Source organism: Kitasatospora sp. NPDC040550 (assembly GCF_055594965.1).
On sequence record NZ_JBVIWC010000013.1, the window covers coordinates 111,058 to 167,109 of the forward strand.

Sequence of the window (56,052 nt, forward strand, 5' to 3'; positions counted from 1 at the left end):
GCAGCTCGTCCAGGGCGCGCCGGCCCGCGAGCGAGGTGGCGGTGAGCCCGCCGCCGATCAGGATGCCCGCGACCGGGATCACCGACAGTCCCTTGAGCGGCAGCAACCCGACGGCCAGTAGCAGGGCGAGCACCGGCAGCACCCCGGCGCCGATCGGGGCAGCCGCCCAGACCCAGCCGGGGCCCGGGGTCATCCGCCGGCCGGCGGTGCGCACCGCGACCGTGAACATCAGCAGCACGAACAGCGCCGACCACCACAGCGAGGCGACCACCCAGCTGATCACCGCGGCGACGGCGGCCAGCTGGACGACCGCCCGCAGCCCGGCCCGCGCCACCGCCCGCCCGTGGCCGAGCAGGCCCCGACCGGCCACCGCCACGGCGGCCAGCAGCAGCACCGCGGTGACCACCCCGAGCGCCGGGGTGACCGGCAGCAGCTGCCCGCCGCTCGAAGCCGCCAGCGGTACGGGTACCGGTACCGACAGCGGCATCAGATCCAGCTGGTGAACCACATCCGGTCCTGCCAGGACGACATGGGGATCACCTCCGCCGTGTACAGCGGGTAGAAGAAGGCGAAGCAGCCGACGACCGCGAGCACGATCAGCCCGGCCGCGATCGCCCCGTACCGGCGGCGCTCGGGGCTGCAGCCCACCGGGCCGAGGATCGCGCCGAGCATCTGGGCGACGGCCAGGCACAGGAACGGCACCAGCACGACCATGTAGAAGGAGAAGATCGTCCGCTCCTGGTACTGGAACCAGGGCAGGTAGATCCCGGCCACCGCGCACAGCACGGCGCCCGAGCGCCAGTCCCGGCGGAAGAACCAGCGCCACAGCAGGTAGACCAGCGCGAAGCAGGCCGCCCACCACAGGAACGGGGTGCCCAGGCCCAGGATCTGCGCCGCGCAGCCGCCGGGGGCGGTGCAACCGCGCGTCCCGGTCGGCACCTGCTCCCAGTACATCGAGACCGGGCGGCCGTCGACCAACCAGGCGAAGGGGTTGGACTGGTAGGTGTGCGGGGTGCTCAGGCCGGTGTTGAAGTCGTACATCTGCGAGTGGTAGTGCCACAGGCTGCGCAGCGGCGCGGGCACCCAGGTCATCGGGACCTGTGGCAGCGGGATGCCGAAGGCGCGGTCCGGGGAGAGCCCGGCGCGGCCGTCCGCCCAGTGCCGGTCGTAGCCGCCCCCGCCGTTGGCGCCACTGGCCAGCCAGCCGCTCCAGGCGCCGACGTACACCACCACGGCCGAGCCGACCATGGCGAGGAGGGCGGGTACGGCGTCCCGGCGCAGCATGGAGCGCCAGGGATGGCGGGCGCCGGCGGCGCGGCGGCCGGACTGGTCCCAGAGCACGGTGAGGACGCCGAAGGCGGCGAGGATCGGGGCGCCGTTCCACTTGACGGCGCAGGCGGCGCCGATGAGCACCCCGGCGGCGATCCGCCAGGGGCGCCACCCGAGCCGCACCTCGTCGCCGTCGGTGACCCCGGCGAGCCGGGCGCGGACGTGGTCGCGGTCGATCAGCAGGGTGCCGAAGGAGGCGAGCACGAAGAACATCTGGATGCCGTCGAGCAGGCCGACCCGGCTCATCACCAGCTGGAGGCCGTCGACGGACATCAGCAGGGCGGCGGTGCAGCCGACCAGGGTGGAGCCGAAGAGCCGGCGGCCGATCCGGGCCAGCATCAGCACGGTGAGGGTGCCGAGCAGGGCGGTCATGAACCGCCAGCCGAAGGGGTGCAGTCCGAACAGCTGCTCGCCGACCGCCATCACCCACTTGCCGAGCGGCGGGTGGGCGATGAACTCGGGCGCGGAGCCGAGCGGGACGGACTGCGGGACGGCCAGGATGTCGGCGTTGGCGTGGTCGGGCCAGGTGCCCTCGTAGCCCTGCTGGAGCAGGGACCAGGCGTCCTTGGGGTAGTACGTCTCGTCGAAGACGAAGGCGTTGGGGTAGCCGAGGTTCCAGAACCGCAGCAGGCCGGCGAAGAGCGCGACGGCGATCGGGCCGAGCCAGCCGGAACGGTCGGCCGCCCAGCGCAGCAGGCCGCGCGGGGCCGGTGCCGGGTCCGGTTCGGCGGTGGCCTGGACCGCCGGGGGGTGCGTGAGCGCCGCTTGCGTCATAGCCTCGCCGATTCGCCTGTCTGCGGGGCCCTGGGGTTGCTGCACCGGGCCCGGGTCTGCTGCCCCGGCCGGGGCCGGGCGGTCAACAGCCACTGACACTATGTGGCCGTGCCCGGGAAGCCAAGCGCGACGGGCGCCGACCAGGTGACCCGGTCGGCGCCCGTCCAAGCGGCCGTACACACGGCCGCACAAGCGGCCGATTCACGCGCCCGAATCACTCGGCCGCCGCCGTCACGCGGCGGTCTGCAGCTCCCGCTCCCGGACCGGGGCCGGGGTGCGGACCACGGCCGGGGCCGCGTTGTCCTGCTCGGCCGTGAGGTACGGGCGCAGGCGCAGCGCCAGTACGACGATCAGCAGCGTCGAGCCCGCCATGGCCGCGAGGTAGAGCGGCCAGGTGCCGGAGCCGACCAGCAGCACGCCGACGGCCGGGCCGACCGCGATGGCGATCTGCTTCACCAGGGCGTACCCGGCGTTGTAGGTGCCGAGCAGCCGGGCCGGGGCGAGGTCGGCGACCATCGGGCCCATGGTGGGCGCGAGCAGCGACTCACCGACGCCGAACAGGGCGTAGATCGAGACGATGGCGACCGTGGCGGCCATGGTCTCGGTCCGGATCAGGCCGGCGACCAGGGCCATCGCCCAGGCAGCCAGCCAGACCACGCCGGCCGCGGCCATCGCGGTGGTGCGGCGGCGGCGCGCCGTGATCCGCACCATGAACATCTGCAGCACCACGATGGTGACCGCGTTGGCGCCGATCGCGAGGCCCAGGGTGGAGGGCGCGGTGCCGACGGTGTCGGTGGCGAAGGCCGCGACACCGGACTCGAACTGGCCGTAGCAGGTGAAGAAGATCAGCCCGGCGAGGATGCTGAGCCGCACCATCGCCTTGTCGGCGAGCAGGGCGCGCAGGCCGGTCGGGCCGGTCGCCGCGTCCTGGACGACGCTCAGCTGGGCCTTCGGCATCCGGGCGGTGCCGGTGACCAGGGCCAGGCCGAGGAAGGTGACCGCCTCGATGGTGAACAGCCGGGTGAGGCTGGCCGGGTCGGCGACGTTCACGATCTGCCCGCCGACCAGTGCGCCGATGCCCATGCCCAGGTTGACCAGGGTGAACTGCAGCGCGAAGGCGTGCGAGCGGGTCGCGGCCGTCGAACAGCGGACGATCATCGTGGCGAGGGCCGGCTGGCAGGTGGTGACACCCGCGCCGAACAGGAACGAGGAGACCAGCAGGGCCGGCGTGCCGGTGGCGTGGCCGAAGGCGAACGCGCCGGTGGCGGCCAGGGCCGCACCCGCCAGCAGCACCGGACGGGGACCGTACCGGTCGATGCCGCGCCCGGTGAACGGGAGGACGGCGAGCGCCGCGAGCGCGAAGACGGTGAACACCATCCCGGCCGCCAGCGAACCCAGCCCGCGCACCTGGTCCACGTACACGAACATGTACGGCATCGTGAACCCGCTGCCGAACGCGCTGAGCGCGTTGCCGATCTGGACGCGGCGCAGCGGGCCGCCCGCTCCACGTCGCTGCTGCCTCTGCTGCTTCACCGTGCCGGTCACCGTGCACATCCCTTCCTGTTTCCACTGGAACTCTTGAGCCCAGAAGATTTCAGACCTAAACTCTGCCGAGATAAAGTCTTAGCACCGGAAGACTGCGGAGTCAAAGGCTTAAGGAGTGCACGCCCGTGCGACACTGGTCCGCATGACTACGGACAAGCCGTCGCCGGCTGCCGACAAGCCCTCGCGGGCCACTCCCCTGGAGCTCGGCATCTCCGAGCAAGTGGCCCTCTACCAGCGGGAGTTCCCCACCGTCGACCCCCAGGTCGAGACGATCGTGCAGACCCTCAACCGGGTCTCCCGGCGGATGGGCGTCGCGTACGACCGGCAGCTGACTGTGCTCGGGATCACCTCCGCCGAGTGGGAGGTGCTCAAGGCGCTGGTGGTGAGCGGGAGCCCCTACCGGCTGGGCCCGGGCGAGCTGGCGAAGCGGCTGGGGCTCACCCCGGCCGCGATGACCCACCGGATCGACCGGATGGTGGCCGAGGACCTGGTCACCCGGGAGCGGGACGAGTCCAACCGGGTGCGGGTGATCATCGAGCTGACCGAGAACGGCCGCGACAAGTGGCTGGAGTCGATGCGGATGGCGGCGGTGTTCGAGGAGGAGCTGCTGCAGGACATCGCGGGCGAGGAGCGCACCGCGCTGTCCGGCCTGCTGGCCCGGATGCTGCGGCGGATCGAGGAGAGCCAGCCGGACGCGCTCGGGCGCACGGCCGACCTGGCCTGAGTCGCGGTCGCGGTCGCGGGCCCGGGCCCGGGCCCGGAACGACGGAGTCCGGCCCGCCGGGGGTGCTCCCCCGGCGGGCCGGACTCCGTGCTCGTTCAGGTGCCGCGGGGCCCGTCGGGCCCCCGGGCGGTCAGCCGCTCAGCAGGTCAGCAGGCAGCGGGTCAGCAGGGGCCGTTGTCGGTCCAGACGCCCCACTGGCCGCTCTGGGTCGGGTCGTCGCCCTTGGTCCACCACTTGTTGGTGTAGTAGTGGCCCTTCCAGGAGACCTTGGTGCCGCCGGCCGCGTAGGTGGCGTTCGGGTCCCAGCTCGGGGCGGCCGAGCAGGTGGCCGGCGTGGTCGGGGTGCCGGTCGGGGTCCCGGTGGGCGTGCCGGTCGGGGTGCCCGTCGGAGTGCCGGTGGGGGTCCCGGTCGGCGTGCCGGTCGGGGTCTGGGTCGGCGTCGGGGTGCCGGTCGGCGGGGCCGGGCAGCCGGCCGCGGAGCCGTTGGTGGCGTTCACCATCGTGTCGAACAGGGTGGTGTTGGTACCCAGGTCGTACAGCGAGAAGGCGAAGGAGCCGCCGAGGCCGTTGCAGTGCGCGTAGTCCAGCTTGGCCTGGACGGACTTGGCGTTCTCACCGCTCCAGAAGGTGGTGCCGTCGTAGAAGTAGGCGGCCTTGGCGTCGTCGTCCCAGAAGGTCTTGGACGGGTTGTCGACGAAGCCGGCCAGCTCCTTGTACATCTGGATGCCCGGGACGTTGCCGGACATCGCGGCGCCGGCGGCCGGGGCGGTGGCGGGCTGGAAGAGGCCGTTCTTGCCGTTGTTCTGGACGCCGGTCCAGCCGCGGTAGTAGAACGGCACACCCATGTTGATCTTGTTGGCCGGGAAGCCGCCGGGGATGCCGTACTGGGCGTCGCCGACCGTCCACGCCTTGATGGCGTTGTCGATCGAGTACTTGCCGTTGCCCGGCTTGGCCGGGGTCGACGGGTCGTTCGGGCCGGAGTACAGCGGGGCCTGGTGGTTGGTCGGACCCTGGGGGTCCCAGCCGCCGTGCATGTCGTAGGTCATGACGTCGAGGAAGGTCAGGTACTGACCGATCTTGTCGGTCTCGACGTTCATGATCTTGTCCTGGCCGGCGCCGACCGCCGCCGAGAGGGCGTAGGTCTTGTTGTCGGCCTTGCCCTGGGCGTCCAGCTGGTTGCGGAACTCCTGCAGCAGCAGGGTGAAGTTCTGCTTGTCGGCCGGGCTGGAGATGTTGCCGGTGTGGCCGCCGCCGCCCGGGTACTCCCAGTCGATGTCGATGCCGTCGAAGACGCCCTTGCCCGTGCCCGGACCGCCGTAGCCGGCGTCGGACGGGAGGTTGCCCTTGATGAACATGTCGAGGCAGGACGAGACCAGGTGCTTGCGCGAGGCGTCCGTGGCGGCCGCCGACGAGAAGTACTTGGAGTAGGTCCAACCGCCGATCGACAGCAGGATCTTGAGGTTGGGGTTCTTCGCCTTGAGCTTCTTGAGCTGGTTGAAGTTGCCCGCGATCGGCTGGTTCCAGACGTCGCCGACGCCGTCCACCGAGATGTCCGCGCCGAAGCTCTTCTGGTAGTCGGCGAAGGCGTCGGCCGCGCCGTCACCGGCGTTGGGGTTGTTGTCGTTGGTGTCGGCGGCCTTGGTCGCCTCGAAACAGCCCAGGTCGGTCGGCGAGATGTTGGCGAAGTCGTAGATCAGGTAGTCCAGCTTCCCGGCCACGCCGGTGTCCTGGATCGTCTTCGGGTAGTACGCGTTGGCGTACACCGACCACTGGTCGTAGTAGGCGACCTTGATGCCGCCGCTGGTGGCGGTCGCGCCGGTGGAGTTGGTGGTCGCGGCGTTGGCCGCGCCGCCGCCGGACAGCGCGAGGCCCGCGCCGAGCAGCAGGGAGGCGGTGGTGCCGGCCGCGATGGCGGCCAGGCTCTTCGGGCGGCGCCGGCGGGGCCCGTCCGGAGCCGGGGTCCCGGCCCTTTCAATGCGTGAGCGCAGCATGGGTGCGTGACTCCTGGGTGTGGGGGTTCCGTCGCCCGGTGGGGTGCGTCCGGGGTGGGGCCGGACGACCGGGACATGACAGATCAGGGGTGGGAATCGAGCGGACAGGCCATGACGGACACCGGGATGTGCCGAACCGGCGCCCCCGGCACGAGGCCGGTGACGCCGGTTCAGGGGCTCCCTGCACCTGGGCAATAAAAATGGACTAGACCAACTCGCCCGTCAAGGGGTCCTGTTGGCCTTGAGACCCGCTTAAGGTTCCGCAGCCGCCCCGGAACGGCGGCGCCCGGGGCCGGAACGGGGGTGCTCAGAACCGGACGGCGTTCGCCACCTCGGCCTTCACCGTGCCGCTGAGCTCCCGATTGGCCTGCGCGGTGGCCTGGGCGCTCTGGCCCGCCGCCACGTCCTGGACGGTCACCGCGGTCGCGTCCAGCAGCTTGCCGCTCCCGTCGGTGAAGTTCACCTGGACCACGTACCGGTACGACTCCTGACCGTGGTTGGTGACGGTCAGCTGCGCCTGCGGCCTGCCGTCCGAGCCGGTCGACACCGCGCCGACCGAGACGTCCCCCTTGGCGTCCAGCCCGCCCTTGATCCCGGAGACCGCCGAGGAGGCCGCCGAGACCGCCGCCGAGGCCTCGGCCTGCGCCGAGCCCAGCAGCCCGCCCGCCCCGCCGGCCGCCGAGGCCAGCGCCGACGCGGCGGAGGCGGCGGCGCTCGCCGCCTTCTGCACCTCCCCGGCCGCCGCGGAGGCCTCACCGCGCGCGCTCTTGCCGGAGGAGCAGCCGGCCAGCACCACCGAACCCAGCACCGCCGAACCCAGCACGGCGGCCGCCAACCCCCCTGCTACCAGCCGGTGGTGACGGTTCGTCGGTGCGGCCGGGCGCCGTTCGGTGCGGCGCGGCCCGGAGGCGGCTCGGGTGAGCGGCTGGCGGTCCATGCGGATCCTCGTTCCTTCCCGGCGCCGGGCTGCCCGGCACACCTCCCGCCCACCCTCCGAGCCGCCCGCCGCCCCCGCCAGCAGGGGTGGTGCCTCCGGGTGAGGCCGCGGCCTTCCGGAACGATCCTCAGGACAGCCCGGAGCCCTCCTGCTCGTCCGCCTCCACCGCCGCCCGCTCCTCGCGCAGCCGCACCAGGTGCCGGCGGCGCGCCACCACCCCGTACGCGCCCACCGCACTCGCCACGAAGGCCAGCGTGCCGACCCACGGCCGGTCGAAGACGTGCCCGGTCAGATGGTCCAGCGAGTACCGCCCGGGGCCGGCCAGGCCGATCGCCAGACCGGTCGCGCCGAGGAAGGCCGGGTACTCGTAGCCGCCGGACATCGCGAAGAAGCCCGCCGGGGCGTGCACCGCCACGGCCCCGGCCATCGTCCCGGCCACCACCGCACCGGCCGCCGGGGTGGCCAGCCCGGCCACCAGCAGCGCCCCGCCGCCCGCCTCGCCGACGCCCGCCGCGATGGCGCTCTGCCGCGCCGGGTGGAAGCCCATGTGGTCCATCGCCTGGGTGGTGCCCTCCAGGCCGCCGCCACCGAACCAGCCGAACAGCTTCTGGGTCCCGTGCGCGATCAGCACTCCGCCGACCGCGCCGCGCAGGGCCAGCAGGCCCAGGTCCCTACGGTTCAGGCACATGTCGCATCCTCGTTTCCGCCAGGGGAGTGGTCGTACGTACCTCCATGGCACCCGAGAGCGCCCGCAGGCTCGACCCGGGGCCGCCATCCGGGCGAATCCGGCCCCGACAAGGAATGCTGGGCGCATGTTCGTCTTCAACCTGGGCAGCGCCTTCATCACCTTCTTCGCCGTGGTCGGCCCGCCGAAGACCCTGCTGACCTTCGCCAGGCTGGCCGGGGACCGCAGCACCCGGGAGCTCCGGCGGCTGGCCGCCTGGAGCACGGCCGTCTCGGCGCTGATCGGCCTGGTCCTCGGCTTCGGCGCGGACGAGGTGACCACGCTCTTCCACATCAGCGACCAGTCGCTGCAGCTCGCCGGCGGGGCGATCTTCTTCGTCTACGCCGTCGCGCTGGTCTTCGGCCTCCACCTCGGCGCGGACGGCGACGACGACGAGCACCTGTCCAACCCGCTCGCGGACGGCATCCGCGAACTGCTGCTGCCGTACATCGCCAGCCCGCTCGCGATCACCGCCGTCCTGGTCGCCTCCCTCAACCAGGACAACTGGGGCTGGAAGGCGGCCGTCGCCGGGGCGTACGTGGCCGTCGCGGTGCTCAACTACCTCTGCGTGGCCGTGCTCGCGCCGCTGATGAAGCGCACCCACAGCACCTCGCTGGAGGTGGCGTCCCGGCTGCTCGGGCTGCTGCTCGCGGCCGTCGGCGTCGAGCTCTTCCTGGAGGGCCTGGCCGGGCTCGGGGTGCCGCTGCCCGCCGGGCACTGAGCCGGAGCACCCGGGCGGGCGCTCGGGCGGGGGCTCGGGTGGGGGCTCGGGTGGGGCTCAGCCGGCCGCCAGGCGGGTCAGCACCTCGCCGATCCGCCCGCGCACCAGCGGGTCGGCGACCAGCCCGTCCTGGCCGACCGCGCCGCGCTCCAGCGGGATCCGCACGCAGGCCTCCGCCAGCACGGCCGCGCCGGTGTAGCCCAGGACGGTACCCAGGGTGGCCTCGGCGCCCAGACCGCGGCCGGGCCCGGCGCAGTTGATCCAGGCCGCGGGCTTGTCCGAGATCTCGGTTCCGCCGACCGTCCAGTCCAGCAGGTTCTTGAACGAGCCCGGGAGCGTCCCGGCGTACTCCGGGGTGCAGACGAGCAGCGCGTCGGCCGCCTCGATCGCCGCCCGCAGCGCGGCCACCGGCTCCGGCAGCGGGTCGGTGTCGTGGTCCGGGTTGAAGTGCGGCAGCCCGGCCAGGTCCGCGTAGTACGTGGTCCGGACGCCGGGCAGGTCGTCGGCCACGGCGGCGGCGGTGCGCAGCACGGCCTCGTTGGCGGAACCGGCCCGCAGGCTCCCGGGCAGCAGCAGGATGTGGCGCTCGTTCGGCATGCCGAGGAACCTACTCCCTGACGTCCGCGTCAAGGCCAGCCGGAGGCCGGCGGGCCCGGGCCGACCGGCTCGCGCCGGGTCAGCTCGGCAGCAGCGGCCGCCAGGGCACCGGGCTGGAGAGGATCATCGAGCTGGCCGGCGGCCCGTACCCGCCGAGCCGGTCACAGAGCGCCTCGAACTCGGCCATCGTGGCGACCGCGACCAGCAGCACGCAGCAGGCCCCGCCGGTGACCCGGTGCAGTTGCAGCACCTCCGGCCAGGTCGCCACCTCGGGGTCGCGCAGCACGCAGCGCGGGCCGTAGCACTGCACCTGGACCAGCGCGGTGATCGGCAGCCCGGCCCGGGTGGGGTCCACGTGGGCGTGGTAGCCGCTGATCACGCCGTCCGCCTCCAGGCGGCGGACCCGTTCGGCCACCGCGGGTGCGGACAGGCTCACCCGGCGGGAGAGTTCGTTGTACGAGAGTCTGGCGTCGGCCTGGAGTTCGGCCAGCAGTCGGCGGTCGACGGCGTCCATGGGGGCTCCCGAAGCGGTGGTGATCAGCGGGTGTGATCAGCGGGTGTGATCAGCGGGTGTGATCAGCGGTTTTTCATTCGTAAAGCAGATCGACCGAACGCCTCGCGAACGACAACCCGAAGCCCTGTTGCGGTGCTCGTCGGCCATTCAAGCGGGGGACCACGGCGCCGCACAATGGGCTCCCCGGTGGAACCAGGACGTCCGTCCGCTCCACCGGACCCGGGCGACGCGGCCCGGACGGAGCAGGAGGGATCGGGATGGGGCACGACACGGTGGAGACACCCAACCTGTCGTTCGGTGGGGACGGCCGACCGGGTCGGGGCACCCCGTACGCGCAGTACGTGCGCCTGGAGGAGCTGCACAGCCTCCAGCACCCGCGCAGCAAGGAGCCGGCCGAGCTGTCCTTCATCGTCACCACCCAGGTGATGGAGCTGCTCTTCGACCTGCTGCGGCACGAGTGGACGATCGCCCGGCAGGCGCTGCGCGAGGACGACCCGACCGCCGCGCGGGCCGCGCTGCGCCGCGGCACCCACGTCCAGGACGTGCTGGTGGAGTCCTGGGACCTGCTGGCCACCATGACGCCGCAGGAGTTCAACTCCTTCCGCGCCCTGTTCGGCGAGGCCTCCGGCTTCCAGTCCTCGGCCTTCCTGCACCTGGAGTTCCTGCTCGGCAACAAGAACGCCGCGCTGCTGAACATGTACGAGGGGATGCCGGAGACCAGGGCCGAGCTGGCCGAGGTGCTGCGCTCCCCCGGCCTGTACGACGAGGTGCTCGGCCTGCTGGCCCGCCGCGGCCTGGCGGTGCCCGTGGCGGTCTCGGAGCAGCGCTACCGGCCCTCCGAGGAGGTCGCCGCGGCCTGGCGCCGGGTCTACACCGAGCCGGAGTTCGCCGACCTCCAGCCGCTCGCCGAGACGCTGCTGGATGTCGCCGAGCGGGTCACCCGCTGGCGCCAGCGGCACCTCAGCTCGGTCAAGCGGACCATGGGCGCCAAGCCCGGCTCGGGCGGTTCCAGCGGACTGACCTGGCTGCGCAAGGCGGCCGAGCAGGACGTGTTCCCGGAGCTGTGGACGATCCGGGACGAGCTGTGACCGAGCCGGTGGCGAAGGAGAGAACGGGCATGACCACGCGCGAGGACTGCGCGGCGCTGGACGCCGTCGACCCGCTGGCGGCGTTCCGCGAGGAGTTCGCCCTGCCGGACGGGGTGATCTACCTGGACGGCAACTCACTGGGCGCGCTGCCGGTGCGCACGCCCGAGCGGGTGGCCCGGGTGGTCGAGCGGGAGTGGGGCCGGGAGCTGATCCGCAGCTGGAACGAGGCCGGCTGGTTCGAGCAGCCGTACCGGCTGGGGCGGCGGATCGCGCCGCTGGTCGGGGCCGACCCGGCGGAGGTGGTCGTCTGCGACACCACCTCGGTGAACCTGTTCAAGGTCCTCGCGGCGGCGCTCCGGCTCCGCCCGGGGCGGCGCACGGTGCTCGGCGACGTCGAGGCCTTCCCGACCGACCTGTACATCGCCGAGGGCGTGACCGGCCTGGTCGAGGGCGGGCGCAGCGTGCTGATCCGCCCCGAGGAGCTGGACCGGCACCTGGACGGCGAGGTCGCCGCGGTGGTGCTCTCACACGTGGACTACCGCACCGGCGAACTGCTGGACATGCCCGGGATCACCGCCCGGGTACAGGCCGCGGGCGCCCTGATGATCTGGGACGTCTGCCACTCGGTGGGCGCGCTGCCGGTCGAACTCGGCGCCGCCAACGCCGACTTCGCGGTCGGCTGCACCTACAAGTACCTGAACTCCGGCCCCGGCTCGCCGGCCTTCCTGTACGTCGCCGAGCGGCACCTGGCGGCCGGTCCGCGGCAGCCGCTGAGCGGCTGGTTCGGGCACGCCCGCCCGTTCGACTTCGAGCCCGGGTACGACCCCAAGCCGGGCATCGGGCGCTTCCTGACCAGCTCGCCCTCGCTGCTCGGCCAGGCCTCGCTGGAGGTCTCCCTGGACATCTGGGAGCGGGCCGACCTGGCCGCCGTACGGGCCAAGAGCCTGGCGCTGACCGATCTGTTCGTCTCGCTGGTCGAGGGCCTGGACGGGATCGAGGTGGTGACCCCGCGTGAGCACGCCCGGCGGGGCAGCCAGGTCGCGCTGCGGCACCCGGACGGGTACCCGGTGGTCCAGGCGCTGATCGCGCGCGGGGTGATCGGGGACTTCCGCGCACCGGACCTGATGCGCTTCGGGTTCACCCCGCTCTACCTCTCGTACACCGAGGTGTGGGACGCGGCCCGGCAGCTGGCCGAGGTGCTGGCGAGCGGCGAGTGGCGGGAGGAACGGTTCTCCCGTCGGGGCGAGGTGACCTGACCGGAGGCAGGGGGTCCTTTGCCGCTAATAATGCGCAGTATTAATCTGGGGCGCATGGCAAGGACATCGGCGGGCCACGAGACCCGCGAGAGGCTGCTGCGGGCGGCGGAGGAACTCTTCGCCACCCGGGGCGTGGAAGGCGCCCTGACCAGGGACATCACCCGACTGGCCGGGCAGGGCAACCCGTCCGCCGTGCAGTACCACTTCGGCTCCCGCGAGGGCCTGCTCGACGCGATCATGGCCGCCCGCCAGGACCGCACCGAGCAGGCCCTCGCGCCGCGTCTGCCCGCACTCGCGGACGCGGACCTGCCCGGACTGCTCGACGCCCTGGTCGCGGCCGAGGCCACCGAACTGCGCACCGAGCAGGGCCGGTACTGCCTGCGGATCTCCGCCCAGGTCAGCCACAGCAGCGGGGTCCGCACCCGGACCCCGCACCCCACCCTCGCGGGCGGCGGCTACTGGCGGCTGATCGCGCTGATCGAGGAGCGGATCGCCGCGCTGCCGGAGCCGATCCGGCTGGAACGGATCGACCTGGTCCTCACCCTGATCGGCGCGGCCCTGGCCGACCGGGCGCAGCAGTACCTCACCCGGTCCACCCCCCTCACGGACGAGGAGACCTTCCTCGCCGACCTGGTGACGGTGTCCGCCGCCATGCTCTCCGCCCCCACCCCCCGAAGGATCACGTCATGAACGACCTCACCGGCAAGACCGTCCTGATCACCGGCGGCGCCCGCGGCCTCGGCGCCGAGGCCGCCCGGCTCGCCGTCGCGGCCGGCGCCGACGTGGTGATCACCGACGTGCTGGCGGACGACGGCGCGGCCACCGCCGCCGAACTCGGCGAGCGGGCCCGGTTCGTGCGGCACGACGTCACCTCCGAGGCGGACTGGCAGCGCGTGGTGGACTTCGCGGTGGCGGAGTTCGGCGCACTGCACGGCCTGGTCAACAACGCCGGGATCTCCACCGGTTCGCTGCTCGCGGACGAGAGCGTCGAGCACTTCCGCAAGGTCCTGGACATCAACCTGACCGGCGTGTTCATCGGGATGAAGACCGTCGTCCCGGCGATGCGGGCAGCCGGCGGCGGCTCGATCGTCAACATCTCCTCGGCGGCCGGCCTGATGGGCCTGGCGCTCACCGCCGGCTACGGCGCCTCCAAGTGGGGCGTGCGCGGCCTCAGCAAGATCGGCGCGGTGGAGCTCGGCACCGAGCGGATCCGGGTCAACTCGGTGCACCCGGGCATGACCTACACCCCGATGACCGCCTCGGTCGGCATCCAGCGCGGCGAGGGCAACTACCCCAACACCCCGATGGGCCGGGTCGGCGAGGCACCCGAGATCGCCACCGCCGTGGTCTACCTGCTCTCCGACGACTCCTCCTACGTCACCGGCGCCGAGCTGGCGGTGGACGGCGGCTGGACCACCGGGCCGACCGTCCGGTACGTCATGGGCCAGTAGCCCCACGACGGGACCGGCGGCACGGCGGGACCGGCGGCACGGCGGGACCGGCGGCACGGCGGGACCGGCGGCACGGCGGGACCGGCGGCACGGCGGGACCGGCGGCACGGCGGGACCGGTGGCACGGCGAGACCGGTGCCACCGTGCGCCCGTGCCACCGCGCGCCCGGTGACGTGACGCAGCTCATGCCCGAGCGGGAGTTCGACCGCCATCGCACGAGGGAAACCCATCTCTTGACGATCCGTCACACCCTGGGGAGGTTGGCGTGAACATCGAACTCGGCCCGCTCAAGCCGGATCCCTCCATGCTGGTCCTCGGCCTGGCCCAGCTCTTCCTGCTCATGTTCTCGCTCGGCATCTTCCTGCTCCCCCGCATCGAACGGGTGCGGGCCCAGCGATGGGACGCGACCGAGGGGCGGGTCGAACGGGCGGAGGCCGTCCGCGCCGAGGCCGAGGCGGTCCGGGGCGCGGCGCTGCACGAGATCGCCGAGGCCCGGCACCAGGCGGCCCGGATCCGCCAGGAGTACACCGAGCGCGGCACGGCGGCGATCGCGGCGGCCCGCGCCGAAGGCGTCCGCGACCGCGAACTGCTCCTCACCACAGGCCGCGTCCGGATCGCCGCCGACCGGACGGAAGCCGCCGACGCACTGCGGCAGGGCGTCGGCGAACTGGCCGTCGCACTGGCCGGCCGGGTGGTCGGCGAACCGGTGCACACCGTCGCGGCCCGACGCCGCACGGTGGAGCGGTTCTTCGCTCAGCCGACCGACTGACTGCTCGTCAACTCCGCTATCAGTTGCCGGTAGACGTCGAAGGCCGGCTTGCGCGTCCAGTCGTCGCGGAGCAGTCCGAAGTGGTGGAACGGACCGGGGCCGGCACTGTCGGCGTCCCGGAGGGAGAAGAACGAGTAGCTCCGGACGGCGAGTTCACCGGCCAACCCGGCCACCGCCCGGACCACCTGCTCCACCACCTCGGCCTGCCGGGCCTCGCTCCGCCCCGGACCGGTGGGCCAGCCGTTCTCGCAGATCCGCAGCGGGACGGTCGGCCCGATCCCGGCCCGGGAGAGCGCGTCGCCGCGGAAGCCGGTGAGCACCGCCCGCACCGCGTCCGCGATCCGGTCCGCCGGGACGGGGCGGAAGACGTCCGGGAAGAAGTCCAGGCCGACGTAGTCCAGGGCACGGTGGAAGCGCTCGTCGGCGATCCGGCCCAGCTCCGGCCAGAAGGTGTCGGCGGGGTCGAACGAGGGCACCGCGTTGAAACCGACCGCCAGGTGCTCGTAACCGCAGGCCAGCGCCTCCTCCTTGGCCACGACGACGCCCTCGACCAGCGCCCGCCGGACGTTCGGGATGCTGCCGTCGAGGACGGGCAGGTCCAGGTTGGGCTCCTCGCAGATCTGCAGGAGCGCGAGGCGGGAGCCCTCGGCCCGGACGGTCCGCCGGACGAAGTCCAGCCAGCCCGCCAACTCCCCGCCGCGCTCGCGGAACTGGAGCACGAGGTCGAGCTTCCGCCCCTCGACGGCGTACTGCTCGGGCCGCTCCGGAGTGTGCGCGCCGTCCGGATGGAGACGGTAGGCGCGCACCAGCAACTCGGCTGCTCCGCCCTGGAGTTCGCGCAGGGCAGTGGTGATCTCCGCGGGATCGTCGGGGCGGACGGGATGGATCAGCCCGGTCTCGTCGCCGAGCAGTCCGCCGGGGTAGATGCCGAAGGTGAAGGTCATGGCGACACCGTAGCCGATATTTTTGGTGTCACTGCAAGTTTTAAGTGACACCATGATTCGGCGCTACGATGCGGCCATGGGACTTCGCGAACTCAAGAAGCAGCAGACCCGGGAACTCCTGGCCGACACCGCCATGGGCCTGTTCGCCGAGCACGGCTTCGACCGGGTCACCGTGGTCGAGGTGGCCCGGGCCGCCGGGGTCTCGCCCAATACCGTGTTCAACTACTTCCCGACCAAGGAGGACCTGTTCTTCGACCGGCAGGACGAGGTCGTCGGCCACCTCGCCGAGGTGGTCCGCCGACGGCCCGCCGACAGCTCCGCCGTGGACGCCGTCCGGGCCGACCTGCTGGCGGGCCTCGCCGACGGGGAGCCGACGATCGGGCTCAACCCCCGGATGGCCGCGTTCTGGCGGATCATCGCGGACAGCCCGGCCCTGCGGGCCCGGCTGCTCGAACTCGGCGAACGCTCCGAAGCGGCCCTGGCCGCCGCCCTGGCCGAGGAGTCGGACGCCGGACCGGCGGACCCCCTCCCCCAGATCCTGGCCGGCGCCCTCGCCGGGGCCCACCGGGCGGTGCTCGGCGAGATCCGGCGGGCGATGGTCGCCGGGGAGCCGCCCGAGGAGGTGCGGGAACGCGTCAGGACAGCGGTGGACCGGGCCTTCGACCTGCTCGCCGCCGGACTCGCCGGGTACCCGTCGGGACACTGACACGACTCGGGCCGCCCGGCCACGGAGGCGGGCGGCCCGAGGGCACTGGCCGGGGTACCAGGGCGTGTCAGACACGCCCTAGCTGTGGCGGCCCCGACGGCGGCGGGCGGCCAGCACGGCGAGGCCGCCCAGGCCGAGCAGGCCGACACCGGCCAGGCCGAAGACCACCGGCGCGTCGCCCGCACCGGTCGAGGGCAACTCGCCGTTGCCGCCGGGGTGGTGGCCGGTCGGGTGGTGGCTGCTCGGGTGGTGGCTGGTCGGGGCCGGGCCCGCGCTCGACGTGGACGCGCTGGCCGACGCCGAGGTGGTGCTCGCGCTCGGGGACGGGGAGGTCGGGGACGGGGAGGTCGGGCTTGGCGAAGTGGGACTCGGAGACGTCGGGGACGGGGAGGTCGGGCTTGGCGAAGTGGGACTCGGAGACGTCGGGGACGGAGAGGTCGGCGACGGCGACGTGGGGGACGGGGACGTCGGGCTCGGGGACGTCGGGGACGGAGACGTCGGCGACGGCGACGTGGGCGACGGAGAGGTCGGCGACGGGGACGTAGGCGTCGGGCTCGGCGTCACCCGGCAGTCCGGCAGATCCCCGTCGAACGGGTAGCTGTGGATCTCGTAGCCGCCCGTACCGGTGTGGATCAGGTTGCCCGCGAGGTACACCCGGCCGTTGATGCCCGGCTGGGCGAGGGTCGTGGTGCTGCCCGGGTTGCCGGCCATGACCGAGCCCTGGAACTGGGCGCTGCCGAGGATCTGGGGCGAGGTCGCGGTCGGGAAGTTGTACATCAGCTTGGAGCGCATGTCGGTGGTCTGGTCGCCGGCCAGGCCGGTGCCGGTGTAGGTGTTGATGACCGGGCTGTCCCCGAGCATGTTCACCACGACGGTGGCCCCGGCCGGGATGTTGTTGAAGACCAGGCCGATCTGGCCGCCGCTCGGCGAGGCCAGGTTCTGGCTGACGTTGAAGACCTGCTTCATGCTGACGCCGTCACCGGTGAAGGTGGCCTGGCTGGCGGAGACGTCGACGGTGCCGGTCGCGGTGGCCCGCCCGACGCAGTCGGAGACCTCCTCGATCTGGGTCAGCACGTCCTGGTAGGGCGCGGCGGCGTTCGGGTCCTGGATCGACTGGCCGGTGGGGTCGATGCTGACGGTGCCGGTGACACCGCCCGCGTGGCGCAGGTTGCCGAAGGCGGGGCCGTGGGAGTCGCTGCCACCGATCAGGATCGAGTTGCCGGTCCTGACGTCGACGTTGCCGCCGCTGGTGACGAAGTCGCTTCCGTCGGGTGGCGCGACGCGCGAGCCGACACCCACCACGCCCATGTTGTAGACGCCGCCGCCGTTCTTGTCGACGGTCAGGTTCCCCAGCGTGACGATCTTGCCCTCGGCCTCGGCCGCCCGGCCGTTGACGGTGTAGTCGCCTCCGGTGAAGACGTTGATCGTGGCGTCCCGTCCGGTGAAGTCGCCGTTGTTCGGCGGTGGCCAGGTGGCGGGGCAGTCGGGGCCGGAGCAGGCACCCAGCGGCGGGGCGAGCGGGGCGGCCGAACCGACCGTCAGCACGGCGGCCATCGGCACCGCGGCGACGGCGGTCGCCACGGCGATCCGGACGGCCCGGCGACGGCCGGTGGCGGGTGTTCTTCTCACGGCGGTCGCTCGGTGATCCGGCGAACCGGTGGCCTGACCCATCGACAATTCCTCCGCGCAGAGAAAAGGGCAGGCCGGACGACCTGCCAGGTTCCGTCATATCTCCTGACGATCCCATAGATCAGAGACATTCAATCCTAAAACGGACTATTCACACCCTGTAGACCCTCAGATCGGACCCGGGCACCCAGGGACACCCCATCGCTCCGCCCCCCGCCCACCGGGACGGCGGCCCCGCCCGCTCCCCCGAGGTCCGGCTCCCCACCCGGCGGCCGGGCGGACTAGGTTGGAGGGCATGACCACCGAGGCCCAGGAGCAGGACGCGCCGCTCGTCGCCGCCGCGTCCGCCGACGCCGTACTGCGGCACCCCGAGGCGGGCGAGCACCTGCTCACCGAGAGCGAGCGGGCGCGCGCCGCGCGCTTCCGGCAGGAGTCCGGGCGGACCGACTTCGTCGCCGGGCACGTCCTGGTCCGGCTCTGCGCCGCCCGACTGCTCGGCGTCCCGGCCGCCGGGCTGGTGCTCGCCCAGGAGTGCCCGGACTGCGGCCTCGCCGACCACGGCAAGCCCTACCTGCCCGACCACCCCGGGGTGGAGGTCAGCCTGTCGCACACCCGGGGCGTGGTCGCGGCCGGCGCGGGCCGGCAGCCGGTCGGCGTGGACGTCGAACTGGCCGGCCGGGGCGGCTCGCTCCGCGCCGTGGCCCGCCGGGTGCTCGCCCCGGCCGAGCTGGCCCTGGTCGAGGCCGCCCCGGAGCCGGACCGGGCGTTCCTGCGGCAGTGGGTGCGCAAGGAGTCGCTGATCAAGATCGGGCGGGTCACCCTGGACACCCTCGGGCAGGTCGACCTCTCCGCCCTGCCGCTGGAGGTCCCGCCCGGCGCCCCGCTGCGCAGCCGCTTCGAGGACCTCCACCTGCTCGACTGGACCGACCCCGGGCAGGGCGCCGCCGTCGCGGCCGTCAGCACCGCCCCGCCGCGGATCGTGGAGCTGGTCCCGGCGGGCTGAGCGGGGCACCGGGCCGGGGACCCGAGCGCGGGGCCGGTGAATAAGCGGTGTTAGCGTGCCTGGTCGTGGGCACGCCGAGCGCGCACGCCCGCCGACCCCCAGCTGCCCACCGGATCAAAGGGTGCCCCGCCATGGCCAAGTTCCTGCTGAGCCTGCACGTCCTCGCGTCGGTCCTGTTCATAGGCCCGGTCGCGGTGGCCGTCAGCATGTTCCCGCGCCGGGCGAAGGCCGCCCTGGCCGGCGGCCCGGACCAGGCCTCCGACGCGGGCGTGCTGCGCGTCCTGCACCGGATCACCCAGGTCTACGCGCTGCTCGGCGTCGCGGTGCCGGTCCTGGGCATCGGCGTGGCCCAGGTGATGGACGTGCTCGGCCAGTCCTGGCTGATCGCCTCCATGGTGCTCACCGCGGTGGCCGCGCTCTCCCTGCTGCTCTTCGTGCTGCCCGGCCAGCAGGCCGCCGTGGACGCGCTCGGCCTCGACCCGGCGGACGAGCAGCGCACCAAGGCCGTCAGCGGCCTGCGGCTGCTGCCGATGACCGCCGGGGTGTTCAACCTGCTGTGGGCAGTGGTCGTGGTGCTGATGGTGATCCGCCCCGGCTCGACCACCGGCGCCTGAACCCGCTCCGCCCCGAACCCCCGAGACCCGGACCCCTGGCGCCCGGACTCCTGGCTCCCGGCCCCCGGCGCCCGGACCCCCGGCCCCCTCCCACGGACGGGGTCGGTTCGAGTACCGTCCTTGCCCATGACGATCATGGCGGGCATGGGCGGCCCGACAGGAACCGGCGTCGGACCGCTGCTGCGCGGCTGGCGGGAGCGGCGGCAGCTCAGCCAACTCCAACTGGCACTCCGGGCGAACTCCTCGGCCCGGCACCTCAGTTTCGTCGAGAACGGCCGCGCCCGGCCGAGCCGGGAGCTGCTGCTGCGCCTGGCAGAGCAGCTGGACGTCCCGGTGCGCGAGCGCAACTCCCTGCTGCTGGCGGCAGGTTACGCCCCGCACTACCCCGAGACACCGCTCGACGCCCAGTCCATGGACGCGCTGCGCGACGGCGTCGAACGGCTGCTCACCGCGCACGACCCGTATCCGGCCGTGGTCATCGACGGCACCTTCCAGGTGCTGGCGGCCAACCGCTCGCTCACCCTGCTGCTGGACGGCGTCGCCCCGGAGCTGCTCCGACCGCCGTTCAACGCCGTCCGGCTCGCCCTGCACCCGGACGGGCTGGCACCGCGCATCGTCAACTTCCGGCAGTGGCGCCGGCACCTGCTCGCCCGGCTGGAGGAGCGGCTGGAGCCGGGGACCCACGCGGAGCCACTGCGGCGGCTGTACGAGGAGGTCCTCGGCTACCCAGAGCCGGAGGAGGCCCCGGCCCCGGAAGCCGCCGACGAGGGGAACCCCTTCGCGCTGCCGCTGCGGGTCCGGCACGACGGTCGGGTGCTCTCCTTCCTGTCGACCGTCACCACCTTCAACACGCCACTGGACGTGACGGTCTCCGAACTGGCCCTGGAGACCTTCCTGCCGGCCGACCGGAAGACCGTGCAGCACCTGCGGTCCGTGGTCGGCCCGGACCGGTAACCGGACCGGTAACCGGGCCAGTAGCCGGACCGGTGGCCCGGCCCTACCGCCGGGCGCCGCTCCGGTGCGGGGCCACCGGCCAGGAGGGTGGGGCGGCCGACCCCGGACAGGCCGCGACGGCGTACGTCGATGACCCCACAGGTAACGTGCCCGGACCGGATCCCAGGGCGGGTTCCGGGGCCGGAACCCGGGGCGGACGCCGGGCTGGGCGCCCGGCGCTCACCGTCCGCGCGACGGCCGGTCCAGCAGCACCCCGGCCCGCTTCACCGCGCGGGCGGTGATCGTGGTCTCGGCGCGGGTGACCCCCAGCGGCCCCAGGGTGTCGGTGAGGAAGCGGTAGAGGCCGCCGTGGTCCGGGCAGAACAGCGTGGCCAGCAGGTTGGTCGGGCCGCTGGTGGCGAAGACGCCGTGCACCTGCGGGTGGCGGGCCAGCTCGGCGCCGACCTCGGCGAGCCGGCCGGGCGGTACGTCCAGCCAGAGGTTGGCGTCCACGGCCATGCCGAGCAGCCGGGGGTCCACGGTGGCGTGGGTGCGCAGCAGGCCGAGCCCGTCCAGCCGGTGCAGCCGGCGCCGTACGGTCGACTCGGGCGCGCCGACCGCCCCGGCCAGCACCGCGTGGGACTGCCGGGCGTCCTGCCCGAGCCGGGCCAGCAGGGCGCGGTCGAGGTCGTCCAGCGGCGGGGGCACGGCGGGGCGCGGCACGAGCGGCCGGGCGAGCGCGGCGGCCTCCTGGTCGGTCAGCCCGCCGGCCCGCCACTGCCCGGCGTCCGCGAAGGCGTGCAGGACGGCGTGGGTCGTGGTCTCGACGACGGCACCGGTCGCCGGCAACTGCCCGTACAGCAGGCGGTCCCGGCCGTGGGCGTCGCCCAGCATCACGGCGCCGACCTCGTGACCGCCGAGCATCACGTCGACGAAGGGCACGTCGGAGCGGTCGGCCAGCGCCCGGGCGAGGGCGTCCACCCGGCCGCGCAGCACCCGGACCCGCAGCAGCAGCGCGCCCACGGCGGCGTCCTCGACGTCCTGCAGCCGCACCACCCGGAGCACGCCGGCCTCGCGCATCCGGCCCAGCCGGCGGGTGACCGTCCGGGCGGAGACGCCCAGCACCTCGGCGATCCGGCCGGGCTCGGCCCGTCCGTCCACCTGGAGGGCGCCGACCAGGCGGCGGTCCAGGGTGTCCAGCACGGTGTCCGGATCCGTCGTGGTGAGGTCCATGGTGTCCGATCTCCGTCGTTCCATGCCGCTTCTGCGTCCTGCTCAGCAGCCCTCACGGTACTCCTTGTCCTGCCCGGCCGGAACGCACCGGACCGGGGCGGAGCAGGGCGGAACCGAGGAGGCAGGACATGGACGGACACGGCCACGGACACGGACAGGGACAGGGACAGGTCGCGGAGCTGTGGGAGCTGACGGAGGCCGTGGAGGCGGCGGTGCGCGCGGTCGGCGCGGGACTGGTGGCAGCCCGGCCGGTCGAGCCGACCCCGGGGCGGACGGTCGAGGAGGCGATGGCGCGGTTCGCCGAGCTGGACGGTCCGGCCGCCGCCGAACTGCGCGAGCGGCTCACCGCGCTGCGCCCGCAGGCCGGGTGGGTGCCGGAGGAACTGGACGGCTCGGTGCCCGCCGAGGGCGAGTGGTGGGTCTGCGACGCGACCGACGGCGCGGTGCAGTACCTGCTCGGGCAGCCGCACTGGGCGGTGACGGCCACGCTGGTGCGCGACGGCGCGGCGGTGCTGGCCGTGGTGCACGCCCCGGAGCTGTTCGGCGCGGGCCGGACCTACCGGGCGGTGCTGGGCGGCGGGGCCCAGCTGGACGGGCGGCCGATCGCGCCGCTGGAGCGCGAGTTGGCGGCCACCGTCGCCGCCACCAGCCAGCCGCCGCTGGTGGCCGCCGACCCGGTGGCGCTGCGCCGGGCCGGCGAGTCGCTGTCCGCGATGGCGGGCGCGGTGCTCGCGGTGCGCAACCTCGGCCCGACCGCGCTCCAGGTGGCGCAGGTCGGCTCCGGGCACCTGGCGCTGTTCTGGCAGTACGGGCGGGACGCGGGCAACCTGCTGCCGGGCGCCCTGGTGGCGAGCGAGGCGGGCGCGACGGTGACGGACACCACCGGGTCGGCCTGGACGGCCGGCTCGGACGGCTTCCTCACCGCCGCGCCCGGACTGCACGCGGACGCGGTGGAGGTGCTGCGGGGGGTCGGGTGAGGCCTCGGACCAGGGCGAGGCCTCGGACCGGGGCCTCCGGCGAGGGGCCCCGGGTGGGACCTCAGGTGCAGCCCCGGGTGGGACCTCAGGCGAGGCCTCGGCCGAGGTCTCAGGTGAGACCGAACAGTGCCGCCGCGTTGTCGTGGCAGACCGCCCGCAGCCACTCCTCCCCCAGCCCCAGCCCGGCCAGCGCCTCCAGCTGGTGCACGTACCGGTACGGGATGTTGGGGAAGTCACTGCCGAGCAGGACCCGCTCCCGCAGCCCGCGCAGGCGCCGCAGTTCGTCGCGCGGGAAGGGCACGTCGGCCTCGGCGAAGTCGGTGAACGCGATGGTGGTGTCCAGCCGGACGGCCGAATGGCGCTCGGCCAGGTCGAGGAAGTCGCGGTACTCGGGCATGCCGAGGTGGGCGACCACCAGGACCAGGCCCGGGTGCCGGTCCAGCACCGCACCGATCGGGCCGGGGCCGGTGAACTTGCCCGGCACCGGCCCGGATCCGCAGTGGGTGACCACCGGGGTGCCGGTGTCGGCGAGCAGCCCCCAGACCTCGTCCAGCCGGTCGTCCGTCGGGTCGTAACCGCCGACCTGGAGGTGCGCCTTGAACACCCGGGCGCCGTCCTCGAGCGCGCGGGCCACGTAACCGGCCGCCCCGGGTTCGGGGAAGAAGGTCGCGGTGTGCAGGCAGTCCGGGGTGCGGGCGGCGAACTCGGCGGCCCAGTCGTTCAACCAGCCGGCCATGCCCGGCTTGTGCGGGTACAGCATGGAGGTGAACGCCCGGACGCCGAAGTCCCGCAGCCGCTGGACCCGCTGCTCCTCGGCCTCGCGGTAGGTGATCGGCCAGGGGCGGTTCACCAGCGGGCCGGCCGCGTCGAAGTACGCCCAGACCTTGTCGAGGACGTTCTTCGGCATGAAGTGGGTGTGCACGTCGATCAGCCCGGGCAGGCCCAGTTCCTGCCAGAACTCCCGTACGCCTGCGGCCTCCTGGTCGTTCACGCGGGCACCGGGCGGGCGCGGTCGATGATCGCGGCGGTGTCGACGCCGGACGGCAGGGTGCCGAAGGCGCCGCCGTGGTCGCCGCCGAGCCGGCTCGCGCAGAAGGCGTCGGCCACCGCCGGGCTGCCGTACCGGACCAGCAGCGAACCCTGGAGGGCCAGCGCCATCGACTCGACCAGCCGCCGGGTGCGGAACTCCAGGTCGGTCGGGTCGCCGAACTGCTTGCGCAGTCCGGCGACGGCCGCGTCCAGCCGACGGTCCGCGCCGGCCGCCGCGTCGAGCTCGCCCAGGAAGGCCTCGATCGTCTCCGGGCGCTTGGCCATGGCGCGCAGGGCGTCCAGGGCGGCGACGTTGCCGGAACCCTCCCAGATCGACACCAGCGGCGCCTCGCGGTAGAGCCGGGGCATCCCGGACTCCTCGACGTAGCCGTTGCCGCCCAGGCACTCCAGCGCCTCGGCGGAGTGCGCCGGGCCCCGCTTGCAGACCCAGTACTTGGCCACCGCCAGGCCCAACCGTCGCACCAGGGCCTCGTTCCCGTCCCCGGCGAGGGTCAGGTCCGTCGCGTGGGCCAGCCGCATCGCGACGACGGTGGCCGCCTCGGACTCCACCACCAGGTCGGCCAGCACGTTGCGCATCAGCGGCTGGTCGACCAGCGCCTTGCCGAACGCCCGCCGGTGCAGGGCGTGGTGGACCGCCCGGGTGGCGCCGTAGCGCATCCCGGAGGCGGCGCCGACGGTGCAGTCCAGGCGGGTCATGTTGACCATCTCGATGATCGTCGGCACGCCCCGGCCCTCCGCGCCGACCAGCCAGCCGACCGCGCCGTCGTACTCCAGCTCGGCGGAGGCGTTGGACTTGTTGCCGAGCTTGTCCTTGAGCCGCATCAGGTGCAGCCGGTTGCGGCTGCCGTCCGGGAGGACGCGCGGCAGCACGAAACAGCTGAGCCCGCCGGGGGCCTGGGCGAGGGTCAGGAAGAGGTCGGACATCGGCGCCGAGGTGAACCACTTGTGCCCGGTGAGCCGGTAGGTGCCGTCGGACTGCGGGACGGCGGTGGTGGTGTTGGTGCGGACGTCCGAGCCGCCCTGCTTCTCCGTCATCGACATGCCGGCGATCAGCCCGCGCTTGCCGCGCGGCTCGCGCAGCCCGTAGTCGTACTCGGTGGCGGCCAGCAGCGGCTCCAACTCGGCAGCCAGGGCGGGGTTCTGGCGCAGGGCCGGGACGGCGGCGTAGGTCATCGAGATCGGGCAGGTGTGACCGGCCTCGACCTGGCTCCAGACGAAGAACTTGGCGGCGCGGGCGGAGTGGGCGCCCGGCCGGTCGTCCCGCCAGGGCGCGGCGTGCAGACCGTTGGACACGGCGGTGCGCATCAGTTCGTGCCAGTACGGGTGGAACTCGACCTCGTCGATCCGGTGGCCGAAGCGGTCGTGGGTGCGCAGCACGGGCGGGTTCTCGTTGGCCAGCCGACCCCAGTCGGCGGCCTGCTCGGAGCCCGCCAGGCGGCCGAGCTCGCGCAGTTCGGGCTCGGCCCAGCCGGCGCCGGCCCGGTGCAGGGCGGCGAGCAGGGTCGGATCGGCGGCGGTGTCGTGTCCGTACGGCAGGGGCACCTGGTTGGTGACCTCATGCGTCGCTGTCATCGCGTCCTCCCAGGGCACGCAGGGTGAAGGAGACCAGGGCGGGGACCACCTCGGCGGTGGCCCGCCGGGGGTCGGAGGGCCGGGGGTCGGAGGGCTGGGGATCGGAGAGCGGGGTGCCCGAGGGCTGGGCGTCGGAGGGCTGGGCGTCGGAGGGCTCGGCGTCGGAGGGCTCGGCCGCGAGTGGGCCGGCCAGGGCCTCACCGACCGCGCCGACCAGGGCGGCGGCGGTCAGCACCGGGTCCTGCTCGGGGAGTTCGCCGGCCGCCACGGCAGCGGCGATCTCGGTGGCGATCACGTCCCGGAACGCCCGCCGGAACACCAGGCGCTCGCCGTCCACCACCGTGTCGGCGGGCTCGACCAGCAGCGCGTACGCCAACCGGGGGGCCCGCAGGGCGCGGGTGGCGAAGGTCTCGACCACGGCGGCGATCCGCTGCCGCGGGGTGTCCCGGAGCGCGACGGCGGCGTTCACCGCGGCCATCTCGCGGGTGACCACCCGGCGGAACAACTGCACCGAAAGCTCGGCCTTGTTGGCGAAGTGCTGGTAGAGGCTGCCGGTGGCGATCCCGGCGCGGTCCGCCACGGCGGCCATGGTGCAACCGCCGTAACCGCGCTCGGCGAGCAGGCCGACCGCCGACTGGAGCACCGCCTCGCGCTGGGCGTCCAGGCGGGCTTGGACGGCGGGGGTGCGTCGGTAGGCCATGGAAGCATTGAAGCACCGATTCACTGCTTCGGGGAGGGGGCGGGCGGGCGGAGACGGCGGGATCGGCGGCGGCAGGGCAGCGGCAGCGGCAGCGGCAGCGGCAGGAACGGTGGGATCGACGGGATCGGCGGGAACCGCAGTGGGAACGACGGGAGGCCGCCCCGGGCGGGGCGGCCTCCTGGTTCTGCTTCCCGGCTACGCAGCGCTACAGCGGGTGGCGCTCCTGCTCCAGGCGCTGGCCCTCGACGTCCAGCGGACCGAACGGCGCCCCCGGCTGCGGCGACTTGGCGAGCGAGCGGGCGGCGGCCTGGTCGCCCAGACCGGCCCACTCCAGCACCTTGGCCGTGGCCTCCGCCGACTGGTCGGCCGGCAGCTTGCCGATGTTGGAGCCGTGGTTGCCGCCGGGCACGACGTAGACGTAGCTGTCGTCACTGCCCCGGCCGAGGTGGAACGGCTTGGCGCCCCACGGGTCGTTGCCGCCGTAGACGAACATCATCCGCTCGCCCTCGCGCTTCACCCAGCGGTCGATGTCGGGCATCGCCTTCGGGTTGAAGACGGTCGGGATCTCCTTCGGCACGTAGGAGCGGGCCGAGTAGAGCTCCTTGTAGTCGTAGTGCAGCTGGTCCTTCAAGTACGAGACGTCGAAGAACGGCGCGCCCAGCTCGGTCGCGGCCTGGTAGTAGTACGCGGTGTACTTCGCCAGCGACTGGTCACTGTTGCCGGTGATGCCCGACTGGGCGTCGTACCACGCGTACAGCTCGTCGTCGGTCGCGGTCGCGGCCACCGGGACCTTCGCGCAGTCCGACTCCAGGCTGTACTGCCAGAACGCCCAGACCACGTCGAGCACGCCGGCCTCGTAGGCGCGGTCCGGGGTGCCGAGGGTGTTGAAAGTGGAACCCGCCGTCTTGTTGTCGGCGATGTAGCGCGGCTCCAGGCGGTCACGGCGCACCAGCAGCTCGCGCTGGGCGGCGTTCAGCTTGGCGCGGCACTCTGGGGTGCCGACGTTGCGGAAGAACTCGGTGTAGGCCGCGTAGTCGTTGACGTCGGTGTTGTTCGGCGCGACGTAGGCGATCGTGCCCGCCACGTCGTCCGGGTAGAAGCGGCGGTAGAAGGTCGACGACATGCCGCCCTTGCTGGCGCCGGTGGAGAGCCACTCCTGGTCGTAGATCCGCTTGAGTGCGGTCACCAGCTTGTGCGAGTCGGCGGCCTGCTGACGGATGCCCGCCTTGGACCAGTCGGCCGGCTCGGGGCGGGAGGGGGTGAAGTACCGGTACTCGATGGAGACCTGGTTGCCGTCCACCAGCCGGGTCGGCTCAGTGCGGGACGGCGTGGTGCCCAGCGTGTAGCCGTTGGTGTAGAAGACGGTCGGGCGGTCGTAGCCGCGGTGCAGCACGCTGAAACGCTGCTGGAAAGTGCCCAGCCAGGGGCGGAAGTGGTCGATCGGCTGGGTGTAGGTGGCCAGGAAGTAGCGGTGGCCGGTGGTGGTGGGCTTCTCCTCGGTGATCGTCACGCCGGGGATCGCCGCCAGGCGGTCCTTGATGTCGGCGGTCGGGTCGTCGGCGGGGCTCCGGCCGTGCGCGGCCCCGGACGCCCCGGACGCCTCGGACCCGCGGCCGGCGTCGGCCGAGGCCGGCGCGGCGAGGCCGCCGATCGCGAACATCGGTATCAGCAGGGCGGATACCAGCAGCCTCTTGAACCTGGTGGTCATCAACTCTCCATCTGGTCAACGGACATGACGTGCCTCGTCGGCACTACTCTGCGGTGCGGGTGGTGCGGCGGCCGCCCGGTGGACGGCCGAATGGGCCACCCGCCTGGTGGCGGGTGGCCCATAGGGGAAAGGTGCTGGTCAAGGGGGTTGCTGTGGTTCCGCCGTCGGCCCGAGGTCCTGCCGGTCGACCCGGAGGCCCCGCCGGTCGGCCCGCCCGCCGAGGGGGTGCGGTGCGGGCGGGCCGGGCCTTGCGGGGCGGGCCGTGCGGAGCGGGCCTCGTGCGTCGGACAGGGGCTACGGGCGGGGCCTGCGGGTCGAGCCAGGGCTTACGAGCGGGGCTTACGAGCCGGAACCTACGGGCCGGGCTCGCGGGTCGAGTCGGGGCTCGCGGGTCGAGTCGGGGCTTGCGGGCGAGGCCTACGGGCGGGGCAGGGTGCAGCCGGCCAGGGTGAGGTCGAGGCGGTTGCCGGGCGCGAAACAGGCGGGGATGCCGTAGGTCTCCTGGGCGTAGCCGATGCCCTGGTGCACCGTGACCGCGCCCGACTGGTCGACCTCGCACGGGTTGTCCAGGGTGCAGGACTCGCCGCTCTCGTTGATCGTGTTGTTCACGGCGACCAGCAGACCGGTCGAGGCGTCGACCACCGGCGAGCCCGAGGTGCCGCCGATCACGTTGCAGCCCGAGGTGTAGCGGACCGAGTCCTTGAACGTCCAGTCGGCCTCGTTCAACTGGTAGGCGAAGCCGTCGATCGAGCAGGAGTAGATCTTCTTCCAGTAACCGGAGACGACCCGGATGTCCGCACCCTGGGTGGGGTGGGTGTCCGCGATGGTCAGCGGCGAGATCCCGTACTTCGACTTGATCGAGGCGTAGTTGGTGTTCAGCTGGTAGATCGACACATCGGTGTCGGTCATGGCGCCGTAGACCACCTTGGTCGCCCGCAGGGTGGCGAGGCGGCCGCCGGTCGAGCTGAGCAGGGTGAAGGTCCGGCTGGAGGGCTGGTCGAGGACGACCTCGCCGGGGCCGGGCATTCCGGACTCCAGACAGTGGCCGTTCGAGAGCACCAGGGCCGGGTCGGTCGCGGCCGAGCCGGGCATCCGCACCAGGGAGCCGGAGCAGTTGCTGAGCGCGACCGTCCCGGCGAAGTTGACCGCGGCCGCCTTGGCCGCCGGGGCGGAGCCCTCGGCCTGGCCGGCGGCCTGCGCCGGGGCGGTGACCTGCGCCTGAGCAGCGGCCTGCGCCGGGGCGGCACCGCCGAGGGCGGCGGCTCCCGCGACCAGGAGCGTGGCGAGCATGCCTATGAGCGGCTTCTTCATGAGAGACCTCTCGGTGTGGGGGTCCCCCAAAGCTGTCGCGGACATGACTTACTGTCAAGAGTCAAAACCAGACCAAGAGAACACCCCTGGTCGTGGCACCGACCGCCCGGCGCCCGGGTTGCTCGCATCGGGGCACTCAGAGCCCCGCCGCGGTCAACTCCCCTGCCAGTGCCGCCGGCCGAGGCTGATCAGGCGCAGCTGCGAGCGCGCCGTGGCGGCGATCCGCTGCTCACGGGCGGGGTCCGCCTCCTGGGCCTCCAGGAAGGCGGAGGCCGTCGACACCATGTGGTCGACATAGAGCTCGGCCAGCATCCGCAGATCCTGCTCGCTCCAGCCCGCCGAGACCGGCTGGAGCGCCAGGGCGGAGCCCACCTCGGCGGCGAAGCGGCCCAGTTCGGCGTCGATCGCCTCGCGCACCTGCCGGACCCCACCGTGTCGCTCGCGCGACAGGAAGCGCACGTGCGGCCGGTGGTCGCGGACGTGCCGCTGGATCACGTCCACCGCCCGGTCGATCAGTTCCTCGGCGCCGCCGGCCTCGGCGAGCACCGAGCGGATCATGACGTGCAGGCTGGCCAGCGACTCCTCGACCAGGGCGACGCCGAGGGCGGCGAGGTCCGGGAAGTGCCGATAGAAGGCGGCCGGGGACAGCCCCGCCTCCCGGGTGACCTCGCGGACGCCCAGGCTCGCCAGGTTCTGATCGGCCAGCAGGTGCAGGCCCGCGTCCAGCAAGGCCCGTCGACTCTGCTGCTTCTGGGCCTGTCTGGCCCCCACAGTGTGATTCACGCCATTCAGTAAACAGTCGTTTGCCGAACTTGGCCAGCCGGGCGTACAGTGGGCCTCGAAGTCAGTGAACACTTGTCAACCGAAATCGGCGCAGCAGCAGTCACAACCACAGCCACAGCCACAGCCACAGCCACAGCCGAAGGAGCCAGCCGTGATCCTGTTCTCCGCACTGGTCGCCATGGGAGTCCTGATCGGCACCGCCGCCCATCTCCCCCTCCCGGTGTTCCTCGCCGCCTCCGCCGCCATCGCCGCCTGGCTGCTCGCCTTCGGCGCCCGCGAGGGCGTCGCCCGCCTGCGGCACCGCTGAGCCCGCCGCACCGTCCACTCCCGTCGACCGCCGAGAGGACCGCCACCGCCATGAGCACCGTCACCGACCACGCCGTCACCGACCACACCGTCACCAGCCGCGCTGCCGCCGAGCGTCAGGGCACCGCCGAGGCCGACAACCTGGCCGTCGCCTCCTTCCTGCTCGGCCTCCCGGGCCTGCTGCTCTTCAACCTCGTGCTGGGCCCGATCGCCGTCACCCTCGCCACCCTGGCCCTGGTCCGCGGCACCAGCCGCCGCGGCCGCGCCTTCCTCGGCCTGGCCCTCGGCATCGCCTCGCTGGTGATCCTCGCCGTCACCACCGCCACCTCCCACGGCGTACTCATCGACCTCGGCTCCTGACCGGGCTTCAACTCCCGGGCGCCCCGGGCCGGACAGCCGATCATGTCAACCCTGCCCACGACCCCCGCCCGCCACGTAGGGTGGCCCCATCGGCCGGGTGACCACAGGGGGCAGGAGTGAGTACCGAGATCCGCAGCGACGCACAGCCGAGGCCCACCGGGGCGGGCGGGGGCGGGCGGCTGCTCGCGGTGAGCGACCTGCACATCTCCTACCAGGAGAACCGCGATCTGGTGGAGAAGCTCCGGCCCACCCACCCCGACGACTGGCTGCTCGTCGCCGGTGACGTCGCCGAACTCACCACCAGCATCGAGTGGGCGCTCGGCCTGCTCGCGGACCGCTTCGCCCGCGTGGTGTGGGCCCCCGGCAACCACGAGCTGTGGACCCACCCCGAGGACCCGGTCCAGCTCCGCGGCGTGGCCCGCTACAACCACCTGGTGGAACTGTGCCGCGCCCTCGGCGTCGTCACCCCCGAGGACCCGTACCCGCTCTGGCACGGCCCCGCCGGCCCGGTGCGGATCGCCCCGCTCTTCCTCCTGTACGACTACACCTTCCGCGCCCCTGGGACGACCACCAAGGAGGAGTCCCTGGCGGCCGCGTACGAGAGCGGCATCGTCTGCGCGGACGAGCGGATGCTCCACCCGGACCCGTTCCCGGACCGCGACTCCTGGTGCCGCGAGCGCGTCCGGCTGACCGAGCAGCGGCTCGCGGCCTGCGACCCGGACGTCCCGCTGGTCCTGGTCAACCACTACCCGCTGGTCCGTCACCCCACCGAAGTCCTGTGGTACCCCGAGTTCGCCCAGTGGTGCGGCACCGAGCTGACCGCAGACTGGCACCGCCGTTTCAATACCGCGGCGATGATCTACGGGCACCTGCACATTCCGCGCAAGACCTCCTACGACGGTGTCCCGTTCGAGGAGGTCTCGCTCGGCTACCCGCGCGAGTGGCGCAAGCGCGGGCTGCCGGACCCGCTGCTGCGGGAGGTGTTCCCGCAGGTCACGGTGGGCTGATCCGTTGACCTGCCGATCCGCTGACCCGCCGGCCCGCTGATCCGCCGGCCCCCTGGACCTCGGGGAGGCCCTCGACGAGGGGGCCTCCCCCGCTCCCTTGCTCCCTCCTGCTCCGCCGCTCCCTCCTACTCCGCCGCGATCGCCCGCAGCACGTCCAGCCGCGCCGCCCGCCCGGCGGGGCGGAGCCCGGCCACCGCTCCCGCGAGCAGCCCGGCCGCCAGGACCACGGCCAGTTGCTCGCCCGGTAGCGCGAACGACCCCGTCCCCGCGCTGTCCGAGGCCTTCACCAGCGCCCAGCCCAGGAACACCCCGAGCCCCAGACCGCCCACCGTCCCGAAGGCCGCCACCAGCACGGACTCCCAGCGGACCATCGCGCGCAACTGCGCCCTGGTCTGGCCCACCGCCCTCAGCAGCCCCAGCTCCCTGGTCCGCTCGTGCACCGCCAGCGTGAGGGTGTTGGCGATGCCGAGCAGGGCTATCAGCACGGCCAGCGCCAGCAGCGCGTAGACCACCGAGAGCATCATGTCGACCCCGGAGGCCGCGCTCTTCGCGTACTCCGCGCGGTCCTGCACCTGCGGACTGCCGTAGGGCACCAGGGCCTTGACCACCGCCGCCTTGCCGGCGGCCGGCGGGACGCCGTCGCGCAGCCCGATCGCGACCATGGTGTCGGCGTCCTGCCCCCGGTGCGGGGCCCAGGCCTGCCTGGTCACCAGGTAGTCGCCGGCCAGCCCGCCCCCCTCGTACAGGGCGCGGATGGTAAAGGGCCCGCTCGCTCCGTCGGTGAAGCCCACGGTGACGGACTCGCCGAGCCGCCAGCCGTGCTGCTGCGCCTCGCTGCGGGAGACGGCGAGCCCGTCCGTGCCGAGCGCGGCGAGCGAGCCGTCCACCCGGCCGAGGTCGACGATGCCGGGCAGTCGGGCCGGGTCGGTGACGTCCAGGGTGCGGCCGTGTCCGTCGATCCGGGCGACGCCGCGGCCGAGCCCGACCGTCTGCCGCACCTCGGGCAGCGCTGCCAGGGCGTCCGCCGCCTTGGGGCTGATCCCGCTGCCGCCCGCCCCGAAGGAGGCGGTGGTGACGGCGAGGTCGCCCGCGAAGGACTTGTCCACCGTGTCGTCCAGGGTGGCCCTGATCGAGGCGCCGAAGACGGTGAACAGCGTGACCACGGCGACGCCGATCATCAGCGCGCTCGCCGTGGCCGCCGTCCGGCGCGGGTTGCGGGCCGCGTTGCGCCGGGCCAGCAGTCCGGAGACCCCGCGCAGCCGGGGCAGCGGCGCGCCCAGTGTGCGGACCGCGACGGCGGCGGCGACCGGGCCGAGCACCACCGTGCCGGCCAGCACCGTCAGCGCCCCGCCCGCCGTCAGCAGGACCGACGGGCCGTCGGTGGCACCGAGGGCGGCGACCGGTACGCCGCCCGCCAGCAGCAGACCGCCGAGCACCGCCCGGACGAGCCCCGCCCGGCCCCGGGCCGCCCCGTCGACCCCCGTCTCCCGCAGGGCGGCCAGCGGCGCCGTCCGCCCGGCCCGGACGGCCGGCAGCAGCGCCGAACCGACCGCCACCAGCGTGCCGACCAGCAGCGGCAGCACCACGGCGGCGGTGCTGATCACCATGCCGCCGGTCGGCAGGGCGAAGCCGAGCACCGAGAACAGCGCCTTGAGGCCGGCCGCGACCCCGATCCCGCCGAGCAGCCCGCCGAGCGAGGCCAGCAGACCGACCAGGGACGCCTCCGCGAGCGTCGCCCCGAGCACCTGGCCGCGCGCCGCGCCGAGTGCCCGCAGCAGCGCGTTCTCCCTGGTCCGCTGGGCGACCACGATGGCGAAGGTGTTGTGGATGGTGAACGTCGCCACCAGCAGGGCGATCCCGGCGAACACCAGCAGCAGCGTGGTGAACAGGCCCAGGAACCGCCCGGACACCTGCTGGGTGCTCTCCTGGGTGGCCGCGGCGCCGGTGACCGCCTGGACGCCGGCGGGCAGCTGCGGGCCGATCCGGTCGACCAGCTCCCGCTGGGAGACCCCGCCCGCCGCCCGGACCTGGATCGAGCTGGCCTGTCCCGCGCCCTTGGGCGTGAGGTGCTGTTCGGCGTCGGCGAAGGTCATCGCAGTGAAGGTGCTCGGCCCCATGCCGTCCGCGCTCGCCCCGAAGGTGGCGATGCCGACGACGGTGACGGGCACCGGGTCGGGGGTGCGCAGCACGGTGGTCGAGCCGAGGTGCAGCCCGCCCGCCTTGGCCGCGCCCCGGTTGACCACGACCTCGCCCGGCGCGGCCGGTGCCCGGCCCTCGGCCAGCCGGTACGGGTTGAGCCGGGCGTCGGTGAGCCAGTTGCCCGCCAGGGTGGGCGGGCCCTGGCCACCGATCGGCTTGCCGTCGCTGCCGATGAGTTGGCCCGCGCCCTGGACGGACGGCTCGGCGGCCGCCACCCCGGGGAGCGCGCGCAGCCGGTCGGCGAGCGCGGCGTCGACCGGGGCCCGCACCCCGCCGGGCGTCCCCAGGGAGTCCAGGACGTCGGCGCTGCGGACCACCGCGTCGGTGCCCGCGTTGGCATCGGCGAACAGGGTGTCGAAGTTGGCCCGCAGGGTGTCGCCGAGCACCATCGTGCCCGTCAGGAAGGCGACGCCGAGCAGGATGGACAACAGGGTGCCGGCCAGCCTGCGCTTGTGGGCGCGCAGCGAGCGCAGGCTGAGCCGGAGGGTGGCGTCGGCCGCGGTCATGACCGCCCCCGTTCGAAGGCCTTCATCCGGTCGAGCACCCGGTCGGAGCTCGGCCGCGCCATCCGGTCCACCAGTCGCCCGTCGGCGAGGAACAGCGCCTCGTCGGCGTGGCCGGCCGCCGTCGGGTCGTGGGTGACCATGACGACGGCCTGCCCCATCTCGTCGACCGCGCGGCGCAGCAGGCCGAGCACCTCACCCCCGGTGCGGGAGTCGAGGTTGCCGGTCGGCTCGTCGGCGAAGACCACCTGCGGGCGCCCGGCCAGCGCCCGGGCCACCGCGACCCGCTGCTGCTGGCCGCCGGAGAGCTCGCTCGGGCGGTGCCGCAGCCGGTCGCCGAGGCCGACGACCCCGATCAGGGTGTCCAGCCAGGCCTGGTCGGGGGCGGCCCCGGCGAGGTCCAGCGGGAGGGTGATGTTCTCCCGGACGGTGAGCGTGGGCACCAGGTTGAAGGCCTGGAACACGAAGCCGATCCGCTCCCGGCGCAGCAGGGTGAGCCGCCGGTCGTTCAGTGGGCCGAGTTCGGTGTCGCCGATCCAGGCGCTGCCGGCGGTGAGGGTGTCCAACCCGGCCGCGCAGTGCATCAGGGTGGACTTGCCCGAACCGGACGGCCCCATGATCGCGGTGAACCGCCCGGCCGGGAACTCCACCGTCACGTGGTCCAGCGCCCGGACCTCGGTGCCGCCGACGCCGTAGACCTTCACGGCGTCGGCGACCCGGGCGGCGGTGCCGCGCACGACGTCGAGGGTGGTCACGCGGCGCCACCGCCCCGGGGGACGTCCCGTGCCGGCTCGGTGAGCACCGCCCGCTTGGCGCGGTACTCCTCGGCGTCGATGTCGCCCTCGGCGTAGCGGCGGCCCAGGACGGCGAGCGGGTGCTCCGCGCCGCCCGGGGCGCCGGGCCCGAACCCACAGGCGCCGCGGCGCCGCCAGAGCGTCCGGCGCAGCAGTGCGATCACCAGGACCACCACGGCGATCCAGACCAGGGGCACCAGCAGGATCCAGGGGCCCGGCCCGTGCCAGTCCGCCAGTTGCTCGGCCAGCTGCGTGTTCATCACGGTTCATCTCCTCGCGGTCGGCTCCACGGCCCCGGGTCTTCCCGAGGTGCCTTGAGCGTCCCGCCGAGGGGTCTCATCACGCGTCCTACCAGCAGCGGCAGTTGGGGTACTCCCGGGAGATTACTCAGGCCCCGCGCCACGCCGGGCCGGAAGTAGCCGCGCGGAAGCGCGCCCGAGGTCCGTCCCGCCGGCCGCGGGGCCTCAGCCCAGCCAGCCCGGCCGCACCAGCCCCGACTCGTAGGCCAGCACCACCAGTTGCGCCCGGTCCCGCGCCCCGAGCTTCACCATCGCCCGGCTGACGTGCGTCTTCGCCGTCAGCGGGCTGACCACCAGCCGCCGGGCGATCTCCTCGTTGGACAGCCCCATCCCGACCAGCGCCAGCACCTCGCGCTCCCGCTCGGTCAGCGCCGATACGTCGGAGAGCCCCTCCGGAGCCGCCTCCGGTCCCTTGGAGCGGGCCGCGAACTCGCCGATCAGCCGCCTGGTCACGCCCGGCGAGAGCAGCGCGTCCCCGGCCACCGCGACCCGGATCGCCCGCAGCAGGTCGGCCGGTTCGGTGTCCTTGACCAGGAAGCCCGACGCCCCCGAGCGCAGCGCCTCGAAGACGTACTCGTCCAGCTCGAAGGTGGTCAGCACGACCACCCGTACGGAGGACAGCGCCGGATCCCCGGCGATCCTCCGGGTGGCCTCCAGCCCGTCCATCCGGGGCATCCGGACGTCCATCAGCACGACGTCGGGCACCAGTTCGCGGGCGAGCCGCAGCGCCGCCTCGCCGTCGTCCGCCTCGCCGACCACGGTGAGGTCGTCCTGGAGGTCCAGCAGGGCCCGGAAGCCCGCCCGGACCAGCAGTTGGTCATCCGCCAGCAGTACCCGAATCAATCGCTCTCCGCCTTCGGTGTCGGCAGCTCCGCCCGGACCCGGAAGCCGCCGCCGGGCAGCGGCCCCGCCGTGATGGTGCCACCGAACGCGGAGGCGCGTTCCCGCATCCCGACCAGCCCGCTGCCGGACCCGCCGGCGTCCGCGACCACCGCGGGCCCCGGGTCCTCGACCCGGACCACCAGGACGGCGGCGTCCCGCCAGTCCAGCACCACGACCGCCTCCCGGGCCACCGAGTGCCGGATCACGTTGGTCAGCGCCTCCTGGACGATCCGGAAGGCGGTCAGGTCGACGGTGGCGGAGAGCGGGCGGCGGACGCCGTCCTCGTGCACCTCGACCGACAGCCCCACCCGGTCGGCCTGCTCGGTGAGTTCGTCCAGCCGCCCCAGCCCGGGGGCCGGCCCGCGCGGCGCCGCGTCGGGCCCGCGCAGCGTGGCAAGCACCTGGCGGACCTCGCCGAGCGCCTCCTTGCTGGTCGACTTGATGGTGACCAGCGCCGTCCGGGCCTCCTCCGGCCGCCGGTCCAGCAGCGCCAGCGCGACCCCCGCCTGGATGTTGATCAGGGACAGGCTGTGCGCCAGGATGTCGTGCAACTCCCTTGCCATCCTGAGCCGTTCCTCGTTGGCCCGGCGCTGCTCCAGCTGCTGCCGGTAGGCCCGGTGGGCGGCGATCCGCTCGCGCCGGAAGCGGATCAGCTCGGCGACCGCCAGCATCAGCAGCAGCCAGGCCAGCAGCCCGAGTTCCACCTGCCAGACGAACCGGGGCTTGGCGGCGCGCAGCCAGCCGTCCGGCAGGACGAAGGACACCAGGACGTGCACCAGGTACACCCCGGCGACCCCCGTCCAGGCCGCCCGGCGGTGTCCGCAACCGATCGCGAAGCAGCAGGCGATCACCCAGCTCACGAACACCGGACCGTACGGGTACCCGGCGGCCAGGTACCCGGCGGTGATCACCGACGTCCCCGCCACCGCGGCGACCGGACGGCGCCCGAACACCGCCAGCAGCACCGGGCCGAGCAGCAGCAGCAGGTAGCCGGCGGCGTCCAGCGGGGCCCGGCCCGCCTGGTGGCGGGCGGCGAATCCCGATCCGACCACCTGGACCACGGCGGCCGCCACCGCGACCCGCACCGGCAGGCCCGAGCGGGCCCCCCGCGCCCACGGTGGGCGCCACGGTTCGGGCGGCGCCTCCGGAGCGGGCGGCCGCTGCTCCGGCGGTGGGGACGTGGGCGGCATCATGCCCGGAAGGCTAGACCCGCGCCCGGCCCCGGCGCGTCCTCCACCAGTGGCGTTCGGGCGTACTCCCGCTGGAGTACGCCCGAACCGGTCAGCCTGCTCTCACCCCTCCGCCTCAGCCCTCGGCCTGCGCCTTCTCCCCCACCTCAGCCTCCGCCTCAGCCCTCGGCCTGCGCCTTCTCCCCCGCCTCAGCGAAGGTCGCCGACGCCTCCGGCCGCGCCAGCGTCACCGTCAGCTCCCCGTCGCCGGCGTCCGCGATCAGCGTGTCCCCCTCCCGCACCGTCCCGTCCAGCAGCAGGGTGGAGATCCGGTTGTCCAGCTCCGACTGGATCGTCCGGCGCAGCGGCCGGGCCCCGAACTCCGGCTGGTAGCCGCGGTTGACCAGGTACTCCTTGGCCGCCTCGGTGACCTCCAGCCGCACGTCCTGGGCCCGCAGCCGCCGCCGGCTGCGGTCCAGCAGCAGGTCGACCACCGACAACAGGTCCTTCCGGGTGAGCGCGTGGAAGACGATCACCTCGTCGATCCGGTTGAGGAACTCCGGCCGGAACTGCTGGCGCAGGTCCCGCATCAGGTCGTCCCTGATCTCGTCCACGTTGCCCGAGTGGTCCAGGATCCGCTGCGAGCCGATGTTGCTGGTCATGATCACCACGGTGTTGCGGAAGTCGACCGTACGCCCCTGGGAGTCGGTGAGCCGCCCGTCGTCCAGCACCTGGAGCAGCAGGTTGAAGACGTCCGGGTGCGCCTTCTCCACCTCGTCGAAGAGCAGCACGCTGTACGGCTTGCGGCGGACCGCCTCGGTCAGCTGCCCGGCCTCCTCGTAGCCGACGTACCCGGGCGGGGAGCCGACCAGCCGGGAGACGGTGTGCTTCTCCTGGAACTCGCTCATGTCGAAGCGGATCATCCGGTCCGGGTCGCCGAACAGCAGCGCCGCCAGGGCCTTGGCCAGCTCGGTCTTGCCGACGCCGGTCGGCCCGAGGAAGAGGAAGGAGCCGGTCGGCCGGTCCGGGTCGCCCATCCCGGCGCGGCCGCGGCGCACCGCCTGGGCGACGGCGGTGACCGCCTCGTCCTGGCCGATCACCTTCTCGTGCAGGTGGTCCTCCAGCTTGAGCAGCCGCTCCTTCTCGGTCGCGTTCAGCTCCGCGACCGGGATGCCGGTGCGGGAGGAGAGCACCTGAGCGATGTCGTCGGCGGTCACGTCGACGACCTCCTCCCGGGACTCGGCGATCGCCGCGAGCTCGTCCTCGGTGCGCCGCAGCTCGGACTTGAGGTTGGCAGCCCGGACGAACTCCTCGTCCGCGACCGCCTCGTCCAGCTCCCGCTTCAACTTGGTGATCCGGTCCTGCACCGAGGTCGACTCGGTGGAACCGCTCAGGCTGCGCAGCCGCACCCGGGCGCCGGCCTGGTCCAGCAGGTCGATCGCCTTGTCGGGCAGGAAGCGGTCGCTGACGTACCGGTCGGAGAGGGTCGCCGCCGCGTCCAGCGCCTCGTCGGTGAACCGCACCTGGTGGTGCGCCTCGTACGCGTCGCGCAGCCCCCGGAGGATCTCGATCGTCTCCTCGACGCTCGGCTCCGGCACCAGCACCGGCTGGAAGCGGCGCTCCAGCGCGGCGTCCTTCTCCACGTGCTTGCGGTACTCGTCCAGCGTGGTCGCGCCGACCACGCTCAACTCCCCCCGCGCCAGGGCCGGTTTGAGGATGTTACCGGCGTCCATCGACCCCTCGCCGCCACCGCCCGCGCCGACCACGGTGTGCAGCTCGTCCAGGAACAGGATCACGCTCTTCTCGGCCGCCGTGACCTCGTCGATCACCTTCTTCAACCGCTCCTCGAACTCGCCCCGGTACTTGGAGCCGGCCACCAGCGCGGTCAGGTCCAGGGTGACCACCCGCTTGTCCCGCAGGCTCTGCGGGACGTCCCCGGACACGATCCGCTGGGCCAGCCCCTCGACGATCGCGGTCTTGCCGACGCCAGGCTCACCGATCAGCACCGGGTTGTTCTTGGTCCGCCGGGAGAGGATCTCCACGGTCTGCTCGATCTCCTCGGCCCGCCCGACCACCGGGTCCAGCCGGCCCCCGCGCGCCGCCTCGGTGAGGTCCTGCCCGTACTCGTCCAGGGTCGGGGTGTCGCTCGGGTGCCCGCCCGTGCTGCTGCGCTCGCCGCCCGTGCCCCGCCCGTCCAGCACCGACTTCAACGCCTCCTGCGAGGGCGCCGCGTTGCGCAGCGCCGTCCCCGCACCGGACCGCTCCTGCTCCAGCAGCGCGCCGAGGATGTGCTCCGGGCCGATGTACGAGGCGCCGGCCGCCTGCGAACGGGCGTGCGCGGCGAGCAGCGCGCGCTTGGCCGACGGGGTCAGCGCGGGCTGCCCCTCCAGCGCCTCCGGGTTGCCGGAGGGCAGCGCGTGCTCCAGGTCCCCGGAGAGCTGGTCCGGGTCGATGCCCGCGCGCTCCAGCATCCGCCGGGAGGGCTCCACCCGGGTGGCCGCCCAGGCGAGGTGCGCGGTGTCCAGGTCGCTGCTGCCGTCCTCGGCCGCACGCTGCGCGGCGAGCCCCAGCAGCTCCTGGGAGGACTCGCTGAGCAGCCGCCCGATCGGCACCCGCTGTACGGCGGGCGGGGAGGCCAGCGGACTCATCCCGAAGAACCGGCTGAGCAGGTCGGAGAACGGGTCGTTCGATCCGAACGGGGGCATGGTCACGGTGGTTCACCTCTCCCAAGCGGTTTGCAGCCACACAAACACAGGGCACGCCGGACCGCCTGTCGAGCCGACCCCGTCCGGCGCTCGGTCCCGGCCCCGGCCCGAGGCCCGGGCCAGGACTCGCCCACCCGCCCGTCGGGCCCGTCAGCCGGTGAGGTGGTCCAGCAGCACCCCGCCGCTGTACGTCACCGCCATCGCCAGCAGCCCGCCCGCCACGTTGCGCGCCACCGCCCGCCCCGCCCCCGCCCCGCCGAGCCGGGCGCTCGTCCAGCCCGAGGCCGTCAGCGCCACCACCACGGCGGCCACCGTCACCCCCAGCCGCCAGGACTCCGGCGGCAGCAGCACCGCCAGCAACGGCACCAGCGCACCCAGCGTGAACGCGGCCGCGCTCGCCAGCGCCGCCTCCCAGGGGTTGGTCAACGCCTCGGGGTCGATGCCGAGTTCGGTCTGCGCGTGGGCCGCCAGCGCGTCCCGCTCGGTCAGCGCCGTGGCCACCTCCCGGGCCAGGCCGTCGGTCAGCCCGCTGTCCCGGTAGTAGTCGGTCAGTTCGTCGAGCTCCCCCTCCGGGTCCTCGGCCAGTTCGCGCCGCTCCTTCGCCAACGCGGCCCGCTCGGTGTCCCGTTGGGTGCTGACCGAGACGTACTCGCCGGCCGCCATCGACATCGCCCCCGCCAGCAGCCCGGCCACCCCCGCCGCGAGCAGTGCGGCACGGGACCCGGCCGCGCCCGCCACACCCGTCACGATCCCGGCCGTCGAGACCACACCGTCGTTGGCACCCAGCACGGCGGCCCGCAGCCAGTTCAACCGCGCCGACAGCTCCGCCCGGGTCTCCCCCGCCTCCCCCGTCCGCTCCGCCATCCGCGCCCACCGCCCTCAGGGGTCCGTACGGTCCCCCCGATCCTCGCCCGGCACCAGCGGCCCCGCCACCCGCCGGCGGGCAACTCGCCCAGCAGGGTGGCCAGGGTTCTCCCGCCCCCGTCACCCCAGCAGCGGTGCCAGCGCCCGCCGCAGGTCCTCCGGACCCCGGTAGAGCACCCCGATCATCCCCAGCGCCACCGCCGCGTCCACGTTCTCCTGCCGGTCGTCGACGAACAGGCAGCGCTCCGGCCTCGCCCCGGCCCGCCCGGCGGCGATCTCGTAGATCCGGCGGTCCGGCTTCGCGCTGCCCACCCGGGAGCTGTTCACCACCTCGTCCGCCAGATCCGTCAGCCCCAGACGCGCCAGGTCCTCGTCCAGCCACACCGTCGCATTGGTCACCAGCACCACCCGGCAGTGCTCCCGCACCCGCCGCAGCAGCTCCACCACGACCTCGTCCGCCCAGAACGGCGAGTGCGCGAACGCCTCCGCCAGGCCCCGGGCCGCCTCCTCCGACACCCGGCCGGCCAGCCCGCGCGCGATCGACGCCACCCACTCCGCCCGACCGATCCGCCCCAGCAGCAACGGCAGGTCGTTCACCGGCGCGAACCCCACCGCCGCCGTGCTCCCCTCCTCCACCCCGGCGGCCCGCTCCAACGCGGCCACCCCGGCCCCGTCGAAGAACCGGATCACACCGTCCACATCACACAGCACCGCGTCGAAAGCCCTGGTAGTCACCTATTCCTCCTACCACAGCAGGTCACCGACCCCGGCTCCAGGGGCACCCTCAACTCCCGGACGGGCCCGGGCGGGACCACCCCCGCGGCACCAGCGCCGGCACCCGGGCCCGGTAGCCCTCGTACTCCACCCCGAACAGACCGGCCATCATCCCGTCCTCGGCCCGCACCCTCAGCAGCAACCACGGGACGGCGACCAGCAGATAGGCGATCCACCCCCCGAAGCCACAGGCCAGCATGCCCCCGCCGACCAACCCGAGCAGCCCCGTGTAGATGGGATGCCGCACCAGTCCGTACGGCCCGTCGGTCCGCAACTCGTGCCGCGCCTGAACGGTGGGCACACTCGCCCACATCGTGCCCAGCACCCACCGGGCCCACAACAGCAGAGCCGTCGAGGCCACCACCAACACCCCACCCGCCACGGCCAGTTCCGGCTGCCAGTAGCGCAACTGCCGCCAGAACCCCTGCGTCCGGTCCACCAGCGCCAGCACCACCCACACCCCGGCGCCCACCAGGACCCGCCGCAGCAGCGAGCGACGCAACCCGCCCAACCACCCCCGGAACCCGGACCTCCCCACCACAGCGAAGTAGACGACACCCGCGACCCAGGCCACGCAGAAGATCCCCACGCACGTCCCGGTCAACACACCCATTGCCGATCGCAGAGCTCCCATCCCGCAAGACTCCGCCCCCACCCCACCACCCCACCACCACCCCCGGGTGGAGCCACCCCGCCTCCACCCCATCCACCCCAAGGTGGAGCCCCCACCCCGCCCCCGCCGGGCACCTGTTCATCGGGCCCCGCCGCGGCCAGCTCCGCCGGAGCAACTGAAGCCAGTCAGTAGCCACCTCGTCCAGCGAAGTCGGTCCGGCCTTCTTCGGATCGGCTGCGCTCCCTTCTCCCCCGCAATCGCGCCCCGGTGTCAGCGGGTGATCGTGCCCACGAGAAACTCCATATTCGTACATACGTACTGCCAGTCGCCCAGAATGGAGCCTGAGCACGTGCCCGCCCCCAGCGCACCCTCATCACAGACCGAGCAGCCCGCAGCAGCGTTCGATGAGCTGACCGATGTCGATCTCCACCTCGACGCCTTCTATCCGGGTGGCACCAAAGGCAACATCTCGGACGACCCGATCAACAAGCTGGTCCCGAAGGTGGGTAACCAGGGTGGCTTCCGGCTCGCCGGTTCGCCCTGGAATCAGGACGTCCGCCTGGCCGTCCTCTACACAACCGGCCGGGAGCCCGACTGGCCAGACGCGCTCGATCCGCAGACCGGAACCTTCACCTACTACGGAGACAACAAGAAACCCGGACACGAGCTGCACGGGACGAATCCGGGCGGCAACCTCCTCCTCCGGAATGTCTTCGCTGCCTCCCATGCGGGTCCGGAGGAGCGGCGTCGAATACCTCCGTTCCTGCTCTTCGAGAAGACTGGCACCACCGGCCGCGGCGTCCGGTTCCGCGGACTGCTCGCGCCGGGAGGCCCGGCTCTCACCTCCGATGACGAACTCGCCGCCATCTGGCGCACAACCGGCGGTGAGCGCTTCCAGAACTACCGGGCCCAGTTCACCGTGCTGGACCAGGCTGTCATCCCACGCAAGTGGATCCAGCACCTGGTCGATGGTGGAGACCCCCTGGAAGGCAGCTGCCCCGACGCGTGGCGCACGTGGGTCGAAACCCGCTCCTACCTTCCCCTCACTGCCCCGGCGACGACCGTCATCCGCAGCCAGGCGGAACAGCTGCCCTCTGACCCGAACTCGCGGGAGATCCTGGCAACAATTCGCGAGCACTTCCGCGGCCGGGAACATGACTTCGAGCCGTGCGCGGTGGAACTGTGGCGCCTTCTCGCGCCAGCGACCGGCCAGGTGGAGGTGACCCGCAGGAGCCGCGATGGAGGGCGCGACGCCGTGGGGCAGTATTACCTGGGCCCTCCGGCGGACAGGATCGCCATCGACTTCGCCCTGGAAGCCAAGTGCAAGTCACCCGACCAGGCGGTCGGCGTGAAAGAGGGAAGCCGACTGATCTCACGGCTCCGGCACCGGAACTTCGGGGTCCTCGTCACGACGTCCTACTTCAACCAGCAGATGCAGAAGGAGATCCGCGACGATGAGCACCCGGTAGTCCTGATCTGCGGCCGCGACATCGTCGAACTCCTCCGCCAGCACGGATACACGTCCAAGGCTGCGGTCGAGGAATGGCTAGCCAAGAGGTACCCCGCGCCAATATCTGGCACGCGGGTGGCGCAGCCGGACTGAGAGCCGGAAACGATCAAGGGCCAGTTCGGGAGGACGTTGCCTCCGAACTGGCCCTTCGGGTGGGTGGGCGCGGACGGTTTCGAACCGCCGACATCCGCTTTGTAAGTTCGATCAGGCCACGTCGATAGCTGCACACGCTGTTGATCGCGACGCAGCAATGATCCACCTAAGCGCTTACAGGGTTGCCTGTGTCCGCTGCCGTTGATGTCAGCTACTGATGTCGCAATCAGGGCGGACTGCGCCGAGGCTGGCCGCCTGGGGCCAGCTACTCACCGCTCGTGGGTCTTGATGGGCGTGGTGAGGATATGCATCAAAGGGTCGCACCCCAGGGGACCGGCCGCTAGCAGCCGTGGCCTGCCACCGTTTTGGTGCCAGGCCACAGGCAGTTGACGTTCTTCAAGAACAAAGGCAGCCGCCGTGACAGCTGGTCACGGACCTGCGCCGAACGCCCGACTTGGTCATACTGGCGTCTAGATCGACCCGGACCTGCCCTGATTGCGGGACGCGGCGAGACCGAAGCACGACACGCGGCCTAGTGGTGCCATGGCCAGGCAATGGCGGCGGCCATCAGCCCACTGCCAGCCGTGGCAGCTGCACCTCGCGCGGCGTTGATCGCAAGGAAGCGGACCAGAGCCCGCACCTTCTCGCGGGCGAGGGACTTGCTGTGGGACCTGGAGGCACCAGGACCCTTCTTCGACTTATCCTTCATGGGACTCCTTGGTTCGTGCGAGCGGACGAGTAGTCGCGAGGGAGCCCGGAGACCGCAATGCTTGGAGGCGGCGGTCATTGCATGGGCTCCCTTGCTTCGTTGGCGGGTCCGAGCGCGACGGTACGTCGCTGTAGGTGCCCCGCCAGGTGGCGCGCGAGCGCGTTGTTCCGGTTCGGCCTCCTTGCCGATCAGGCGGAGGTGCCGAACTATTCAGCAGAGCTGGACTTCTGGGCCGCTCATGCGGGCGGCCGACACCAATCTGACCACGAGGCTGCGGACTTGACGCTAAGCTCCCACTACCGACTGATCCTCATGAAGTTCTAGAAAAAACTAGGGCTGTCATGAGGATCAGTCGGTAGTGCTGGTGGCGTTCAAAACGTAGGAGAAACCTTGGCAAGCCACTCCGAGGCGGTGTCCGCTGAGGCCAGCAAGCGGCAGGAGCAGCTCACGCTCATGCGGACCGTCGGCAAACTCGACAAGGTCATGGCGAACGCAGCGCTGCTGTACGACCAGGGAAATAGGAGGCGGGACGGCGTTCTCATTCGCCGCAGCTACTTCCGACACCGCACCCGGAAGCCCGTGAAGGACGAGCGCAAGGGGTTGCCCCGGCCTGAACGCCCCCTTGCCGGACAGTTGATCAAGCCGCGTGGGATCGCGCTAAACCTCCACTTGATGCTCCTGTACGCAGCACAGTGCCAAACCTCGCGCAGGGGCGCGACGTGGGTTAACGAGATCCCGTTGCGGCACGACGGGGACCGCGACGGCCTCTCATGGCAAGACCTGCTTGTGGCCCCCGCGAAGCATGGAGATCGCGGCGGGGCCCCTCATAGCGAAAACAAGCAGAGACAGATTGGCGCGGGACTGCATGCCCTCCACGCGCTGGACCTGATCACGCTGCCCAACGCCGTAAAGAGCCCGCGCCGACCGTTTCGAGGCTTCCAGCTGCTCTGCGAGACAGGGGCGCCCAACAGCATCGACCCCATGCCGTACAAGGTTCCGCGCGAAGACGCGGAAGGCGTAGTCCTACCCGTTTCCTTCTTCACTCACGGCTGGGTCTATCTCCTGACGCACAGCGAGATTGTTGCTTACCTAATGTGGCTCGACATCGGGCGCTATGGGAGCGTCGAATGGAACGAGGAGCTGGGCAGAGCAGACGAGCCCAGAACCTTCATCCCGGGCCCATACCGTGCAGGCCATTACGGTCTGGGGCGTAACGCATACGAGACGCACCGCTCGCTGGCAGCGTTCGGCCTGCTCGAAGTAGTGCCCCAGAACCGCCACCCCGACGGGAAGGCCATCGACTACGGCAGGGGAGGCGACCTGCACTGCCACAGAATCCAGGTTGTACCAGGAGGGCTTGAGCGGGATGCGGCCACAATGATCACGGCAGCATTGAGCAACGTGGCGAAGACCGGTACCTGGACGACTCAGACCAAGTAGCCACACGCGTCCACCCGTCAGCGCCGTTGTTGCCATCCGGTGAACGCCTTGTTCGCTCCGCGCTTTGGTGCCGGCGGCGAGCCCGCTTCTGCTTTCAAAGCCTCTCGCGTGCAACGGAGTTGAAGTACCGTCTCTCAGACCGCTCGCCGGTCCGCCGAGTGCTGAGGCACGACGGCATCGGCGACGTCGCGCGCATCTGCGACCAACGCGTTGCAACCAGTGATCACCGCCCCGCATGCAACGATCCACCAGGGAGCGCCAATCGCCGCAGCAAGGCTTAACCCGCTCTCGGACATGCCAATTTGGGCTGACAGCAGGAGCTTGCCGCTTCGTTGCCGCGATCGTGACGAGTTGGCCCCAGAGCTCGGACGCATGACCACTAACCTCCTACAACTTCCCGCCCCTCGGGCGGCGTTGCGCCAAGGCTGCGTCACCGCTCATCGTTGCGGGAAGGATGAACGCGTTGCGGATCCTCTGCAACGGGCCTGGAAGGAGCAACCGTGTCGAGAGAGCGCGAGACTGCTGCGACTCGAAAGATCATCAGCCCGCGTTCGCAGCTACCGGACGCGGTTCACCCGCCGGCAGACCCCGCACCATCAAGCGCCCGACAGAGGCCCAAGCGAATCATCTTTACGAGCGACCTCTCGCCTGATCTTCCAGACACCGTTCGGATTCTCGCCGAGAATCTTCGCCTACTTGCAGGCGAACTCCAAACATCGATGACGGCCTACGCGGCGGGAATTTCGTTCCATACCTCAACGATTTCACGCTATTTTGGCGGCCAGGAAATTCCACCCGCAAGCTTCATCGAACGGCTAATGGATGACGCCGAAAGGGCTAGGGGACTTGCCATGACCGCCGAGGCGCGAGAATCAATCCGAAAAGCCCACCGGGCGGCCTTGCAGGAAGTCAAGCCGAGTGCGGCATTATCTGCAATCGCTTAGAGGCGAAGTGACCGAAACGCATCGGCGGGCCGAAGCGAGGGCACGCACAGTCCAACTTCTTGAACAGGAGCTCCAGAAAGTCAGAGACGAGGCATCCAGGCATGCACTTGAGGCACAGCGAGCTTTCGGAGAAATGGTAGCTCAAGAAGCTAGGTACAGCATCGAGCTCGATCGATATGAAGAGCACATAGAGCGACTGCAGGAAGAGCATAGCACCTTGCTAGATCGCATCTCTGACCTCGAAGAATCCTTGAAGCGAGCCAAAAATAGAGCCCTAAGGGCCGACGAGCGATGCGCAGCCGCCGAAAGGCGTCTTCAGACTGCCGAATCCGTCGCAGATGACGCCCGGCGGGAAAAGCAGGAGGAGACTGGACGGCTTAGCGCAGCCTTGGCCGAAGAAAAGAATCTGCGAATCGAAGGAATTCGCCGGGAGGCGGCCGCCCTGGAGGACCTGGGAGTGACGCTTGCCAGCGATCGTCGGGCTCCGCTGGTCCGAGGTCGACCTCGACCACCGGGTCCTGGTTGTCCGCGAGCAGGTGCAGCGCGTCCGCGGTGAGCTGTACGCGGACACCACGAAGAGCGGGAAGCGCCGGCCGGTGCCGCTCCCCCGGATCTGCGTGGCGGCCCTGCGCTGGCACCGGATGCGGCAGGACGAGGCCCGCCGCGCGGCCGGGGACAAGTGGGAGGAGACCGGCTACATCTTCACCACCCGCACCGGCCGACCGATCGAGCCGACTAACCTCTACCGCTCGTTCGTCCGGGTGTCCAAGGCCGCGGAGGTCCCCGCGATCCGGCTGCACGACACCCGGCACGGGTGCGCGACGCTGCTTGTCGCGTGCGGAGTACCGCCCCGGGTGGTGATGGAGATCCTCGGCCACAGTCAGATCGGGCTGACGATGAACGTCTACACCCACGTCACCCAGGACACCCAGCGGGAGGCCCTCGGCAACATGGACCGGCTGCTCAAGCGCCGCCACTGATGTCAGCCTGAGATGTCAAATGCCCCGGACCAAGATCGGTCCGGGGCATTTTGGCTGGTGGGCGCGGACGGTTTCGAACCGCCGACATCTGCTTTGTAAGAGCAGCGCTCTACCACTGAGCTACGCGCCCCCGGTCGTGGCCCTTCGGGCGTACGACGAGTGCCTAGGGTACCTGGTCCGGAGGGGTGGTGTGGTGCGGGCGGGGTGGGGTGGTGGGAGGGGGCTGCCCGTGGTGCGGGGGGATCGGGGAGAATGGGCGCGGATCAGCGGGTCGGAGCAGGGAGCGCGCAGTGGCGGTGGCCGGCGGGAGCGGGCAGCGGGGGCGGCGTCGGGCGGGGAGTGCGCTGGGCGACGCGCTGGTGTTGCCGGTGGTGCTGGCGGGTGCGTTGGGGGCGGTCGGGCTGGCGTCGGCGGGCAGTGGCGGCTGGTGGGGGCGGCGGAGTGCCGGGGACGGTGTGCGGGCGGAGGCCCGGGAGGCGCGGGCCGCGGCGCAGGAGGCGTTCTACGAGCTGGACGAGACGCAGCGCGAGGTGCAGTTGGCGGTGGAGACCGTCCGGGCGGCCGAGGAGGGCGCGGCGGCGCAGCGGGCGTTGGCCGAGTTGCCGGCGATCTCCGGCCGGGTGGAGCAGGTCACGGTGAACTACCTGGCCGCGCTCGACGCCCATGACCTGGACCGGGAGGATCTGGACGCCGGTTCGGTGGCCCAGGCCCGGCGCCTGCTGGTGGATGTGCAGGGCCAGCTCCGCTCGGCCCGCGCCGAGCTGACCGACTTCCTGCGCCGCCTCCAGCCGACCCTGCTCCACGCCGAGCAGCAGCTGCTGCGGGTCACGCCGGCCGTGGAGCAGGCCAAGCGCGCGCTGCTGCGGGCGACCACCACGCTGGACGAGGTGCGCGGCGCCGGGCTGCGGGCGGACGACCTGGCGGCCCGGCTGGCCGAGCTGGCGCCGGAGCTGGGGCGGCTGAACGAGGGGGCGGCGCGGCACGGCGTGGCGGCCACCCTGCAGCGGGCCGAGGAGGTGCAGCGGCGGGCGGAGGCGATCACCGCCGACGCCGCCCAACTGCCCGAGCGGGCCCGGGAGCTGGACCGCCGGGTGTCCAGTCTGCGGACCCGGATCCAGGCGCTGGGGACCAAGGCGGAAACGGTCGATCCGGCCCTGAGCGAGCTACGCCGCCGGTTCAGCACGGCCTGCTGGCAGGACCTCCAGCGGGTGCCCGAGCAGGTCGCCGAGGCGGGCCGGGCCGCCGAGCGCAAGCTCGCCGAGGCCGCCCGGGCCCGGGACGAGCAGCGGTGGGCGGACGCCACGGCCGCGATCGGTACGGTCCGCGCGCTGCTGGAGACCGCGGACGGCTCGGTGCAGGCCGTGAACGACCGGCTGCGGCAGCTGAACGAGGTGCAGCACGACCCGAACCGGGAGGTGGAGCGCGCCCGCTTCGCCGTCCGGGACGCCCAGCGGCTGGCGATGGCGGGCCGCACCGCGCCGGACCCGCGGCACGCCGGCCCGCTGGACGAGGCGGTGGCCCGGCTGGACCGGGCGCTGGAGACCCTCCAGGCGGCGGGCCGGCACCCCGACTACTGGCACTTCCTGACCGAGCTGGCGGCGGTGCGGGAGACGGCGGCGCGGGTGATCGACATGATCCGCGGCGATCTGGGCCAGCACCGCTGAGCGCGGTCGGTACCCTGCCGGTATGCCACGCTACGACTTCCGCTGCCGCTCCTGCGGAGCCACCTTCGAGCTCCGCCGCCCGATGGCGCAGGCCAACGACCCCGCCGTCTGCCCGCAGGGCCACCCGGACACCGTGAAGCTGCTGTCCACCGTCGCCGTCACCGGCGCGGCGGGCGGCGCGCCGCAGCAGGCCCCGAGCGGGGGCGGGGGCGGCTGCTGCGGCGGCGGGTGCTGCGGCTGACCGACAGCCGGCCGGCTAGCCGGCGACCACAGCGCCGACGGGGGCGGCGGGGGCGGCGGTCACCGCCGCCAGGAACCGGCGGGCGATCTCCTCCCCCGCCGCCACCCCCACCTCCGCCAGGGCGGTGACGCCGGGGGCCGTCCATCCGCCGTCGGCCAGTTCGCCGTGCCCGGGTCGCCACCCGGCGTCGGCGGCGAGCAGCAGGTCGGCGTCCAGCAGGGAGTCGCCGGCCGCCAGGACGGTGTGCGCGCCGCTGCGGCGGACGGCCTCGGCGAGCGCGGCGCTCTTGGTGAGCGGCTGCGGCACGGCGTACACCTTGCGGCCCTGCAACGAGACCTGCCAGCCGCGTTCGGCGCACCAGCCGGTGAGCTCGGGCAGCCAGCCGTCGGGCAGCCGGTCGCGCTCGACGACCAGGTAGGCGAACTGCTCGTCGGCGACCCGCCGTTTGCGCGTCCACTCCGGGTCGGCGCTCAGGGCGAGTTGGCGCAGCACCTCGTCCAGCGGGGCGGCGCCGGCGGCGATCCGCGCGGTGATCTCGCGGCGCCAGTCGCGGTCCGGCTCGCCGTCCACCAGCAGCTGCCCGCCGTTCGCGCAGATCGCGTAAGTCGGCGTCGGTCCGGGCAGGTTGACCCGCCGGTACTGCTCGACGGTCCGGGTGGTGGCGGGTACGAAGCGGGCCCGGCGGCCCAGTTCGACCAGCAGGGCGGCGGCCCGTTCGGTCAGGAAGGACAGCGGGCGACCGTCCAGCACCTCGACGCAGAGCAGGCGCGGCGCGAGCCGGTCGGGGCCGTCCAGGGCCAGGGCCCGCTCGGAGTAGATGAGCGTACGGTCGAGGTCGCTGGCCACCAGCACGCCACCCGCACCGCCATCGGCAGCACCGCCCGCACCAGCCACGCCGCCCGCGCCGCCCGCACCGTCCACGGCACCCATCAGGACTCCCTCCCCGTCACGGCCCGTCCGCTCTCCCCCGTCGCACCCCGACTGTAGCGGGGGTGGATGAGGCCCACGCAGCTGTACGGCAGCCCGTCCACCTCCTCGACCGGGACGCCGCGTTGGGCGGCGAGCAGCCGTACGTGGTCGAGGTCGGTGCCCGCGCCGCGCCGGGCCAGCACCCGCCAGGGCACCCGGCGCAGCAGCACCCGGGTGGTCTCGCCGACGCCGGGCTTCACCAGGTTGATGTTGTCGATGCCGTATTCGGCGCTGATCCGCTCGACGGCGGCCCAGCCGGCCCAGTCGGGCGTGCGGTCCGGGTCGGCGGCGAGCCGTTCGGCCGCCTCGACCGCGAGGGCGCGGACCTCCCCGAAGTGGTCGGCCACCGCGGTCAGGAAGGTCTCCGAGACGTCCCCGCCCGCGAGTTCGGCGTAGTGCTTGGCGCCGTGGAAGTCACCGGGGCCGATCAGTCCGGCCCGCAGCACGGTGCGCGAAACCAGCCCGGACACCGTGGAGTTGAGGCAGGCGGAGGGGATCAGGAAGTCCTCCCGGGTGCCGTACGTCCGCACGCAGCGGCCGGGGTCGGCGAGCACCGCGAGGTCCGGGTCGAAGCCGGTGCCGGCCAGCGCGTCGGTGAGTTCGCGGGTGATCGCGCCCTTTCCGGTCCAGCCGTCCACGAACACCACGTCGGACGCCCGGTGGTGGGCCGCCAGGTAGCGCAGCGCGACCTGGTCGATGCCTCGACCGCGGACGATGGACACCGCGTAGTGCGCCACGGACAGGCCGTGGGCGAAGGCCAGCCAGCGGCGGACCAGGATGCCGACCGGCGTGCCGGCCCGGGCCAGCGAGGCGAGCACCAGGCCGGGCCCGCGCTCGCGCAGCAGGGTCTCGGCGACGGTGCCGACGGCGAGCGCCATCCGGCGGGCCGTACCGCGCAGCGCCTGGTGGAACAGCTCCTGGTACTCGGGGCTGGGGCGGTACTCGACCGGCAGCGACTCGGCGTAGTGGGCGCCGCCGTGCTGGACGGCCTCCTCCCGCTCCTCGGTGGGGGCCTCCAGCGGCACGTCGGAGAGGTCCTTGAGCAGCCAGGCGACCTCCTCCGGGCGGTAGGAGGAGAACTCCGGCCCGTACAGCGGCGTCGGCAGCGCGGCGGGCAGCGGAGCCGGCGGCACCGACGAGGACACGGAGGACGGCGCGGAGGACGGCGCGGAGGACGGCGCGGAGGACGGCACCGACGACGGCACGGAGGACCGAACCGAGAGCAGCACCGGGCGGTGCGAGGGGAGTACCGCGAGGACCACCCGGTCGGTGACCTGCCGCAGCTGGCGCAGCAGCGCGTACTCCCCCTGGTGCAGGGCCGGGGTGTCGGCCACGTCGTCCACCACCAGCACCACGGCGTCGAAGCGGCGGGCCCCGTCCGCACCGGGGGCGACGTTGTAGACGTAGCGCTCGCGCGAGCCGCCGTCCTGCGGGTCGTCGTGGGCCGGGAAGACCAGCCGGGTGCGGATGGCGTAGCCGGGGTCGTCCACGGCGAGGACGGGCGAGCGGGTGGTGGTGGAGTAGCGGACGCGGTCGCCGCCGAGCCGCTGGGCGAGCGCCTCGGCCAGCCGCAGCGGCGCGTACATCAGCTCCTCGAAGCCGAGCACCAGGACCCGCTGCCGCTCAGCGCCGTCCACCACCGCAGCACACACCGGCCCCGCACACTCCACCCCCGCGCCCTCCGTCCCCGCGCCCTCCGTCCCCGCGCCCTCCGTCCCCGCGCCCTCCGCCCCCGCACCGGCCCCGAGCGCCTCCGCCACCTGCCCCGCCAGTGCGGGCAGTACGGCGTCCAGCCGCTCGCGGTCCTGCGCCGTGAAACCGTGCCGCCCACCGTCCGGCAGCCCGGCGGGCCAGTCCAGCTCGACCCGGACCAGCGGGGCGGGCTCGACGGCCGGCGGCGGGGCGGCCGGGGGGACGGCGGCGATCAGCCGCTCGGCCCGGGCCACGATGTCCTCGGGCAGGTCGACGCCACCGCTCGCGGTGGCCACCACGTCGAGCCGGGCGCCGAGTTCGGCGGCGGCCGCGGCGAGCCGGTGGCGGTCCTCGGCGGAGCGCAGGTCGACCAGGGCGACCACCACGTAGCGGTCGCGCGGGTGGCGGCGGTGCAGTTCGCGGATGGTGTTGAGGACGGTCCGGCCGGTCGACAGCTCGTCGTCGACCAGCACCAACGGCCCGTCGCCCGCGAGGAGTTCGGGGTCCGCCGGGAGGAGCAGGTGGCCGGTGGCGTGGGAGTGCTCCTCCTCGAAGCCGCCGAGCGGGGGCACCCCGGGGACGGGGCGGCGGGTGGAGTGCAGGCAGGGCGCGTCGAGGCCGTCGGCGACGCTGTGGCCGAGGCCGGTGGCGGTCTCCGCGTAGCCGAGCACGACGGCCCGGCCGGCTTCCGCGGGGCCGAGCAGTTCCCGGACCCGGCGGCCGAGTTCGAGCCCGGCGCCGTGCACCACGGCGGGCCGCTGCGGGACGTGCTTGCCGAGCACGCTGGAGACCAGCAGGTGGGCCCGCCGGGGGTTGCCGGACCGCAGGGCCAGGCCGACCAGTTCGGGCAGGCGCTCCGATCCGGTCAGCACGATCCCGGCCCGCTCGGCGACCCAGCGCCCGGTCCAGCCACCGCCCACCGCACCAGCCGGACCAGCCGGACCAGCCGCACTCGCCGCACCGGCCGTGCCCCCGACGCCAGCCACGCCCGCCGCACCCGCACCGGCCGCGCCCGCCACGCCCACCGCACCCGCACCGGCCGCGCCCGCCACGCCCACCGCACCCGCCGTCGTCGTCTCTGCTTTCTTCACTGCTGGTCCCGCCTTCGGTGGTGCTGATCGATCGGTTCGCGCGTGTCGTCGGGTCGAGGGGGCCGGGGTCAGCCGCACAGGCAGGCCGACAGCAGCTCCGCGAAGCTCACGTCCTCCCGGGCCACCCCGAAGACCTCCGCCCGCAGGAGCACCCGCTCCGCCCAGGCGCGGTGCGGCCGGGCCTCGTTCATCTTGTTCGTGTACGCCGAGCGGAGTACCCCGCCGCCGTCCTGCTCCTGCCGCAGGATGTCGCGCGCGTCGCAGTACTCCTCGTGCGTGACCACGGACAGCGCGTGCACGGCGGGGACGTGGCTGGGGTGGATGCAGGTCTTGCCCAACAGGCCGTTGGCGCGGTCGAGTTCGACTTCGCGGATGAGCCCGTCCAGGTCGTGCTCGATGATCCTCCGGCGGACCTCCTCGCCGGAGGCCCGGGCGGTGCCGGCGGTCGCGGCGAACGGGGTGCGGCGCAGCTGCGGCTTGAACATCCGCTCCTGGACCGGGAAGTACTCCCAGACCGGCCCGGTCACGGTGTACCCGGTGCCGTCGGCCCGGCCGAGCACGTTGACCACGTCGCCGATCACGGCCGCGACCAGGGCCACGTCGTAGGCGGTGAGGTCGGGTGAGCGCCGCAGCCCGTAGGCGGAGCACAGGTCGGTGACGCCGAGCCGGACGGCGAGCACCCGTTCGCGGTGCCCGGCGAGCAGCTCGGCGATGCCGAAGAGCTGCTCGCGCCTGGTCTCCAGGTGGGCGAGTTCGGGCGATTCCAGGACGGGCATCGCGAACAGCCGCCGCCCGGTGGCGGCCTCGGCGGCGGCGAGTGCGGCCAGGTAGCCGACGCCGACCTGCGGGGTGAACTTGGGCAGGACGAAGCCGCTCAGCAGCCCGACGGCCGGGCCGAGCCGCTCGGCCAGGTCGAGGATCTGCTCGGCGGTGCGCACCCTGATGAAGAGAAGTGGATGATCCTGTGCACAGTCGGTGAAATCATTGACCAGGTCCGACAACTGCTCGACCAGGTTGCGCTCGCCCGCGTCCACCTCGTGGTCGGCGATCGCGTCCTCCAGGCAGAGCACCATCGACACCACGCCTTGCCCGGCCAGCTTGCGGATGTCGGCGGCCAGTGCGGGCCTGGTCGCGGGGCTGTAGAGGGTGCCGCCGAGGGCGGTGGAGAGCACCGCGGGCTCGCTCCCTGCGGTGAACGTCCTCGGCTGCTCCAGGAACAGCCGGGCACGGACGTCGTCGGCGAGGTGGCCGAAATGGCGCATGGTGCTCTCCTCGGGGCTGGACGGCGGACTGGCCGACCGGACGGACGGCCTCCGGCCAGCGGTTTCCGCCTGGACGCACCGCCGGCCGACTCCCCCCACCGGCCTCCGGGGGCCTGTTCGAAGGCCCATCGTACGGACGGATTCCGGCCGTTCCCGGCGCCGGGGCACTGAACTCCCGGAACATCCGACGGGCGCCGGGGCCCGCCCGGGGCACTCGCCCCGTGAACGGCCCGCCCAGCGGCCACCCAACCCCCGCCCGGCCCCCTGCCCGACTCCGGTCGGCCGCCCCCACCCACCGGAAGGCCCGCCGCAAACCTCGATCCGACGCAAGTCTTGGCAAAGTCCGCCCCCACGCCGACCGTCCCGGTCACGTTGTCCGAAGGGGTGGCGAACGGGCAGGATGGTCCGCTATGACGCACGTGATGGCCAAGGGCGCCAACATCGCACTGCCGGCGGCGGCGGTCCGCGCCGTGCTGCGCTGGAGCGCCACGCCCGGTGCGCCGGACGTGGACGCGTCCGCGCTGCTGCTCGGCACCAACGGCAGGGTCCGTTCGGACGCCGACTTCGTCTTCTACAACCAGCCCCGCCACCCCTCCGGCCTGGTCCGCCACCTGCCCAAGCAGCACACCGCGGGCGGCGCCGAGATCATCGACACGGTCGAGGTCGAACTGGCCAAGCTGCCCGCCGAGGTGGACCGGGTGGTGCTGGCCGGTTCCTCCGAGGGCGGCCCGTTCCGCGCCGTCCCGGGGCTGCGGCTGCTGCTGTTCGACGCCGCCACGGGTGACGGCGCGGTTCCGCTCGCCGAGTTCGCGATCGTGGACGCCGAGAACGTGTCCGCGCTGGTCGCGGGCGAGCTGTACCGACGCAACGGCTCCTGGAAGTTCCGGGCGATCGGCCAGGGGTACACCTCGGGGCTGATCGGCCTGGCCACCGACTTCGGCATCACGGTCGAGGACGAGGCGGAAGCCGCGGCCGCGGCCCAGCCGACCCCGGCGCCCGCCTCCACCGCCACCCCCACCGGCGCGGTCGACCCGCGGGCCACCCCGCTGCCCGACCCGCGCTCCGAGGCCCGGCCCGAGCCCGGCACCTTCACCCTGAGCCCGGCCGTCCCGCAGTCCCCGGCGCACCCCCCGGCGCAGCCCCCGGTCGCTCCCGCCACCCCGGCCCCGGCTGCCGCCGCCGCGAACGGCCCGGCGACCCCGCCGTCCGCCTCGCCGGCCACCCCGCCCCCGCCGGTGGCCCCGCCCACCGTGCCCCCGAACGTCCCCCCGGCGCCGCCCGCGCCGCCGACCCAACAGCCGACCCACCAGCCGGGCACCCACGCCGGCGGCTACGGCTACCCCCAGCACCAGCCCGGCACCGGGTACGGCTACCCGCAGCCCCAGCCCTCGACCGGCTA

General features: G+C 73.0%; 50 protein-coding genes, 1 tRNA gene and 1 pseudogene (2 of these 52 cut by a window edge). 22 read left to right on the forward strand and 30 right to left on the reverse strand.

Annotation, left to right across the window (positions count from 1 at the left end):
• The 3 genes from ACZ58X_RS20605 to ACZ58X_RS20615 form a co-directional block, all read right to left on the reverse strand.
• Nucleotides 1-487, reverse strand: partial view of an ABC transporter permease gene (locus tag ACZ58X_RS20605; RefSeq protein WP_470335143.1) — the 5' portion only. It extends 326 nt beyond the left edge of the window; 487 of the gene's 813 nt are visible here — the first part of the coding sequence; the start codon lies at nt 485-487; its stop codon lies off the left edge, out of view.
• Nucleotides 487-2,103: a dolichyl-phosphate-mannose--protein mannosyltransferase gene (locus ACZ58X_RS20610; protein WP_470335056.1), complete on the reverse strand. Its 1,617-nt coding sequence runs from the start codon at nt 2,101-2,103 to the stop codon at nt 487-489. Before ACZ58X_RS20610 ends, ACZ58X_RS20605 begins: the two co-directional genes overlap by 1 nt.
• A gap of 231 nt (nt 2,104-2,334) precedes the next feature.
• Nucleotides 2,335-3,648, reverse strand: coding sequence for an MFS transporter (locus tag ACZ58X_RS20615; RefSeq protein ID WP_470335057.1), 1,314 nt, complete (start codon nt 3,646-3,648; stop codon nt 2,335-2,337).
• Nucleotides 3,649-3,790: 142 nt separating this feature from the next.
• On the opposite strand from ACZ58X_RS20615, the gene ACZ58X_RS20620 reads away from it, so the two are divergent.
• Entirely contained in the window at nt 3,791-4,372 is a 582-nt protein-coding gene (locus tag ACZ58X_RS20620) for a MarR family winged helix-turn-helix transcriptional regulator (protein WP_470335058.1), read from the forward strand.
• A gap of 161 nt (nt 4,373-4,533) precedes the next feature.
• Here ACZ58X_RS20620 and ACZ58X_RS20625 read toward each other — a convergent pair whose 3' ends face one another.
• The 3 genes from ACZ58X_RS20625 to ACZ58X_RS20635 form a co-directional block, all read right to left on the reverse strand.
• The gene (locus tag ACZ58X_RS20625; protein ID WP_470335059.1) at nt 4,534-6,363 is read right to left on the reverse strand and encodes a glycosyl hydrolase family 18 protein; all 1,830 of its coding nucleotides are present in this window, start codon (nt 6,361-6,363) and stop codon (nt 4,534-4,536) included.
• Between the two features lie 307 nt (nt 6,364-6,670).
• Nucleotides 6,671-7,300, reverse strand: coding sequence for an FxLYD domain-containing protein (locus tag ACZ58X_RS20630; protein ID WP_470335060.1), 630 nt, complete (start codon nt 7,298-7,300; stop codon nt 6,671-6,673).
• Between the two features lie 127 nt (nt 7,301-7,427).
• Nucleotides 7,428-7,988, reverse strand: a complete 561-nt coding sequence (locus ACZ58X_RS20635; RefSeq protein ID WP_470335061.1) for a DoxX family protein — start codon at nt 7,986-7,988, stop codon at nt 7,428-7,430.
• A gap of 124 nt (nt 7,989-8,112) precedes the next feature.
• Here ACZ58X_RS20635 and ACZ58X_RS20640 point away from each other — a divergent pair, with 124 nt between their 5' ends.
• Nucleotides 8,113-8,745 carry a MarC family protein gene (locus tag ACZ58X_RS20640; RefSeq protein WP_470335062.1) on the forward strand — a complete coding sequence of 211 codons (633 nt, stop codon included), beginning with the start codon at nt 8,113-8,115 and terminating at the stop codon, nt 8,743-8,745.
• Nucleotides 8,746-8,802: 57 nt separating this feature from the next.
• On the opposite strand, the gene ACZ58X_RS20645 is transcribed toward ACZ58X_RS20640, so the two are convergent.
• Together ACZ58X_RS20645 and ACZ58X_RS20650 are read right to left on the reverse strand one after the other, a co-directional pair.
• The gene (locus tag ACZ58X_RS20645) at nt 8,803-9,342 is read right to left on the reverse strand and encodes an NADPH-dependent FMN reductase (RefSeq protein WP_470335063.1); all 540 of its coding nucleotides are present in this window, start codon (nt 9,340-9,342) and stop codon (nt 8,803-8,805) included.
• Nucleotides 9,343-9,421: 79 nt separating this feature from the next.
• Nucleotides 9,422-9,856, reverse strand: coding sequence for an Lrp/AsnC family transcriptional regulator (locus ACZ58X_RS20650; RefSeq protein ID WP_030288688.1), 435 nt, complete (start codon nt 9,854-9,856; stop codon nt 9,422-9,424).
• A 257-nt stretch (nt 9,857-10,113) separates the two neighbouring features.
• On the opposite strand from ACZ58X_RS20650, the gene ACZ58X_RS20655 reads away from it, so the two are divergent.
• The 5 genes from ACZ58X_RS20655 (at nt 10,114) to ACZ58X_RS20675 (ending at nt 14,420) form a co-directional block, all read left to right on the forward strand.
• Nucleotides 10,114-10,944 carry a tryptophan 2,3-dioxygenase gene (locus ACZ58X_RS20655; RefSeq protein WP_470335064.1) on the forward strand — a complete coding sequence of 277 codons (831 nt, stop codon included), beginning with the start codon at nt 10,114-10,116 and terminating at the stop codon, nt 10,942-10,944.
• A gap of 29 nt (nt 10,945-10,973) precedes the next feature.
• On the forward strand, nt 10,974-12,200 hold the full coding sequence (gene kynU, locus ACZ58X_RS20660; protein WP_470335065.1) for a kynureninase: 1,227 nt from the start codon (nt 10,974-10,976) through the stop codon (nt 12,198-12,200).
• Nucleotides 12,201-12,254: 54 nt separating this feature from the next.
• Nucleotides 12,255-12,890, forward strand: a complete 636-nt coding sequence (locus ACZ58X_RS20665; protein WP_470335066.1) for a TetR/AcrR family transcriptional regulator — start codon at nt 12,255-12,257, stop codon at nt 12,888-12,890.
• Nucleotides 12,887-13,651 carry a glucose 1-dehydrogenase gene (locus ACZ58X_RS20670; RefSeq protein ID WP_470335067.1) on the forward strand — a complete coding sequence of 255 codons (765 nt, stop codon included), beginning with the start codon at nt 12,887-12,889 and terminating at the stop codon, nt 13,649-13,651. Before ACZ58X_RS20665 ends, ACZ58X_RS20670 begins: the two co-directional genes overlap by 4 nt.
• Before the next feature lie 265 nt (nt 13,652-13,916).
• Entirely contained in the window at nt 13,917-14,420 is a 504-nt protein-coding gene (locus ACZ58X_RS20675) for a F0F1 ATP synthase subunit B family protein (protein WP_470335068.1), read from the forward strand.
• On the opposite strand, the gene ACZ58X_RS20680 is transcribed toward ACZ58X_RS20675, so the two are convergent.
• Nucleotides 14,405-15,364 (reverse strand): hypothetical protein, encoded by a 960-nt coding sequence (locus ACZ58X_RS20680; RefSeq protein ID WP_470335069.1) that lies wholly within the window; start codon nt 15,362-15,364, stop codon nt 14,405-14,407. The genes ACZ58X_RS20675 and ACZ58X_RS20680 overlap by 16 nt on opposite strands.
• Nucleotides 15,365-15,440: 76 nt before the next feature.
• Here ACZ58X_RS20680 and ACZ58X_RS20685 point away from each other — a divergent pair, with 76 nt between their 5' ends.
• Complete coding sequence (locus tag ACZ58X_RS20685) at nt 15,441-16,070, forward strand: TetR/AcrR family transcriptional regulator (protein ID WP_470335070.1); 630 nt, start codon at nt 15,441-15,443, stop codon at nt 16,068-16,070.
• Nucleotides 16,071-16,148: 78 nt separating this feature from the next.
• Here ACZ58X_RS20685 and ACZ58X_RS20690 read toward each other — a convergent pair whose 3' ends face one another.
• Nucleotides 16,149-17,699 carry a choice-of-anchor A family protein gene (locus ACZ58X_RS20690; RefSeq protein ID WP_470335071.1) on the reverse strand — a complete coding sequence of 517 codons (1,551 nt, stop codon included), beginning with the start codon at nt 17,697-17,699 and terminating at the stop codon, nt 16,149-16,151.
• Between the two features lie 295 nt (nt 17,700-17,994).
• On the opposite strand from ACZ58X_RS20690, the gene ACZ58X_RS20695 reads away from it, so the two are divergent.
• The 3 genes from ACZ58X_RS20695 to ACZ58X_RS20705 all read left to right on the forward strand — a co-directional run bounded on the left by ACZ58X_RS20695 (nt 17,995) and on the right by ACZ58X_RS20705 (nt 20,270).
• Nucleotides 17,995-18,702, forward strand: a complete 708-nt coding sequence (locus ACZ58X_RS20695) for a 4'-phosphopantetheinyl transferase family protein (RefSeq protein WP_470335072.1) — start codon at nt 17,995-17,997, stop codon at nt 18,700-18,702.
• A 131-nt stretch (nt 18,703-18,833) separates the two neighbouring features.
• Nucleotides 18,834-19,316 (forward strand): DUF2269 family protein, encoded by a 483-nt coding sequence (locus ACZ58X_RS20700; RefSeq protein ID WP_470335073.1) that lies wholly within the window; start codon nt 18,834-18,836, stop codon nt 19,314-19,316.
• A 126-nt stretch (nt 19,317-19,442) separates the two neighbouring features.
• The gene (locus ACZ58X_RS20705; protein WP_470335074.1) at nt 19,443-20,270 is read left to right on the forward strand and encodes a helix-turn-helix domain-containing protein; all 828 of its coding nucleotides are present in this window, start codon (nt 19,443-19,445) and stop codon (nt 20,268-20,270) included.
• Nucleotides 20,271-20,489: 219 nt separating this feature from the next.
• Here ACZ58X_RS20705 and ACZ58X_RS20710 read toward each other — a convergent pair whose 3' ends face one another.
• Nucleotides 20,490-21,482 carry an Lrp/AsnC family transcriptional regulator gene (locus ACZ58X_RS20710; protein ID WP_470335075.1) on the reverse strand — a complete coding sequence of 331 codons (993 nt, stop codon included), beginning with the start codon at nt 21,480-21,482 and terminating at the stop codon, nt 20,490-20,492.
• Nucleotides 21,483-21,610: 128 nt separating this feature from the next.
• Between ACZ58X_RS20710 and ACZ58X_RS20715 the strand changes: the two genes are divergently transcribed.
• Nucleotides 21,611-22,459, forward strand: coding sequence for an inositol monophosphatase family protein (locus ACZ58X_RS20715; protein ID WP_470335076.1), 849 nt, complete (start codon nt 21,611-21,613; stop codon nt 22,457-22,459).
• Nucleotides 22,460-22,568: 109 nt separating this feature from the next.
• Here ACZ58X_RS20715 and ACZ58X_RS20720 read toward each other — a convergent pair whose 3' ends face one another.
• The 6 genes from ACZ58X_RS20720 to ACZ58X_RS20745 form a co-directional block, all read right to left on the reverse strand.
• Nucleotides 22,569-23,450, reverse strand: a complete 882-nt coding sequence (locus ACZ58X_RS20720) for an amidohydrolase family protein (RefSeq protein ID WP_470335077.1) — start codon at nt 23,448-23,450, stop codon at nt 22,569-22,571.
• Nucleotides 23,447-25,081, reverse strand: coding sequence for an acyl-CoA dehydrogenase family protein (locus tag ACZ58X_RS20725; RefSeq protein ID WP_470335078.1), 1,635 nt, complete (start codon nt 25,079-25,081; stop codon nt 23,447-23,449). Before ACZ58X_RS20725 ends, ACZ58X_RS20720 begins: the two co-directional genes overlap by 4 nt.
• Nucleotides 25,065-25,781: a TetR/AcrR family transcriptional regulator gene (locus tag ACZ58X_RS20730; protein ID WP_470335079.1), complete on the reverse strand. Its 717-nt coding sequence runs from the start codon at nt 25,779-25,781 to the stop codon at nt 25,065-25,067. Before ACZ58X_RS20730 ends, ACZ58X_RS20725 begins: the two co-directional genes overlap by 17 nt.
• Before the next feature lie 205 nt (nt 25,782-25,986).
• Complete coding sequence (locus tag ACZ58X_RS20735) at nt 25,987-27,489, reverse strand: S28 family serine protease (RefSeq protein ID WP_470335080.1); 1,503 nt, start codon at nt 27,487-27,489, stop codon at nt 25,987-25,989.
• A 417-nt stretch (nt 27,490-27,906) separates the two neighbouring features.
• The gene (locus ACZ58X_RS20740; RefSeq protein ID WP_470335081.1) at nt 27,907-28,800 is read right to left on the reverse strand and encodes a S1 family peptidase; all 894 of its coding nucleotides are present in this window, start codon (nt 28,798-28,800) and stop codon (nt 27,907-27,909) included.
• 153 nt (nt 28,801-28,953) lie between these two features.
• On the reverse strand, nt 28,954-29,583 hold the full coding sequence (locus tag ACZ58X_RS20745; RefSeq protein ID WP_470335082.1) for a TetR family transcriptional regulator: 630 nt from the start codon (nt 29,581-29,583) through the stop codon (nt 28,954-28,956).
• Nucleotides 29,584-29,734: 151 nt separating this feature from the next.
• On the opposite strand from ACZ58X_RS20745, the gene ACZ58X_RS20750 reads away from it, so the two are divergent.
• The 3 genes from ACZ58X_RS20750 to ACZ58X_RS20760 all read left to right on the forward strand — a co-directional run bounded on the left by ACZ58X_RS20750 (nt 29,735) and on the right by ACZ58X_RS20760 (nt 31,256).
• Complete coding sequence (locus ACZ58X_RS20750) at nt 29,735-29,890, forward strand: hypothetical protein (RefSeq protein ID WP_470335083.1); 156 nt, start codon at nt 29,735-29,737, stop codon at nt 29,888-29,890.
• A 50-nt stretch (nt 29,891-29,940) separates the two neighbouring features.
• Entirely contained in the window at nt 29,941-30,249 is a 309-nt protein-coding gene (locus ACZ58X_RS20755) for a DUF4190 domain-containing protein (protein ID WP_470335084.1), read from the forward strand.
• Nucleotides 30,250-30,377: 128 nt separating this feature from the next.
• Nucleotides 30,378-31,256 carry a metallophosphoesterase family protein gene (locus ACZ58X_RS20760; RefSeq protein WP_470335144.1) on the forward strand — a complete coding sequence of 293 codons (879 nt, stop codon included), beginning with the start codon at nt 30,378-30,380 and terminating at the stop codon, nt 31,254-31,256.
• Nucleotides 31,257-31,381: 125 nt separating this feature from the next.
• Here the strand turns inward: ACZ58X_RS20760 and ACZ58X_RS20765 are convergent, their stop codons facing one another.
• From ACZ58X_RS20765 to ACZ58X_RS20805, 9 genes are all read right to left on the reverse strand, one after another.
• A complete protein-coding gene (locus tag ACZ58X_RS20765; protein WP_470335085.1) occupies nt 31,382-33,961 on the reverse strand; it encodes an FtsX-like permease family protein in 2,580 nt (859 codons plus the stop codon).
• Nucleotides 33,958-34,713 (reverse strand): ABC transporter ATP-binding protein, encoded by a 756-nt coding sequence (locus ACZ58X_RS20770; RefSeq protein WP_470335086.1) that lies wholly within the window; start codon nt 34,711-34,713, stop codon nt 33,958-33,960. Before ACZ58X_RS20770 ends, ACZ58X_RS20765 begins: the two co-directional genes overlap by 4 nt.
• Entirely contained in the window at nt 34,710-35,012 is a 303-nt protein-coding gene (locus ACZ58X_RS20775; protein WP_470335087.1) for an SHOCT domain-containing protein, read from the reverse strand. Before ACZ58X_RS20775 ends, ACZ58X_RS20770 begins: the two co-directional genes overlap by 4 nt.
• A 204-nt stretch (nt 35,013-35,216) precedes the next feature.
• Nucleotides 35,217-35,894 carry a response regulator gene (locus tag ACZ58X_RS20780; protein WP_470335088.1) on the reverse strand — a complete coding sequence of 226 codons (678 nt, stop codon included), beginning with the start codon at nt 35,892-35,894 and terminating at the stop codon, nt 35,217-35,219.
• Nucleotides 35,891-37,126, reverse strand: a complete 1,236-nt coding sequence (locus ACZ58X_RS20785; RefSeq protein WP_470335089.1) for a sensor histidine kinase — start codon at nt 37,124-37,126, stop codon at nt 35,891-35,893. Before ACZ58X_RS20785 ends, ACZ58X_RS20780 begins: the two co-directional genes overlap by 4 nt.
• Before the next feature lie 155 nt (nt 37,127-37,281).
• The gene (locus ACZ58X_RS20790) at nt 37,282-39,807 is read right to left on the reverse strand and encodes an ATP-dependent Clp protease ATP-binding subunit (protein ID WP_470335145.1); all 2,526 of its coding nucleotides are present in this window, start codon (nt 39,805-39,807) and stop codon (nt 37,282-37,284) included.
• 150 nt (nt 39,808-39,957) lie between these two features.
• Nucleotides 39,958-40,671 carry a VIT1/CCC1 transporter family protein gene (locus tag ACZ58X_RS20795; protein ID WP_470335090.1) on the reverse strand — a complete coding sequence of 238 codons (714 nt, stop codon included), beginning with the start codon at nt 40,669-40,671 and terminating at the stop codon, nt 39,958-39,960.
• Between the two features lie 120 nt (nt 40,672-40,791).
• Nucleotides 40,792-41,406 (reverse strand): HAD family hydrolase, encoded by a 615-nt coding sequence (locus tag ACZ58X_RS20800; RefSeq protein WP_470335091.1) that lies wholly within the window; start codon nt 41,404-41,406, stop codon nt 40,792-40,794.
• 49 nt (nt 41,407-41,455) lie between these two features.
• On the reverse strand, nt 41,456-42,019 hold the full coding sequence (locus tag ACZ58X_RS20805; protein WP_470335092.1) for a methyltransferase family protein: 564 nt from the start codon (nt 42,017-42,019) through the stop codon (nt 41,456-41,458).
• A 388-nt stretch (nt 42,020-42,407) separates the two neighbouring features.
• Here ACZ58X_RS20805 and ACZ58X_RS20810 point away from each other — a divergent pair, with 388 nt between their 5' ends.
• From ACZ58X_RS20810 to ACZ58X_RS20825, 4 genes and pseudogenes are all read left to right on the forward strand, one after another.
• The gene (locus ACZ58X_RS20810) at nt 42,408-43,661 is read left to right on the forward strand and encodes a restriction endonuclease (protein WP_470335093.1); all 1,254 of its coding nucleotides are present in this window, start codon (nt 42,408-42,410) and stop codon (nt 43,659-43,661) included.
• Between the two features lie 1,099 nt (nt 43,662-44,760).
• Complete coding sequence (locus tag ACZ58X_RS20815) at nt 44,761-45,810, forward strand: hypothetical protein (RefSeq protein WP_470335094.1); 1,050 nt, start codon at nt 44,761-44,763, stop codon at nt 45,808-45,810.
• A gap of 500 nt (nt 45,811-46,310) precedes the next feature.
• Complete coding sequence (locus ACZ58X_RS20820; RefSeq protein WP_470335095.1) at nt 46,311-46,754, forward strand: hypothetical protein; 444 nt, start codon at nt 46,311-46,313, stop codon at nt 46,752-46,754.
• Nucleotides 46,755-47,227: 473 nt separating this feature from the next.
• Nucleotides 47,228-47,734: pseudogene (locus ACZ58X_RS20825) on the forward strand (tyrosine-type recombinase/integrase); the annotation flags it as partial.
• Between the two features lie 55 nt (nt 47,735-47,789).
• Here the strand turns inward: ACZ58X_RS20825 and ACZ58X_RS20830 are convergent.
• Nucleotides 47,790-47,864 (reverse strand) — tRNA-Val (locus ACZ58X_RS20830).
• 160 nt (nt 47,865-48,024) lie between these two features.
• On the opposite strand from ACZ58X_RS20830, the gene ACZ58X_RS20835 reads away from it, so the two are divergent.
• Both ACZ58X_RS20835 and ACZ58X_RS20840 read left to right on the forward strand, forming a co-directional pair.
• Nucleotides 48,025-49,398 (forward strand): hypothetical protein, encoded by a 1,374-nt coding sequence (locus ACZ58X_RS20835; protein WP_470335096.1) that lies wholly within the window; start codon nt 48,025-48,027, stop codon nt 49,396-49,398.
• A 22-nt stretch (nt 49,399-49,420) separates the two neighbouring features.
• The gene (locus ACZ58X_RS20840; protein ID WP_402483713.1) at nt 49,421-49,639 is read left to right on the forward strand and encodes an FmdB family zinc ribbon protein; all 219 of its coding nucleotides are present in this window, start codon (nt 49,421-49,423) and stop codon (nt 49,637-49,639) included.
• 15 nt (nt 49,640-49,654) lie between these two features.
• Here ACZ58X_RS20840 and ACZ58X_RS20845 read toward each other — a convergent pair whose 3' ends face one another.
• The 3 genes from ACZ58X_RS20845 to ACZ58X_RS20855 all read right to left on the reverse strand — a co-directional run bounded on the left by ACZ58X_RS20845 (nt 49,655) and on the right by ACZ58X_RS20855 (nt 54,653).
• The gene (locus ACZ58X_RS20845) at nt 49,655-50,569 is read right to left on the reverse strand and encodes an HAD family hydrolase (protein WP_470335097.1); all 915 of its coding nucleotides are present in this window, start codon (nt 50,567-50,569) and stop codon (nt 49,655-49,657) included.
• Nucleotides 50,569-53,220, reverse strand: a complete 2,652-nt coding sequence (locus tag ACZ58X_RS20850; protein ID WP_470335146.1) for a phosphoribosyltransferase — start codon at nt 53,218-53,220, stop codon at nt 50,569-50,571. Before ACZ58X_RS20850 ends, ACZ58X_RS20845 begins: the two co-directional genes overlap by 1 nt.
• Nucleotides 53,221-53,459: 239 nt before the next feature.
• On the reverse strand, nt 53,460-54,653 hold the full coding sequence (locus ACZ58X_RS20855) for an HpcH/HpaI aldolase/citrate lyase family protein (protein ID WP_470335098.1): 1,194 nt from the start codon (nt 54,651-54,653) through the stop codon (nt 53,460-53,462).
• A gap of 410 nt (nt 54,654-55,063) precedes the next feature.
• On the opposite strand from ACZ58X_RS20855, the gene ACZ58X_RS20860 reads away from it, so the two are divergent.
• A protein-coding gene (locus ACZ58X_RS20860; protein ID WP_470335099.1) for a TerD family protein crosses the window boundary here: on the forward strand, nt 55,064-56,052 show its 5' portion. Its footprint extends 244 nt past the window's final position; the window shows 989 of its 1,233 coding nt (coding positions 1-989); the start codon lies at nt 55,064-55,066; its stop codon lies off the right edge, out of view.

Excerpts from the sequence above, each read along its gene's own strand:
- ACZ58X_RS20610 (WP_470335056.1), bottom strand. The coding sequence starts at position 2,103 with ATGACGCAAGCGGCGCTCACGCACCCCCCGGCGGTCCAGGCCACCGCC.
- ACZ58X_RS20620 (WP_470335058.1), top strand. The coding sequence starts at position 3,791 with ATGACTACGGACAAGCCGTCGCCGGCTGCCGACAAGCCCTCGCGGGCC.
- ACZ58X_RS20625 (WP_470335059.1), bottom strand. The coding sequence starts at position 6,363 with ATGCTGCGCTCACGCATTGAAAGGGCCGGGACCCCGGCTCCGGACGGG.
- ACZ58X_RS20630 (WP_470335060.1), bottom strand. The coding sequence starts at position 7,300 with ATGGACCGCCAGCCGCTCACCCGAGCCGCCTCCGGGCCGCGCCGCACC.
- ACZ58X_RS20635 (WP_470335061.1), bottom strand. The coding sequence starts at position 7,988 with ATGTGCCTGAACCGTAGGGACCTGGGCCTGCTGGCCCTGCGCGGCGCG.
- ACZ58X_RS20640 (WP_470335062.1), top strand. The coding sequence starts at position 8,113 with ATGTTCGTCTTCAACCTGGGCAGCGCCTTCATCACCTTCTTCGCCGTG.
- ACZ58X_RS20645 (WP_470335063.1), bottom strand. The coding sequence starts at position 9,342 with ATGCCGAACGAGCGCCACATCCTGCTGCTGCCCGGGAGCCTGCGGGCC.
- ACZ58X_RS20650 (WP_030288688.1), bottom strand. The coding sequence starts at position 9,856 with ATGGACGCCGTCGACCGCCGACTGCTGGCCGAACTCCAGGCCGACGCC.
- ACZ58X_RS20655 (WP_470335064.1), top strand. The coding sequence starts at position 10,114 with ATGGGGCACGACACGGTGGAGACACCCAACCTGTCGTTCGGTGGGGAC.
- kynU (WP_470335065.1), top strand. The coding sequence starts at position 10,974 with ATGACCACGCGCGAGGACTGCGCGGCGCTGGACGCCGTCGACCCGCTG.
- ACZ58X_RS20665 (WP_470335066.1), top strand. The coding sequence starts at position 12,255 with ATGGCAAGGACATCGGCGGGCCACGAGACCCGCGAGAGGCTGCTGCGG.
- ACZ58X_RS20670 (WP_470335067.1), top strand. The coding sequence starts at position 12,887 with ATGAACGACCTCACCGGCAAGACCGTCCTGATCACCGGCGGCGCCCGC.
- ACZ58X_RS20680 (WP_470335069.1), bottom strand. The coding sequence starts at position 15,364 with ATGACCTTCACCTTCGGCATCTACCCCGGCGGACTGCTCGGCGACGAG.
- ACZ58X_RS20685 (WP_470335070.1), top strand. The coding sequence starts at position 15,441 with ATGGGACTTCGCGAACTCAAGAAGCAGCAGACCCGGGAACTCCTGGCC.
- ACZ58X_RS20695 (WP_470335072.1), top strand. The coding sequence starts at position 17,995 with ATGACCACCGAGGCCCAGGAGCAGGACGCGCCGCTCGTCGCCGCCGCG.
- ACZ58X_RS20700 (WP_470335073.1), top strand. The coding sequence starts at position 18,834 with ATGGCCAAGTTCCTGCTGAGCCTGCACGTCCTCGCGTCGGTCCTGTTC.
- ACZ58X_RS20705 (WP_470335074.1), top strand. The coding sequence starts at position 19,443 with ATGACGATCATGGCGGGCATGGGCGGCCCGACAGGAACCGGCGTCGGA.
- ACZ58X_RS20710 (WP_470335075.1), bottom strand. The coding sequence starts at position 21,482 with ATGGACCTCACCACGACGGATCCGGACACCGTGCTGGACACCCTGGAC.
- ACZ58X_RS20715 (WP_470335076.1), top strand. The coding sequence starts at position 21,611 with ATGGACGGACACGGCCACGGACACGGACAGGGACAGGGACAGGTCGCG.
- ACZ58X_RS20725 (WP_470335078.1), bottom strand. The coding sequence starts at position 25,081 with ATGACAGCGACGCATGAGGTCACCAACCAGGTGCCCCTGCCGTACGGA.
- ACZ58X_RS20730 (WP_470335079.1), bottom strand. The coding sequence starts at position 25,781 with ATGGCCTACCGACGCACCCCCGCCGTCCAAGCCCGCCTGGACGCCCAG.
- ACZ58X_RS20735 (WP_470335080.1), bottom strand. The coding sequence starts at position 27,489 with ATGACCACCAGGTTCAAGAGGCTGCTGGTATCCGCCCTGCTGATACCG.
- ACZ58X_RS20740 (WP_470335081.1), bottom strand. The coding sequence starts at position 28,800 with ATGAAGAAGCCGCTCATAGGCATGCTCGCCACGCTCCTGGTCGCGGGA.
- ACZ58X_RS20755 (WP_470335084.1), top strand. The coding sequence starts at position 29,941 with ATGAGCACCGTCACCGACCACGCCGTCACCGACCACACCGTCACCAGC.
- ACZ58X_RS20765 (WP_470335085.1), bottom strand. The coding sequence starts at position 33,961 with ATGACCGCGGCCGACGCCACCCTCCGGCTCAGCCTGCGCTCGCTGCGC.
- ACZ58X_RS20775 (WP_470335087.1), bottom strand. The coding sequence starts at position 35,012 with ATGAACACGCAGCTGGCCGAGCAACTGGCGGACTGGCACGGGCCGGGC.
- ACZ58X_RS20785 (WP_470335089.1), bottom strand. The coding sequence starts at position 37,126 with ATGATGCCGCCCACGTCCCCACCGCCGGAGCAGCGGCCGCCCGCTCCG.
- ACZ58X_RS20790 (WP_470335145.1), bottom strand. The coding sequence starts at position 39,807 with ATGCCCCCGTTCGGATCGAACGACCCGTTCTCCGACCTGCTCAGCCGG.
- ACZ58X_RS20795 (WP_470335090.1), bottom strand. The coding sequence starts at position 40,671 with ATGGCGGAGCGGACGGGGGAGGCGGGGGAGACCCGGGCGGAGCTGTCG.
- ACZ58X_RS20840 (WP_402483713.1), top strand. The coding sequence starts at position 49,421 with ATGCCACGCTACGACTTCCGCTGCCGCTCCTGCGGAGCCACCTTCGAG.
- ACZ58X_RS20845 (WP_470335097.1), bottom strand. The coding sequence starts at position 50,569 with ATGGGTGCCGTGGACGGTGCGGGCGGCGCGGGCGGCGTGGCTGGTGCG.
- ACZ58X_RS20855 (WP_470335098.1), bottom strand. The coding sequence starts at position 54,653 with ATGCGCCATTTCGGCCACCTCGCCGACGACGTCCGTGCCCGGCTGTTC.